The sequence below is a fragment of the Mesorhizobium sp. P3_A8 genome, assembly GCF_056402995.1.
Window position 1 is genome coordinate 53,166 of sequence record NZ_JBFUGI010000019.1, and the last position, 42,309, is coordinate 95,474.

Sequence of the window (42,309 nt, forward strand, 5' to 3'; positions counted from 1 at the left end):
AAGCTTTTCTCCGGAAAGACAACGCAGGCGGCCTGGCGCTCGAAGCCAAGCTGGTATGCCGTCTCGACCGAGGATCGCACCATCAACCCGGATCTCGAACGCTTCATGGCCAAACGCATGAACGCCAAGACCATCGAGGTGAAGGCAAGCCATTTGTCGCTGATCTCTCACCCGCGTGAGATCACCCAGCTCATCACGCAAGCCGCAGGGCAGCTCAGCTAGAGCAATTCCAGCAACAATGTGAAACGGCTTTCCCGGGAAAAGCGCGCGACTTCAAGGTCAACATCAATCAATCGCGCCGCCTTTTCGTGGCGAGCATGCAGCGCCAAAGCGGATTGCGCTTGCGTCATGGCAACGTCGACTGGCCTGCGAGTGCGGGCCAGCCAGTCGCGGCGCGCGTTGCACGGGCTTGCCATCAAATGGGGTCGAAATGCTTCCTTCGTTCGCCCTATAGTGTGCGGACTGGCACAAAAGGAAATTGAGGATGATGAGCCGCGAGGAGTTGACCTGTAGGCTCTCTATTCTGCTATAGCGTATAGCGCGAGCAATGCTGCGGCAAAGGTGAGATGTATGGGTGTCAACAGCCCCAAGATAAGCGGCTTCGTCATAACCTACAACAGTGGAGAAATTCTCAAGACTTGCTTGCGTTCCTTGCGATTTGTCGATGAGCTCATTGTCGTCGACAAATCATCCACCGACGGCACCGCTGCTGTTGCGGCTGGCTTTGCCGACAAAGTCATCTCCGTGCCGTGGTCGCCATTGCCCACCGAGACGCGGTTCGTCGCCTACGACGCCTGTTCGCACGACTTCATACTCTATCTGGATCATGACGAATGCCTCAGCGTCGAAGCCATTCGCTGGATAAGGGAAAATGCCGGCTCCCACCCGGCTGGCGTGTTTCGTTTCCCCAAGCGCGAATACATTATGGGACGCCACGACGATGATGCCTATTACTGGCCGTCCTACAATGTGCGCGCTTTTCGCCGTGGCGCGGCGGAATTCGTTTCGAAGCTGCATGAAGAGGTCGGACGAATAACGGGCGAGGTCTACGACGTCCCGCATGATGGAGGCGTGTGCATCCACAATTTGTCGCATCGGGATGCGCATCAATGGATTGAAAAAACCAATCGTTATACGAGCGAGCGAGACAGGGTCTCGTTCTTCGATGCCAGCACCCCCCTCGAGACTTTCGGGCAAAAGCGCATAGCGTACTGGCTGGCTCAGTCCAGGTCGCGATCGGACTACGTTGTCGCTACCGCGCTGCTGCGGGCGGTCTACGATATAGTGGACCGGGTAAAACTGTGGGAAGCACAGGATGGCCTTGATGGCGACGCGGCATTCGCCGCCGTCTGCTCGGAATTGGAGGCAACCTACGATATTGCCGAACGGGCGAAGCTCTGGGAGACCCCCGGTGGGCCTGAGGAAGAGGCAATATTCGCCGCCGTCCGCAAGGAGATGGACGCATTTCATAACCCGTTGAGGTCCGACCGCCGTCCAACATCGGCGCAAGCCGCCGGACCGAAGGTTCGACCGAAGTCGCCATCCCGTCTCAAAAAGACCTTGCAAAAGATCCGCTCGCGCTTGACGGGAAGAAGGCGTTGACGCCGGAAACCGGCGCGCCTGGATCCGCCATGCACTTGCAGCCGCTTCGTGTTTTGACCCTGATGGCGCGTCACGGAACCGAGAAGTATCCGACCGCATGGCAGGACTTGCGCGCTATGTTCGCCGAGCAGATGTCGGACGTTGCGCATCGCATGCTCGTGATCGACAATGCGCTGCCGGTCGGTCACGGCTCCGATCTCGACTGCGGGGTCGAACTGATCGGCGCGTCGAACGACGATTGGGAGTTCTCCGCGTGGGACCGCGGTATCCATCATACCGGCGCCAAACTTCATCACTATGATCTGGTTCACTTGGCCACTTCGGCTTTCGCGGCATCCGCATCTGATCATCTCAAATTGATGGATGGCGGCTTGTTGCGGTCGTTCCTTGCCTTGCAAGGGGCGCTGGGCCGCATCGATTTTCACGGCGAGGCCATCTCGATTTTCGGAATCCCTTCGCAAGCCTGGCTCCGCAGTTCGTTCATCCTGATGCACCCGCGGCAACTCAGCAGCCTGGGATCTTTGGTAAGCGTCGGCAGGAACGCGCCGATTTTCAGCGGCAACCCCCGGCAGCCCTTCCGTGATGACGCTCCGATCTCGCAAGGATATCAGCGGTTTTTGCTGCGTTGGCTCACCGGCGACAGAGCCGGCAAAGGGCCAGTCTGGCATTCAAGGTTCGATCTTACGCCTGAAACGCTGCCGTTTTTCGAAAGCAAGGCCAGGGCTATTCTCAATGAGCAGATGCTCACCAACAGGTTGCTGGCCAGTGGATGCGCGCCTGTCGACGTGACATGGCTGGCACAGAAGGCTGGGGAGGCGAGCCCCCAATCCGAGAATGACATTCCGGACTGGCGCGTGCAGGTCGGCTCCCGAGCGCAAGCCAAACGCACTTTGATCCAAAAGCTCCGCCGCCGGTTGTCCAAACTTATGTCGTGGCAATGATGCCTGCCATCTCTGGTTGCCCCCGCAGGCATGGCCAGCCCAACCGCTTGCACCTGTGGCCACCTTCCGCTATAGAGCCGCCACCCGCGTAGACACCCTTGGAGGCAACGCGGCGGAAGGCCGCCTCACCCGGCGGCTTTCGACGTTTACGGTCCAGGCGCACTGCCCACCGCGAACGCTCCAGAACAAACCGAAAGGAAATGCCATGAGCCACGACACTTACGAGCTCAAGGCCGAAGCACGCGAACAGGTCGGTAAGGGGTCCGCCCGTGCAGTTCGCCGCAACGGTAAAGTGCCTGCAGTAATCTATGGTGACAAGCAGCCTCCCCTGGCTATCGCGCTCACCTACAAGGACATCTACTACAAGATCCATGGCGGCGGGTTTCTGACCACGATCGCCACGATCGATGTCGACGGCAAGAAGATCCAGGTCCTGCCGAAGGACTTCCAGCTCGACCCGGTCAAGGATTTCCCTGTCCATGTCGACTTCCTGCGCATCGGCAAGGACACCGAAGTCAACGTCGACGTGCCTGTCCACTTCATCAATGAGGACAAGTCGCCCGGCATCAAGCGCGGCGGCGTGCTCAACATCGTGCGTCACGAAGTCGAGTTCCACTGCCCGGCCAATGCGATCCCGGAATTCATCACCGTCGATCTCACCGGCACCAACATCGGCGACTCGATCCATATCTCGGCGGTCAAGCTGCCGGCCGGCGTCAAGCCGGTCATCTCCGATCGCGACTTCACCATCGCGACCATTGCCGGCTCGTCGGCGATGAAGCCGGAGACGGAAGAGACGGCTGAAGCGGCTGCACCTGAAGCGGCTCCTGCCGCCGAAGAGAAGTAACTCTTTCTCGCCCGGAGCAGACGATGCTTGTCTTTGCAGGCCTCGGCAATCCGGGCGCGAAATACGCTGGCAACCGGCACAATGTCGGTTTCATGGCGGCGGACGCTATCGCCCGCCGCCACTCCTTTTCGCCCTGGTCGAAGAAATTCCAGGGCCTGATTTCAGAAGGCACGCTCGGCGGCGAAAAGATCATCCTGATCAAGCCGCAGACCTTCATGAACCTGTCCGGCCAGTCGGTCGGCGAAGCGCTGCGCTTCTACAAGCTCGAGCTTTCCGCGCTCACAGTCTTCTATGACGAGATCGACCTCGCCGAAGGCAAGCTGCGCATCAAGACCGGCGGCGGCGCCGGCGGCCATAACGGCATCCGCTCGATCGACGGCCATGTCGGCAATGCCTATCGCCGCGTGCGCATCGGCGTCGGCCATCCCGGCGTCAAGGAAATGGTCCAGCATCATGTGCTCGGCGATTTCGACAAGATCGACCGCGAATGGCTCGATCCCTTGCTCGACGCGATCGCCGACAACGCCGCCATGATCGTCAAGGGCGACGAATCCGGCTTCATGAACAAGGCAGCCCTTGCCGTTCAGGGCAAGGCGGCGCCCGAGCCGGAAAAGCCGGCACAAAATCAGGTTCCAAAACAGCAGAGCCACATCCGCCAGGCACGCCCGCAGCAGGCGCCACCCAAGCTGCCGGAATCCCGGCCGATGGCCGCCATGCTGAAGAAACTGTTCGGCAACAAGGACTGAGCGCGCACGCATCCGGCCTTACAGGGCTTGACGTTGATCACCCCTATCGCCCATAGCCCTCATCAAATTCGCTTTTCCCGATAGGACTGGACACAATGGGTTTCAAATGCGGCATCGTTGGCTTGCCCAACGTCGGCAAGTCGACGCTCTTCAACGCGTTGACCAGGACGGCGGCGGCGCAGGCCGCCAATTATCCGTTCTGCACCATCGAACCGAACACCGGCGAGGTGGCGGTTCCCGATCCGCGCCTGCAGAAGATCGCTGCGATCGCCAAGTCGAAGGAGATCATCCCGACCCGCATCTCCTTTGTCGACATTGCCGGCCTGGTGCGCGGCGCCTCGAAGGGCGAAGGGCTGGGCAACCAGTTTCTCGCCAACATCCGCGAGGTCGACGCCATCGTGCATGTGCTGCGCTGCTTCGAGGATGACGACATCACCCATGTCGAGGGCCGCATCGACCCCGTCGCCGACGCCGAGACGGTCGAGACAGAGCTGATGCTCGCCGACCTCGACAGCCTGGAGCGCCGCATCGTCCAGATCCGCAAACGCGCCTCGACCAAGGACAAGGAAGCCACCACCGTCCTGCCGATGATGGAGGCCGCGCTCGAATTGCTGCAGGCCGGCAAGCCGACCCGCATCCTGCTCAAGGGCATATCGGCCGAAGATTTGCGCATCCTGCAGGGGCTGAACCTGTTGACCTCGCACCCGGTGCTCTATGTCTGCAACGTCGCCGAGGCCGATGCCGCCACCGGCAACGAGCACACCAGTGCCGTGGAAAAGATGGCCACAGCGCAGGGCGCCGGCACCGTGGTGATCTCGGCCGCGATCGAGGCCGAAGTCGCCCAGCTCAGCGATGAGGAAGAAATGGAATTCCTGTCCTCGCTCGGGCTCGATGAGCCTGGCCTGAACAAGGTCATTCGCGCCGGCTACGATCTGTTGCACCTGATCACCTATTTCACCGCCGGGCCGAAGGAAACGCGCGCCTGGACCATCCACAAGGGCGACAAGGCCCCGCAGGCGGCTGGCGTCATCCACACGGATTTCGAGCGCGGCTTCATCCGCGCCCAGACCATCGCCTATATCGACTACATCACGCTGGGCGGCGAAGTGGCCGCCAAGGAAGCCGGCAAGGCGCGCGACGAAGGCAAGGAATATGTCGTCCAGGACGGCGACGTGCTGCTGTTCAAGTTCAATACTTGATTTAGGCGCAACTTCGCAAAGCCGACCTGGGGATCATCCTAACCGTTGGGTCACTTCCGCATCAGCTTTGGGGACGGCTCGTTCAGCCACTGCTTGCCGTCTTTTTCGCTTGCCCACGGATTGCCAAAAATCTTGGCTGACAGTGGTTCCTCGCCAGCATCGAGCCGCACCTTCACAACCCGCCGTTCGCGCCGATGCTCGGTTTGCTTGAACGCCTTGTCGCTGTCAGCCGTGGTCATACCGACGACAGGTGTATTTCTGCGGGATCGGCTCATAACGGTATGGCTTATCACAAACGGACTCGATCAACCAAACACGCTTCAACTCCCCACGGTCGTCGAGGCCGTGGGGGTCATTACAAGGATGGTAAGCGGCGCATTGGCCGGGAAACGATCTATCAGATGATGGAACTTGGGGCGGACCAAGTCAGATTGCGAGGATTGGTTGCTCACGAATGCAAATATATCGAATAGCAGCGTCATGAAATAGGACTGTCGCATAGTCTGCATGCGCGGTATATATCATTGAATTTCGATCACTCGTCTTCAATGAGAGACCTATGCCAAACATATTTATCAGCCACAGAGTCAAAGACAAATCAGAGATAAGAATATTTGTTGAGGCGCTTGCCCTAACGTCGTGGCCAATCTGGATAGATGCTCCTGAGACTTTTGACGACAGGATAGGGGCATACCATAACATAACTGGAATTCCTGTCGGTGATGAGTGGAACCCGGCAATTGAACAAGCCCTTGAGAATGCGGCCGTTGTGTTCGTGTTCTGGACAAAGAACTCGGTTACCTATTACAACGACATTTTGCGGTCTAGCAAGGAACTACAGGATAGATCAGTTTTCTTCCAGGAAGTGCGTAGATCGTCACGTGGAAACAAACTTATCCATTTTAGACTTAATGTTAATGAGGTTCCTGCTGAATTTTCTGAGGTTCAACATTTGGTTCTGGATAAATTAGCAACTTCAATCGATCCATATACAGTAAATTACTCACTTAGAAACAGACTTGGGAAATCAAAATACTTCAGGAAGCTTTTTGCTAGATATTCCGATCAAAAAATAGAGCAGCTATACTGGACAAATAACAGCGTCGACTTACCAAAATGGCGCACTGCTTCTTCCAAGAAATTGCAGGAAGAATGCTCGGTGGAACCACTAGCGTCCGTTTCCTACCCTAGCATATCAGGAGTTGAATACGCCATTGCGTGTTTCCCTTCCGCCGATAGATCGCCCGGTTTCACGCACGATAGGATCTCGCCTGACTCATTTGACTTCGTACCTAGGCCAGTCTTCCCGACACCCGAGGAATTCGCCGAAAACATGATATCCCCAAGTTTTTTGGATTTTAAGTATGATATCGACCAGTTAAATTATCTGGAGTGCCTCATCTATGGAAGGAAGATACGCTATCCGAATGCTCCTGGTTACGCCTTGAAATCACTATCTCTCGACAAGAATTCTGCAGTTTTTTCTTATGAGGCGAAGGTGTGCCACTATATGGAGAATTCTATTACAAGCCATTTTCGCGAATACCTCTTTCTGCTAGACTATCAGAATGGACTCGATCAGGCATCGGTACGCGGAGAAACAAATATCGATCGATTGAATAATGGCGACTGGCAACATTTGAACGTGACCCCCGATTCCGATGGTGGATATAAACTGTCATTCAAGAGCGGAAGCGAATTCTGCTCTCTCATCAGCATTCAAGGTTTCTGCGTCTCTCGTTATGACGACAATTGGGTCGTTGGCTATGGCCAAAGGGGCAATCAGGTGGCGATATCGCCGGGAGCATTGCAGTTCCTGCCGTCAGGTGGGTTTGAGACAGCAGGCTTGCAAGACGCCTCTCGGAATAACAATACTCAAACCAAAACATACCTCGAAAATAACTTTAATATGCTGGACGCATTGATACGAGAGTTCTGCGAGGAATTGTTTGGCGATGAAGACATGCGAAGGGCGGATACTGAGACGGTACGTGAACTACCCGGATATAAGGCTATATTCCCGCTAATAGAAAGTGGCGCGATTGAAATCCGTTTCCTTGGCGTGGTCGTGGACTTTATACGCTTACGCCCCGAGTTTTCATTCGCTATTGTATGCAACGATGATATTTCTAAGGTTATCTATAGAAATCTAAAGGGATCTACCTGCTTCTTCTTCAAGAGAAATGAGATGGAAAGCAAAACTATCGGGCGCTTGAAGTTATGCGATCTCGCAGCCCAACTTGGCAATAGAGATGATATTTGGCATGACACTTCTGCTGGCATGGCAAAACTGTTTGCAGATTGGGTAAATGGTGACGAGGAAGCGAAAGAGAAATTTTCTGTGGGGGAAATTTCACTTAATTAAAATCGTTACACCACCCATCTTAGGAATTCTGTAGTAAGAGGTATGACGTGAAGTGCCGAAAAAAACGCCAATTTGAATATCGATGCGTGTTACGTTGAGGAGAAGAAGGAAGTGGCTGCAGATATTTCGGAAATGGAACTTCACGATGTACTGAAGCACCTTCCCCATCGTCCATTCTCCACATTGCAGTTTATTCAGGTAGTGCGTCGCCGACATCTGTCGACATGGAGCAAGATTGAGGCCGAATATGGCGCGCGCGGCATCGGGGCCAAGACGCATTTCAGTGCGTATTCTCGAATAGCTCATACCTTGGCGAGATTTGCTCGGGCGAACATTCTAGAGAAATTAGATTATCAACCTGCACCGAGAGGTTGGGGTAGCCCGGTCATTCGATACTGGACCGATGAACTTGGATCGACAGGCCAGCTTTTTCCCGATGAAGTTGGAGATGAAGAGGGGTTCTGGGAGGGCACACGTACGAAGGTTTTCGTAAATGCGTATGAGCGAAATCCGGAGGCAAGAGCGAAATGCTTGAGGTTGTTCGGACTGGCTTGCATGGCTTGTGGAGAGGATTTTTTAAAAAAATACGGCATCCATGGCCGGGGATTCATCCACGTTCACCATCTTACCCCCCTGAAGAAGATCGGCCGGGCTTATCAGGTAAATCCGGCTAAGGATTTGAGGCCGGTATGCGCCAATTGTCATGCCATGATCCACCGCCGAGAACCTATGCTTACAATCGAACAGCTAAGGGAATTGATTCAAACCGCGGCAGAAACTTGAGAGATCGAAATGGCAGTATTTCGAACTTTTTTTGATGGATGCTGATTCCCCGGGGCCGGTCATCGGCGGCGTCTTCGGCGTTCTCTGCGTCGTCATCGCCATGAACGGTTTTCGCGTCGTGCGCCGCACGCCGCTGACCGAGCGGAACATGCTGGTGATCGGCTTGCCGATCCTGATGGCGCTGTTTGCCACGTTGGCGCCGCCGGACTTCGTCAAGACGCTGCCGGATATCGCGCAGTACATCCTGGGCTCATCCATCGCCTTCGGCGCCGTCTGGGCCATCGTGCTGCACCAGATCCTGCCGAACGCCCGGTAGGCGCGCCACGGACATGAGCCGACCACCAGATATCAGGCCCAAAGTTTCGCCTATAAAGCTGATAATATTTGATTGTGACGGCGTCCTTGTAAACAGCGAGGAGATATATCAGGCAACCGAGCTTGAATATCTGGCGGCGGCGGGCATCACGTTCGAACCGAGCGCCTATACACAAGCCTTCATGGGATTATCTCCCGCTATGTGGCAGGCGAAGCTCGAAGCAATCGGCCAAGAGCGAGCCAAGCCGCTCTCTCCGCGCTTTTTTGAACAGCTTGCCGGCTACACCAACGAACGCTTGCGGACGGATCTGGCGGCCTTACCCGATGCATGGAATGTGATTAGCCGGCTCCCGACATCGAGATGTGTCGCGTCAAGCACGCCGCTCGCCCGATTGCGTTGGAAACTCGAACACACAGGCCTTGTCGACCTTTTCGATCCTCATATTTTTTTATCGGACATGGTCGTCAACGGAAAGCCGGAACCAGACCTGTTCTTGCACGCGGCGGGTACGATGGGTGTTCATCCAGAGGAGTGCATCGTGGTCGAGGACAGCGTGAACGGCGTCCTGGCGGGCAAGGCAGCGGGCATGCGCGTGATCGGATTTACCGCTGGCAATCATTGTAACGGCACTCATGGCGACGCTCTTTTGCGACATGGCGCGGATGCCCTCGTCAGCGCATACGAGGATTTGGAGGTCACTCTCGCCAGTCTCTAGATTCGATCCGTTGACGCGGCTTTCGAGCCCAGGGCGTTGCTCCCCGCCCGCTGCCGGGGCTTGTCTTGATTTTGTCATGCCACAGGTCTAAGCGGCAGGCACACGCTCGGCGCACGCGACGAAGCGCTGCGCAATCCAACACCAGCGTCAATCTGAGCAAACCTTATCTGGCAGGGGAGATCTGGCGATGATCAAGGCATTTGTCGTGGACAATGATCGCCTGCGCGTCGTCGACGATCTGCTGGCGGATGGCGACAGGGTCGTCTGGGCCGACCTGATCAGTCCGACCAAGGAGGAAGAAGCAACCATCGAAAGCTGGCTCGGCGTCGCCATCCCGACCCGCGAGGAGATGGAAGAGATCGAGATTTCGAGCCGTCTCTACATCGAGGATGGCGCCTATTTCATGACCGCCACTTTGCCGGCGCAGACCGAGGTCGATGATCCCCTGATGTCGCCGGTCACCTTCGCGCTTGCCGGCAAAAGACTGATCACCATTCGCTATCATGAACCCAAGGCGTTCAAGACCTTCCCGCTGCGTGCCGAGAAGGTGGCGACCGGCTGCACCAGCGGCGACACCATCCTGATCGGCCTGCTTGAAGCGATCGTCGACCGTCTCGCCGACATCCTCGAGCGTGCCGGCCGCGACATCGAGGCGATTTCACGCGACATTTTCGAGGCACGCTCGACCAAGGTATCGAAGCGCAACCGCGACTTCCAGGAGCTGCTCAAAGCCATCGGCCGCAAGGAGGACATCACCTCGTCCGTCCGCGACAGCCTGATTTCGCTGCAGCGCCTGGCCGGCTTCCTCGCCCATGTCGCCACCCAGACCAAGATGAGCAAAGATGTCCGCGCCCGCATCAAGACCTTGTCGCGCGACGTGCTGTCGCTCGCCGACCACGCCACCTTCCTGTCGCAGAAGATCTCCTTCCTGCTCGACGCCACGCTCGGCATGATCTCGATCGAGCAGAACGCCATCATCAAGATCTTCTCGGTCGCCGCCGTCATCTTCCTGCCGCCAACCCTGGTCGCCTCGATCTACGGCATGAATTTCGACATCATTCCCGAGCTGAAATGGCAGCTCGGCTATCCCTTCGCCATTGGCCTGATGATCCTGTCGGCGATTCTGCCCTTCTGGTATTTCCGCCGCCGCGGCTGGCTCTGATCGCTGCCGCTGGTGCCGGTTGCCTCAGGCTGGCTCACCAGAAAGGACTTGACCAAATCGCGCGCGGCCTGCATCCGGGTTCGCCGATCCACGTGGATCGCGCGTTCTGCAGGGATGCCAGACCATGAGCGCAAAAACATGGGCCTATGAGGATTTCGTCGAGGGCGGCTCGTTCGACCTTGGTACGAAGCAGGTGAGTGCCGCCGAAATCATCGCGTTCGCCAGCGAATTCGACGCCCAGCCGATGCATCTCGACGAGGAGGCCGGCAAGGCCAGCATCCTGGGCGGTCTCTCGGCTTCGGGCTGGCACACCTGCGCCATGTTCATGCGCATGCTGTGCGATGCCTTCCTGCTGGACTCCACCTGCCAGGGCGCGCCCGGCGTCGATCAGGTCAAGTGGAAGAAACCGGTTCTGGCCGGCGATACGCTCAGAGGCAATCTGGTTGTGCTGGCCAAGCGCCTGTCGCGCTCGAAGCCGCAACTCGGCTTCGTCACCATGCGCAGCGAGCTGGTCAACCAGCGTGGCGAAAGCGTCTTCGAGCTTGAGAATTCCGTCATGTTCCTGACGCGTGATGCCGCGGGGAATGCCGCATGACCCTGGATGAATTCTTCCGCATCGGCACCACGGTGACGCTCGGCTCGCACAGATTCGAGCCCGAGGCGATCAAGGCGTTCGCCCGCAAATACGACCCGCAGATCTTCCATATCGACGAGGAGGCCGCCAGGAAGAGCGTGCTCGGCGGGCTTTGCGCCTCCGGCTGGCACACCGCGGCCACCTGGATGAAACTCAACCTCGAAGCCCGCATGGATGCAGAGGGGGCCAACTGGAACGGCCCTGGCCCGATGCCAGAATTTGGCCCCTCGCCCGGGTTCAAGAACCTCAAATGGCTGAAGCCCGTCCATGCCGGTGAAACCGTCACCTTCACGCGCACGGCGGTTTCCCACCGCCCGATCTCATCGCGCCCCGGCTGGCGGCTGCTGGCGCTTCGCTGCGAGGCCTCTGATTCAACGGGCGACAAGGTGCTTGAGTTTGAAAGCGCCGTGCTGGTGAAGGTGGAGTAGCAGCGCCTCTTCCTTCTCCCCTTGTGGAGAAGGTGACCTCGCGAAGCGAGGTCGGATGAGGGGTGCTCCAGCTTGGCGTCGACGGCACTCCGTCACCCACCCCTCAACCGTCTCGGCGCTGCGCGCCGATCCACCTTCTCCCACAAGGGGAGAAGGAAAAAACTGCTCAATGCCCTTCAAACCCAATCAGCGTCCTGACCGGCACACCCAGCGCCTCGAGCTTGGCGCGCCCACCGAGATCCGGCAGATCAATGACGAAACAGGCCGCCAGAATATCGGCACCGATCTGGCGCAGCAGCTTCACCGCCGCTTCCGCCGTGCCGCCGGTGGCGATCAGATCGTCGACCAGGATCACCTTCTCGCCAGGGGCCACGCCGTCCTTGTGCATCTCCATCTCGTCCAGCCCGTACTCCAGGCTGTAGGCGACGCGCACCGTCTCATAGGGCAGCTTGCCCTTCTTGCGGATCGGCACGAAACCAGCCGAAAGCTGGTGGGCGACGGCGCCGCCGAGGATGAAGCCGCGTGCCTCGATGCCGGCGATCTTGTCGATCTTCTGCCCGGCATAGGGATGCACCAGCTCGTCGATGGCGCGGCGGAAGGCGCGCGCATTGCCGAGCAGCGTGGTGATGTCGCGAAACAGGATGCCGGGCTTGGGATAGTCCGGAATGGTGCGGATCGCGGCCAGCAGCGTGTCTTCGAGCGAAGGTTTCATTGAGGCGGCTCCGGGTGATCCAGCTGGCAAATGCAAACGGCGCAGGGACCAAACCCGACGCGACCGACAACGGCTAGCGCGATGTGACGCCCGAGACAAGCGCATCCGGCAAGGGATTGGCCTCGTTCGCTGGGTCCCATGCCTGCGCGGCGATCTTCCACTGCCCTTCACTCTTCACCAGCAACGGCATTTCCATGGGCCAGCTGGTCTCGGCACTGTTCTCGATCATCTCCGACACTTTTCCGATCGAATTGCAGCCCATAACTTCATAACCCGTCGATCTCGATCCGCATCTCTTTGAGCGCCGCGCTATGCCAAAGGACTTATTGCCGAACTCTCGCATAGAGGTAAAAAGGGGCGCCTGAAGCGCCCCTTCCGGTCGAACCATGGTCGCTACATGACCCATCTTCTGCGAAAAATACTGACCGTCATCATGGCAACCGCGCTCCTGAGCTGGGTGCCGGCTGTCGTCTCCGCTGCCGAGCTGGCCAGTTGGACGGTGGTGCTACGCCCGACAGATTTCGTAGTCGGCGACGCGCTTGGACAATTGCATACGCGCCGACAATGGATCACTGGATTCGACGAACGGACCGGCGCGTTCGAGATCGCTCTGCGCAGGAAGGCAGTCGCGATTTCGGCGCCGCGCTGTCGGATGGACTATCTGATTTTGACGATCCCGGTTTATTACCCTGAAAATCCGAAGCAGGCATCCGTCCGCGAGCGTCGCGAAGTCTATGATGCTCTCGTCGCACTGCAGGCGAAGGGCAAAGGCAGCGCAACTGTTGCCGTTGAAGCGCCCGAGCCTCTCTCTCGCAAGGGAAAACGAGGTATCGAGCTTGTTGCCTGCAACCTGTACTTCGCCTTTCCGATATCGGTGCAAGTGTCGACGCAATAAGCTGTTGCCGGCTTCAGTCCCTTGGGTCCTGACGTCCCTGCTGGCGCGCAGAGAAGCACCCAAGCGCGTCGCGTGAATCCGCTTCGACGCGACGCGCTCTAGGACTTACATGCCGAGATCGGAACGAAGCTCGGCCCTGGCCACTTCATATTCGGCCTTGAAGTCGTCCCGGTTGAGCAGGATCGCGGCAATGACGCTGCCGGAAATCTTGCCCATCTCGACGTCGGACGCATAGTGGATACCGTCAACCTCACGGTTGTGGGCATATTCGGCCGCGCGCGCCATGATCTCGGCGCGCTTCTCCGGCACCATGTCGGCCAGGATAATGCCCATCATGGTGCCAACGGTGGCATGGCCGGACGGCCAGGAACCGGAGCTCGACAGCTTGACCGCCGGCTTGACGAGATCGCTGAGCTGGTGCGGACGCGGACGCTTCCAGACATCCTTGGCCGGATCGACGACAGCACCTTCGGTCTCGACGCGATCGAAAAAGGCGCTGAACTTCGGCAGCTTCTCCTTGTTGAAATTCGGGCCCATGACATTGGCGAAGCGCCAGACATTCTCCTCGGAATCGGCAACGGCGCTGGCCACCATCTCGGGCGTGCGCGTCACTTGCAGCGCCAGCACCTCGCCGAGCTCGGCCTTGGTCTGCGCCGAATCGTTTGCCGGCGGCGGCGGCAGGATCATCGTCAGATCCACGTCCTTGTTGGTGACGAAGGGCTTGGCGTCCTCGGCCTGGGCGGCGGAGCCGATGACCAGCAGCAGCAGACCAGCCGCCAGCGATGCATATTTCTTCATAGGAGCGATCCTTTGGTAGGAATGACGCAGGATCGCTATGGGCGATGACGGCCATGTGACATCACCGCCCCTTGGTATCAAAAAGGGCGCCTCTCGGCGCCCTTGCATGATCGTATTGGCTTCAGAACGGCTTGAGGCCTCTAGAGATTCAGGTCAGGCCGAGTCGAAAACGATGGTTTCCGAGAACCGGAGCGGAGCGTACTTAAAGTACGTGAGCACCGGAAGCGCAGGAAACCATTGTTTGCAGACCGGCCTCACCAGAATATCGGCAGGCCTTAGTGCGCCACGCCTTCCCACACCTTCCGCTTGACGAGGTAGACCAGCGCACCGAACACCAGCAGGAAAAACAGCACGTTGATGCCGGTATGCTTGCGGGCTTCCATGTGCGGCTCGGCCGCCCACATCAGGAAGGCGGATATGTCGCGGGAATACTGGTCGACCGTCTGTGGTGCGCCGTCATCATAGGTCACCTGGCCGTCGGAGAGCGGCTTGGGCATTTTTAACGACACGCCAGACATGAAGTATGGGTTGTAGTGCGTGCCCTCGGGGATGACCATTCCGGCCGGCGGCGTCTGGTCGTAGCCGGTCAGCAGCGAATGGATGTAGTCGGGGCCGCCAGCGTCATATTGGGTGAAGATGTCGAAGACGAACTGCGGAAAGCCGCGCTCGACGCCGCGCGCCTTGGCCAGCAGCGACATGTCGGGCGGAGCGGCGCCGCCATTGGCGGCCGCGGCCGCTTCCGTGTTCGGGAATGGTGCCGGGAAATAGTCCGACGGCTTGCCGGGACGATCGAACATGTCGCCGGCATCGTTGGGGCCGTCATGGATCGTGTAGGTCGCCGCCAGCGACTTGATCTGGGCATCCGAATAGCCGAGGCCCGTTGGGCCCTCGAGTGTCCGGAACGCCACCAGGTTCATCGAATGGCAGGCCGAGCAGACTTCCTTGTAGACCTTCAGGCCGCGCTGCAGCTGGCCCTTGTCATAGGTCCCGATCGGACCTGTGAAGCTCCAGCTCATTTCCTTCGGCTCATTGATCGGGAAATGCGTCGGCGCTGCCGCATTGTGCGCCTCTTCGGCGGCGAAGGCCGCAGTGCCGGCGGCCACAAGGCCGATCAGCGCCAGCGAGGTGAGAATCTTTTTCATGCCAAATCCCCTTAGATTCTCTACCGCTCAGCCCTTGGTCTCTGGCGCGGCTGTGGCGCCCGCCGGATGCCCGCTGCCACCCTTGTTCTTTTCAAGCACCGCCTCGGTGATCGAGTTCGGCAGCCTGCGCGGCGTCTCGATCAGGCCAAGCACCGGCAGCGCGATCAGGAAGAAGGCGAAGTAGAACAGCGTCGCCGCTTGAGCGTACCCGACGTAGTTGCCCACCAACTCACCGGTCAGGAGGGTCAACAGACCGCCGCCTTCCGCCGGCTGCGAGCCAAGCCAGCCAAGCAGGATGGCGTCGGCCACGAACAGCCAGAAGAACAGCTTGTACCAGGGCCGGTATACCGCCGAGCGCACCTTGGAGGTGTCGAGCCACGGCACCAGGAACAGCATGACGATGGCGCCGAACATGCACAGCACGCCGCCGAGCTTGGAGTTGATCGGCCCGATGTTGAAGGTGATGGCGCGCAGGATCGCGTAGAACGGCAGGAAGTACCATTCCGGCACGATATGGGCCGGCGTCTTCAGCGGATTGGCGACGATGTAATTGTCGGGATGGCCGAGATAGTTCGGCAGGAAGAAGATGAAGTAGGCGAAGATGAACAGGAACACGATCATGCCGAACGCGTCCTTGATGGTCGCGTAAGGGGTGAAGGCTACCGTGTCGGTCTTCGACTTGATCTCGATGCCGGTCGGGTTGCTCTGGCCCGTCACGTGCAGCGCCCAGACGTGCAGCACGACGACGCCGGCAATCATGAACGGCAGCAGATAGTGCAGCGAAAAGAAGCGGTTCAGCGTCGGGTCGTCGACGGCGAAGCCGCCGAGCAGCAACTGCTGGATCCACTCGCCGACCAGCGGAATGGCGCTGAAGAAGCCGGTGATGACGGTGGCGCCCCAGAAGCTCATCTGTCCCCATGGCAGCACATAGCCCATGAAGCCGGTCGCCATCATCAGGAGGTAGATGATGCAGCCGAGGATCCAGAGCAGCTCGCGTGGCGCCTTGTAGGAGCCGTAATAGAGACCACGGAAGATGTGCATATAGACGGCGATGAAGAAGAACGAAGCGCCGTTGGCATGCATGTAGCGCAGCAGCCAGCCGGAATTCACGTCGCGCATGATCTTTTCGACGGAGCCGAAGGCGAGATTGGTGTCGGCCGTGTAGTGCATGGCCAGCACGATGCCGGTCAGGATCTGCGCCACCAGCATGATCGACAGGATGCCGCCGAAGGTCCACATGTAGTTGAGGTTGCGCGGCACCGGATAGGCGACGAAGCTGTCATAGACCAGTCGCGGCAGCGGCATGCGGGCGTCGAACCAGCGTTCGATACCGGTTTTGGGCGTGTAGGTCGAGTGTCCCTCGCTCATCGAAATATCCCCCTGCCTCAACCGATAAGGATCTTGGTATCGGAAATGAACTTGAATACCGGCACAGCCATGTTCTCAGGCGCCGGGCCTTTGCGGATGCGGCCGGCGGTGTCGTATTGCGAACCATGGCACGGGCAGAACCAGCCACCGAACTCGCCTTCCTGGCCGAGCGGAATACAGCCCAGATGCGTGCAGACCTGAACCATCACCATCCAGGCTTCCTTGCCGGGCGTGGTACGGTTGGCGTCGGTCGCCGGTGCATCGGACGGCAGATTGGCGTTGCGGGCAATCGGATCCTTGAGATCGGCGAGGTTGACGGCCTCGCCGTCCTTCATTTCCTGTTCGGTACGGTTGCGCACCACAACCGGCTTGCCGCGCCACTTGACGATCAGAGACATGCCAGGCGTCAGCGAGGCGACATCGACTTCGACCGAGGCGAGCGCCAGCGTCGAGGCATCGGGGCGCATCTGGTCGATGAACGGCCATGCGAAGGCACCGGCGCCGACCACGGCGGCCATGCCGGTGGCGACGTAGAGAAAGTCTCGACGGTTGGGATCCTGGATGTCGGTTGCGCTCACGGGTGCCTGATCCTTTCGCCTCTTCCGCGCCGGTGGCTGAGCCTTGTTCCCCGCTCAATTACGCCAACCCGACAGCGCATGGCGAACAGGCTAGCGAATTCCTCCGGCATTTGGACTTCGGTTTATGCGTGAAGCCCGTTTTTGTCCAGACGGGTCAAGGCACAAGGGCAGATTGTCGCGGGGACAAAATCCCCTATTGCCCGGCGGGACGGCGAATGGCCGCAAAAGGCGGCTAAACAACCGGGAAATATCAGCAAAATCCGAGGTTCCGATTGCCTCGACACAGGGCGCCGGTGTGATCTATCCTCCCAAGCATGGCACACGTCATAGACCGTGAGGAATGGGCAGTTCGCTCCGACCACTGGAAGGGCGAGTTGCAATGCGGTGGCTACGGCTCCAACTCCTGCCTGATCTTCAACTATCTGCCTGATGTCGGCGGTGGCCCGCGACTGCACGCCCACCCCTATGCAGAGATCTTCATCATCCGCCAGGGCACCGGCCTGTTCACCGTCGGCGACCAGGAAATCGAGGCTTCCGCCGGCCAGATCGTTATCGTGCCGCCCCACACACCGCACAAATTCACCAATCTCGGTCCGGGGCCGCTGGAAACGACCGACATTCACGAGAACGGCAAGTTCATCACCGAATGGCTGGAGTAGGCCATGGTCCCGAACCGTAGGCCCTCTATTTGGCGCCAAGCCTGACCAGCACCGCCCTCGGGATATCGTATTCGCGGATAACGCCATCGTGCTTTCGCAAGCCACACAGCTCGCGCTGGATGAAATAGCCTTGCACCGCCTCGGCGGCGTCCTTGAGCAGACGGGGTCGCAACTGCTCATCGCCATTGTCACGCAACCTGGCCAACGTTTCCTCGACCCGCTGTCCGGCCCGGCCGAGTGCCGCCGCCTTCTCGGCCAGGATCTCATGGCCAAGCGCATCGAAGGCGGCTTCAGCGGCCGAAGAGCCGGCAAGATGAGATGGCGGACGCAAGGACATTTCAATTCCCCTTCCCGAACACCATGCGGTGGGTGACGAATTCTTCGCCTGCCACGAGTTGAAAGCCAAGCCTTTCATAGAAGCCGAAGGCTTCCGGCGGCGCGCGGGTGTTCAACACGGTGAAATACAGGCGAGCCCTATCGATGACTGTCTCGACCAGCATGCGGCCAAGGCCGGCGCGGCGGTGAGGCGCGCCGACGAGCAGGTGGCGCACCCGGCCCTGGCTCCTGCCCTCGACATAGGGATCGATGTTCAGCCCGCACACGCCCGCAAGTTCGGCGCCATGCCATGCCCCGAACAAGGCCTCGCCCCGTTTCAGGAACTTGTTGCGGCCGCTTGCCCAGCCATCCCCCAGGCGCACCAGCATCCAGTAGCCTTCCAGTCGGCTTTCTTCCTTCAGCGTGTCGAAGGCCGGCATGGTTGGCCGCAGACGCTTGAGCACATAGCCAGTCTCCGCCGATCCACCCATGCGCCTACTCCGCCGGCCGCGTCTCTTCGAGCACGCTTTCCTCGTGATAGAGGAAGCCGCCGGACTGCCGCTTCCACAGCCGCGCATAAAGCCCGTCGAGGGCCACCAGTTCGTCATGCGTGCCTTGCTCGACGATGCGGCCGCCGTCCAGCACGATAAGACGATCGAGGGCGGCGATCGTCGACAGCCGGTGAGCGATGGCGATGACCGTCTTGTTCTCCATCAGCCTGGTGAGATTCTCCTGGATCGCCGCCTCGATGTCGGAATCGAGCGCCGAGGTCGCTTCGTCGAGGATCAGGATCGGCGCATCCTTGAGGAAGACACGCGCGATCGCCACGCGCTGACGCTGGCCGCCCGAAAGTTTCACGCCGCGCTCGCCGACAAAGGCCTCGTAGCCGGCGCGATCCCGGTTGTCGCGCAGGCCCAGGATGAACTCGTGCGCCTCGGCCTTCCTCGCCGCGGCGATCACCTCGGCGTCGGTTGCGTCGGGCATGCCGAGCTTGATGTTGTCGCGTAGCGAACGGTGGAACAGGGCGGTGTCCTGGCTGACGACGCCGATATTGCCGCGCAGCGAATTCTGCGTGACATCGGCGACGTCCTGTCCGTCGATCAGGATCTTGCCGCTCTCAAGATCGTAAAGCCGCAGGATCAGATTGGCGAGCGTCGTCTTGCCAGCACCCGATGGCCCGACCAGCCCGACTTTTTCGCCTGGCTTGACGACAAGGTCGATGCCGTTCAGCACGCCGAAGCCCTTGCCGTAGTGGAACTCGACATTTTTCACGTCGATGCGTCCACCGGTCACGACGAGTTCCCTGGCATCGGGCGCATCGACAAGGCCAAGCGGCTGCGAGATCAGCGCCTTGGAGTTCTCCAGCACACCGAGGTTCCGAAGAATGCCGTTGAGCTGCATCATCAGCCGGCCAAGCAGCATGTTGAGCCGCAGTACCAGCGACAGCGTGAAGGCGACGGCGCCGACGGTGATCGAGCCCTCGACCCAGAGATAGACGGCAAAGCAGCCGATCGCCGTGATCATGATGCCCGACAGCGTCGTCAGCGCCATGCGCACGCCGGTGAGCCGGCGGGTGAAGGGGCGCAGCGCGTCGAGATAGATGTCGAAGCCGTTCCTGATGTAGCGGTCGTCGCCGTCGGCCGAGAACAGTTTCAGCGTCTGCACATTGGAATAGGAATCGACGATGCGGCCATTGATCATCGAGCCTGCTTCGGCCGTGGCCTCGGCATTCTTGCGGATATCAGGCAGATAGAGTCTTGCCAGCAAGCCGAAGGCCACGATCCAGACCACCACCAGCGCCGCTAGCCGCAGATCCAGTCCGGCGACCAGCGCCAGCGTCGTCACCGTATAGACGAGCATGAACCAGACGACCTCGATGAAGCTTTCCATCAAATCGCCGGTGGCCTGCCCCGCCTGCCAGACTTTTGTCGCGATGCGGCCGGCGAAATCATTCTGGAAGAAGGCGTAGGACTGGCGCGACACGTGCCGGTGCGCCTGCCAGCGCACCAGATTGTAGAAGCCGGGCGTGATCGTCTGCTCGTCGACCAGCGCCGACAGGCCGACGACGATGGTACGGATGACCAGCACGACCGCGATCATGAAGACAAGCTCCGGGCCGGCGGCGGTCCACAGCGCATGCCAGCTGCGCTGGCCGGGAAGCTGGTCGAGGATGTCGACCAGCCGCCCGACGAAATAGAACAGGCCGGCCTCGACCAGCGGCGCGATGCCGCCGATGACCAGCATGGCGAAGAAGGCGAACTTCGCCTGGCCGACATAGTGCCAGATGAAGCCGCCGACGCTCGACGGTGGCCGAAGATTCGCCGGCTCCCTGAACGGATAGACCCAGTTCTCGAACCAGCGATAGATGGCTGTCATCATGCGGCGGCCATCATTCTGCGGCTTGCCCCTTTGCGATCACGTCGTTGGCGACGTCGGCCGGGATGTCCTCGAGCAGGAAGCCGCCCGACTGGCGCTGCCAGAGCTGCGCGTAGAGCCCGCCCTTGGCGACCAGGTCCTCGTGCGAACCTTCCTCGATGACCCGCCCCTGGTCCATCACCACAAGCCTGTCCATCGCCGCGATGGTCGACAGCCGGTGGGCGATGGCGATGACGGTCTTGCCCTGCATGAGCTTGTAGAGGTTCTCCTGAATGGCCGCTTCCGTCTCGGAATCCAGCGCCGACGTCGCCTCGTCAAGGATAAGTATCGGCGCATCCTTCAACATAACGCGAGCAATGGCGATGCGTTGCCGCTGGCCGCCGGACAATTTGACGCCGCGGTCACCGACATAGGCATCGAAACCCTTGCGGCCCTTGTGGTCGGAAAGCCCGCCGACGAAGTCCAGCGCCTCGGCCCGCCGTGCTGCCTCGACAAGCATCTCTTCGGTCGCATCGGGGCGGCCATAAAGGATGTTCTCGCGCACCGAGCGATGCAGCAGCGAGGTGTCCTGCGTGACCATGCCGATCTGGGCGCGCAGCGAATCCTGCTTCACACCGGCGATCTCCTGGCCGTCGATGAGGATCCGGCCGCTTTCCAGATCGTAGAAGCGCAGCAGCAAATTGACCAGCGTCGACTTGCCGGCTCCCGAGCGGCCGACAATGCCGACCTTCTCGCCCGGCTTCACCGCCAGCGACAGGTTTTCGATGACGCCCTTCTGCTTGCCGTAGTGGAAGCGGATGTCCTCAAAGCGGATCCCACCCCTGGCAACGCTGATCTCCTTCGCATCCGGCCTGTCCTCGACCAGGCGCGGCAGCGAAATTGAGGCAATGCCGTCCTGCACCGTGCCGATATTCTCGAACAGGCCCGACATTTCCCACATGATCCATTGCGACATGCCCCACATTCTGAGCACCAGGCTGATGACCACGGCGACGGCGCCAATCGTCACCACTTGGCCGAGCCACAGCCACAGCGACAGCGCAGTCACCGAGAACAGCAGCAGCGCATTGAGGATGTAAAGCAGGCCGTAGAGCACCGTCACCAGCCGCATCGAACGATAGACCGTGTCAAGGAAGCCTGCCATCCCCTCCTTGGCGAAAGTGGCTTCGCGGCGCGCATGGCTGAACAGCTTGACTGTCTGGATGTTGGAGTAGCTGTCGACGACGCGGCCGGTCATGATCGAGCGCGCATTGGCCTGCTCCTCGCCGACCTTGCCGAGCCGGGGAATGAAGTAACGCAACAGCGCGATATAGCCGACCAGCCAGACCACGAGTGGTGCCGCCAGCCGCAAGTCGGCCGAGCCGACGATGAAAAGCATGCCGAGGAAGTAGACAATGACGTAGTTGAGAACCTCGATCAGCTTGATGACGCAGTCGCGCACGGCGAGCGCTGTCTGCATAAGCTTGGTGGCGATGCGGCCGGCGAACTCGTCCTGATAGAAGGCCATCGACTGCTTCAAAAGATAGCGATGCACCTGCCAGCGGATGCGCATGGGATAATTGCCCATCAGCGTCTGCTGGTTGAGCAGCGAATGCAGCCATACTGTGCTCGGCATCGCGAACAGCACGATGAAGGCCATGCCGGCGAGCTTCCAGCTCTCGGTCTGAAGGAAGGTCTCGCGGTTCTGCGCCGACAGCCAGTCGACGATGCGGCCCATGAAGCCGAACATCCACACTTCGGCAATGGCGATCGACGTCATTAGGACCGCGTCCGGAATGATGTAGGGCAAAGCGCCGCGCGTGTAGTGCAGGCAGAAGGCGACCAGCGTCTTGGGCGGCTCGACCGGCTCCTCTGCCGGGAACGGATCGAGCCTTCTTTCAAACCAGTTAAACAACAACATGGGTCATGCCTGTAAATCTGTTTTCCGCTTACGCGGCGCGTGAACGTACGAAGTCCCCGGACTGTGTAGCGCCGAGGGCTGGCGGTCCGGACTCATCCGGACCGTCAGCCCTGCTTCGCGCTATATAGGGGTTCTCGGGCTTTTCGCCGACAGGCTCGTTTGCCGATCCTGACGGTGCGGTGTCGACAAGCCGGATTTTCGCACCCGGCCGGATCAGCCGGATGATCCGGCGCACCAGCGAAGGCCGGCTGGGATCGGGAACCGCGTGCGAAAAATCGACATCCGGCAGCATGCCGCGATGCGGGCGTCGGCGGACTTCGGCATGGACCGCCGACGAATAGGTGTCGCCGATCAGCAGCGCCCAGGTCGGCAGCCGGTGGATATGCAGGCTCCTCGAGCCAGGTATTCTGTAGGGATCGAACATCGGTCCGTCCTCCGCATGAAAATAGAGATGAAAAGGCGAAGCAACATCGTCCGCCGGCATTCGGCCGGAGGCACGGATTGCGTCTGTCCGCAACCGACGCTCGGCATCGGTCCGGACATGTTCAGTTCGGGCGTTCAGCCCTTTTGACTTTTTGAAAAACATCGCAGGATTCCTTCGACAGCCGAAAAATCGTTTCGGCGGGAATCGGTGCGCTCAAGTCTTAGAGAACTAGGAGAATTGTCGTACCGAAACCGCCGGCAGGCAGGTGAGCCCACGAGAGGGGCGCTGGATGTGCATGGTCATCATGAGTTTCCCCTCCATCGGTTCGGGTTGACAATGCTGGCCGTATACCCGACTTCGAAAAAAATGGCCACCCGCAGGTCCCGCAATTTCCAAAACCACGACCCCGCTGTTGCCGATCTGCCACTTATTAGAAGGACGCGGAAATGAACTGTCGTCTCCGCATCGCGCTCTACCAGCCGGACATCGCCGGCAATACCGGGACAATCCTGCGCTTCGCCGCTTGCCTCGGCCTTGGCGTCGATATCATCGAACCGGCCGGCTTTCCGCTCTCCGACAAAGCGCTCAAGCGCGCCGGCATGGACTACCTCGAAATGGCTGCCCTGACCCGGCACATTGACTGGAACGCCTTCGAGGACTGGCGCAAGAAAGACGGGCGCCGGCTGGTGCTTCTGTCGACCAAGGCGACGACCCCCTACACCAACTTCAGCTTCGCGGACGGCGACATCCTGCTGTTCGGCCGCGAATCCGCAGGCGTGCCGGATGCGGTCCATCAGGCGGCGAATGCGCGGCTGACCATCCCGATGCAGGGCAGCGCGCGCAGCATCAATGTCGCGCTCTCCGTCGCCATGGTGGCGGGCGAAGCTGTCCGGCAACTCGGATAGCGGTTCGCCGGCAACTCCGTTTTCCGTCATTCTCACCCAGGCGCACATCGCCCTCTCCTGTCATTTGCCCAATCAACGTTTCTTCGCTACAAGCTCAACTTAACTTGAGGTCAAGCGGAAAATGGGAAATGGCTCCAGTAACGGAATTGACGGTCGGCCAGGTGGCTGTGCGCAGCGGCGTCGCGGTGTCGGCGCTGCATTTCTATGAGGCGCGCGGGCTGATCCGCAGCCACCGCACGTCGGGCAACCAGCGCCGCTATGGCCGCGACGTGCTGCGGCGGGTGGCAATCATCAAGGTCGCTCAGGAGGTCGGCATCTCGCTGGCCGAGATCGGCGACGCACTTGAATCACTGCCCGAGGGCCGCACGCCGACGCGCGACGACTGGAACCTTTTGTCGACCGCCTGGCGCGACGGGCTCGACCACAAGATCGCCCAGTTGAAGAAACTGCGCGACGGGCTGACCGACTGCATCGGCTGTGGCTGCATGTCGATCGACAAATGCCCGCTCAGGAACAAGGGCGACCGGCTGGCCAGGGAAGGCACCGGCGCGAGAAGGCTGGTGGCACGCTGAGCCTTCCCCGGAGAGCCAGGATAAATTCAGGAGGCGAAGCTGCGAACCAGCGCGACCAGGGCCGCCTGATTGTGGACCTCGGTCTTTTCGAACGCGCTTTTGAGGTTGTGGCGCACCGTCCCGGGCCTGATCGTCAAATGGACGGCTATGGCATTGACGCTCATGCCACCCGCCAGCAGGCAGACGATCTCGCATTCGCGCCGCGTCAGGCCGAATGTTTCGATCAAGGCGACCTGATCGAATTGCAGGGACGCGTCCGGTTCCTTGATGAAGATGACGACGCGTGGCGCCCGCAATCCCGGTTCCGCGATGCCGAGCCGCCATGCCGGCATGATATCGAGCAGCAGCGGCAAGCGATGGTCACGGCGCGGCAGATGCAGCCTTTGTCCGCAATCCGCCGGGGAGACCGCCGCCAGGGCGACAGCCCTGCGCAATTGCTCGGTGAGCGCCGGCGTCACAGCCTGCAACTGGCCCGCGACCTGCACGAGCCCGTCGCCTTGGCGGAGAATTCCCGTAGCGCGCGCGTTGACGATCAACGAACGGCCCGTCGCGTCAAGCACGATCGCCGCCTCGCCCAATCGTTCGATAATTGTTGTCAGTCCCACTGCCTGTTCGTTGCTGATCCGCAGCCTTTGATGCAGCAGTTGGGCGCGTATCAAGTGTGGGAAAAGTTGCCCCAAAGCCTGGCTTTCCCCTTGCACGAACCCGCCCTTCTGCCGGGAGCGGCAGACCCACATGCTGAGTGGCAAGCGCGAATCGTCGTGCGATATGCCAGCTGCGTAGAACGTGCCCAGCGGCCGCACGATTTCATTGTAGTAGCCGCTTCGCTCAAAATCGGTGTCCGTGTGAACTTCGCTGCTGCTAACGACCGCGCCCCCCGGTGGCAAACTGGCAAGATGTGAGTTCAGCAACGGCGCCAGCAGTCTGGAGGCTTGCGGCGACAGGAAACGCTGAACGTCGGCATCACCCATACCGGTCCGCGCGATGAACGGCGTCGCGGACGTTGGCTGGTTGTTCATGGCCAGATAGGCATGATCGGCACGAAGCAAACCGGTTATGCCCGCCAGGGCGGTTGCCCACATGCCCGGCTCGAGAGTCGCCTGGTAGAACATGTCGATGAGGGCAAGGGCTTCAGCGTCCAAATCGTGCCCCTGCTGGCCACATTCCGAGAACCTGACCCCGCGCAAATAGCACGGATACAACCGTGGCGCTTGCACAACACCGTGACCAGCGGTTGCAAGACATTGCCCATATGGGCAATGCGGCCACGCCAGATTTCGCGGATCAATGTGCAAGGGTGCCGGCTCTCCCAGGTCCGGCGGATTGCAGCGGGGTGGTTCGTGAAGAAGATATCGGTGCCGGTTCATGCACAGGCGCATGAATCCTTGTTTGACCGCGGTGCCATATCGGGTGGCGGGCTACGAAGCCTTGCTTTGGCCGCCGGCGTGGTTGCGGCGGTGTCGTTCGCCACTGGGATCGCATCAGCCGGCGACTATGCGGCAGGCGGCGGCACCATAACCAATGGCGGCAATGCGACCGCGCTTGGCGATGGCGCCAACGCGACCGGCGCGCAGGCAGTCGCGGTAGGCGCCGCCAGCACCGCCACCGGTGCCTCCGCGACCGCAACGGGAACCTCCAGTCAAGCCAATGGCGCGGCGGCGACAGCCGTAGGCGATGGCGCCAACGCAACTGGCTCGGAGGCAATCGCGGCAGGCTTCGACAGCCACGCCATCGGCGCCTCCGCGAGCGCCGTGGGAGCCTCCAGTCAAGCCAATGGCACAGACGCAACAGCCGTAGGAGATGCTAGCGGCGCGACCGGTCTGGAGGCCACGGCGGTCGGCGTAAACAGCAGCGCGGCCGGCGACGGCGCCACGGCGATCGGCGCGATCAGCAGCGCAAACGGCACTTTCGCAACAGCGATAGGCGTCCTCAGCAATGCAACCGGCACCAACGCCACAGCGACGGGCCAGGGCAGCATCGCGAATGGCGACAATGCCACCGCGACGGGGCAGTACAGCGCAGCGAATGGCGCGGCTGCGAGTGCCTTTGGCCAGGGAAGCAACGCAACCGGCGACGACGCGACCGCAACGGGCGCCCACAGCGTCGCGAACGGCACCGCCGCGACAGCGACCGGGGAGGACAGCAACGCGATCGGTACTCAGGCGACCGCGATGGGAGTCTACAGCACGGCCAATGGCACCGATGCCACTGCGCTGGGCTCCGGCAGTGCCGCAACCGGCGTTGAAGCGACCGCGACGGGAACCGGCAGCACTGCCAATGGAAACAATGCCACCACGACGGGCGCTTTCGCCAATGCAACGGGTGCCGCAGCGACCGCGACCGGCGACAGCAGCACGGCCAATGGCGCGTCGGCGACCGCGACAGGGCAGGCCAGCAACGCAACCGGCGACGACGCGACTGCAACCGGCGCCCACAGTGTCGCGAACGGCGCCGCCGCGACCGCGACAGGGCAGGCCAGCAACGCAACCGGCGACGACGCGACCGCAACCGGCGCCCACAGCGTCGCGAACGGCACCGCCGCGACAGCGACCGGGGAGGCCAGCAACGCGATCGGTACTCAGGCGACCGCGATGGGAGTCGACAGCACGGCCAATGGCACCGATGCCACCGCGCTGGGCTCCGGCAGTACCGCAACCGGCGTTGAAGCGACCGCGACGGGAACCGGCAGCACCGCCAATGGAGACAATGCCACCACGACGGGCGCTTTCGCCAATGCTACGGGTGCCGCAGCGACCGCGACCGGCGACAGCAGCACGGCCGATGGCGCGTCGGCGACCGCAACCGGCCAGGCCAGCAACGCAAGCGGCGACGCCGCAACTGCAACGGGCGCCCACAGCGTCGCGAACGGCGCCGCCGCGACCGCGACGGGCGAGAAGGCCACTGCGAGCGGCGACTTCGCGAGCGCGATGGGTGCTGGCAGCACCGCGACCGGTAATGCGGCCACGGCGGTAGGCGAACTCAGTGTGGCGAATGGCACCACCGCGAGCGCCTTCGGCCAAAACAGCCATGCCGATGGTGACAACACCACGGCCATCGGCCAAGGCAGCCAGGCCGCCGCGGACGGTGCCACCGCACTTGGCACCGGCGCTAGCGCGGCCTATGCCAACTCGACCGCCATCGGCGTCGGCGCGACGACCACGGCCGCTAACCAGATGTCGTTGGGCACGGCCTCGAACACCTACCGGATGTCCGGCATCGGCTCGGCGGCGAGCCTCGCCGCGCAATCCGGGCCGGCCACCTTCGTCACCACCGATTCAGCGGGAAATCTCGCCACCACGGCTTTCGGTCCGCAGGACATCTCCGCGCTCGAGTCCAGCGTCGGCAATTTGCAGACGCAGATGAAACAGGCCTTCGAAGGCACCGCGGTCGCCATTGCCATGGGCGCCAGCGCCCTGCCCTCGGACAAGCGATTCGCGATTTCCACCAATTGGGGCAATTTCCGCGGCCAGAACGCCATCGGCGTCGCCGCGCAGATGCGCCTCACCGACTATGCCGTGGTGAATTTCGGTCTCGGCGGCGGATTTCAGCAAGGCGGCATCGGCACCCGCGCGGGCGTAACATTCGCGTGGTGAGCGCCAGACCTTTCACGCTGCGGCTGGCGACACTGGCGTTGGTGCTTGTCGTCGGCTGTAGCGGCGGGCGCGCCGAGACGCAGCCGCCAAAGCCGGCGCAGATCGACCGCAACGGCGTGCTGATCCTGATCCGGTCGGCGCTGCTCGCCCTCGACCAGGCCAACAAGACCGGCAACTACACGGTTCTGCGCGACCTCGGCGCCCCCGGCTTCCAGGTCAATACGGCGGCGCGGCTGGGCGATATCTTCGCCAAGCAACGCAGCGAAAACCTCGATTTGTCGGGGGTCGCTGCGATCGACCCGCAGCTCTCCGTGCTACCGCAGATCGAGGCCGACGGCCTGATGCGCATGGCGGGCTTCTTTCCCTCCATCCCCGCACCGGTCAATTTCGAGCTCGCCTTTGCGTCGGTGAACGGCCAATGGCGGCTCTTCGGCATCTCCGTTTCGATCGGGCAGGTTGCGGCCGCCCCGCAGCCCGCTGGCCCGCAGGTCGCCGAGGCCAGGAAAACAGCGCGGGTGACGAAACGACGACAACCTCCCCCGGTCGCGCCCAAGCAGCCGTGACGGTACAAGCGCGGGGGAAGCGGGAAACAGCTCCGACCGAAGAAAGGGCCTGACCTATCCTAGTCCGCCGCCGGCAACCGCCTGATCGTGAACTCGATCAAATCCCCCGGCCGTTCGAACCAGCTTTCGATCTCGGTCCAATAGGCCTGCTTGGGAAAGCGCTCGAACCATTCCTTGGCTTTGAGGCGGGCATCGGAGCGCGGCAGGACGAAGGTCTCGCGCAGGAAACCGTCGCGCGGCATGCGCGCGCTTTCGGCACGGCTTTGGTCGAGCCTTTTCTTCAGGCCATCCAGCGGCGGTCTTGCCGGCGTGCGCACGAAACAACTCCTTGCACCGCAGCGCATGACCCCGAAACCGGATTTCGGAAAGGATCATGCGCAAAACCAAAGTGACTTGACCCTGTCTCTTAAGAGATTAGGGATCGCGCCCGGAAAAGACGAGTCTTTTGTCGACTCACCGCCCCGCAACCGGAGACGGCGCTTTGGAACGACCTGAAATACAAGCTGGCCTGCCCGCCGACATCGAAGAGAAGAAGATGAAGGCGCGCCTGTGGTTCGAAGCCTTGCGCGAACGCATCTGCGGCGCCTTCGAACAGATCGAGCAGGATCTTGGCGGTCCGTTGGCCTCCTGGTCGCCGGGCCATTTCGAAAAGACGCCCTGGGAGCGTGACCAGGGCAAGGGCGGTGGCGGCACCATGGCGATGATGCATGGCCGTGTCTTCGAGAAGGTCGGCGTCCACACCTCGACCGTCTATGGCGAGTTCTCGCCCGAATTCAGGAAGCAGATGCCCGGCGCCGAGGAAGACCCGCGCTTCTGGGCCTCAGGCATTTCGCTGATCGCGCACCCCTGGAACCCCAACGTTCCGGCCGTGCACATGAACACGCGCATGGTCGTCACTTCAAGGCAATGGTTCGGCGGTGGCGCCGATCTGACGCCGGTGCTCGACCGCCGCCGCACCCGGGATGATCCGGATACCGTCGCTTTCCATCGCGCCATGCAGTTCGCTTGCGAGAAGAATGCTGATGTCGCCGACTACCCGAAATTCAAGGCCTGGTGCGACGAGTACTTCTTCTTAGCCCACCGCAACGAGCCGCGTGGCACCGGCGGCATCTTCTTCGACTGGCTGCATTCGGGCGACGACAAAGGCGGCTGGAACGCCGACTTCAACTTCGTCCAGGATGTCGGACGCTCCTTCCTCGTCGTCTACGGCCATCTCGTGCGCGCCAACTTCAACGAGAACTGGACCGACGGCGACCGCGACGAACAGCTCATCCGCCGTGGCCGTTACGTCGAATTCAACCTGCTTCATGACCGCGGCACCATTTTCGGCCTGAAGACCGGCGGCAATGTCGCCGCGATCCTCTCCAGCCTGCCGCCTGAGGTGCGCTGGCCGTAACATCAGCCAGAGCAGTTCCGTCCGGAATTGCGTCAGATCAAGGAGACAGAGCCGGCGGTGCACGATGCTTTGATGCAACCACACCGCTCCTCCCGTGTTATAGTCTTCGCCCCGCTCACATCAGGGAATTCAACCTGGAATGCACCGTGAGCCAAAAAAAGGTGGCGGAGCCTCGACCGGCTCCCCGGAGGAAAAGGAGACATCTCATGAAGGAATTTCACTGCGGGTCGCTAGTGCCCGGCTGTGAGTGGCACACCCGTGCCGATGAAGAAGCCGAAGTGATGCGCCGTGCCGTCGAGCATATGCGCGAGACACATGGCGAGACTGTTATCCGCGAGACGATGATCGAGGCGATCCGCTCGCGCATCGAGAAGGTCCGCGACGCGGCCTAGGTTTCGCTCGGATCAGCATGTCAAGAACATTGGGCCATAATGCCGGCGATTGGCGTTCGACGCCGTCGCCGGCGACCTTGTGCAAACATCGCCCAAGAGTAGCTCCCGGGCATCGGGAGACTGCGCATAGAGGCGAAAATGTCGATCGCGGCGCATGAATTCGCTTCGATGCGGGCGCCCCAGACCCTGCGCGCTCAAAGTTACATTTGCCTCAGCTAAATAAACCCAGCGGTAACCGGGCCGTGCGACTGTCTGTCTGGATAATCCGGTTACAGCGGGCTGAAGCCCGGCGCCACCAGGCACTGATCCGGAACGGTGGGGCGAGGTGTTTCGCGCATGCGCGAAAAGTCCGGCAATCGAGTGGGTTTCCGCACGGCGGCGCTCCTGGTGTGGGGGCTGGTTGGGACGTACCCGGCTTTTGCGCAAGAAATGACGACATCGTTGGTCGACATCCACCAGGGTTCGCTGCTCAGTGACCGCGCGAGAAGCCTGGGCAATGGCGGTTACGAACTGCAGAACGGAACCTTTGTCTCGTTCAACCAGTGGTACCGCGCAAGCTGGGTCGACATGCATGTGGACCTGCTGACACAGATCACCGAGGATACCGGCATCCTTTGGGGTTTCGGGACCGGAGAAGAGGGCGAGAAGTATCGGATCGAGCCCAGCCTCAAGCTTGGGTTCCTCACCCAGATACATCCGAACCCGAACAGCACTCTGTCCCTGTCGCTCACCACGACCATCGGCGGCAAGCTCAGCGAAAAGTCCTGCGAAGCCGACTATGGCGATCTGGGCAGCTACAGCGTCAATTGCCGGCTCGCGGCCAGCGAGATGGCGCCTGAGGAAACCTTGAAATATCTGGTTAATGCTAAACCGGAAAGCCAGCATCTCTGGCTGAACTACCGTGTTACTTTCTGATCGCCGCGAGGCTGCGAATGCGGAATTCATCTCGCTCCGAAAGCGATCGTTCATCCTGGTTCTTGTCTGACTGGAGTAGGAACATGTCGGGTACTTGCATGAAGTTCGGCCTCGCTGCCGCCCTTGTCATCCTTTCGGCGCCATTCGCGTTGGCGCAGGACGCCCTTGACGTCGATGAAATGGCCGCGCTTTGCCACGGTGGCGGGTCCATATGCGTGAGCGCGACGATCCCGGCCGCGCCGGCGACGCAGGCGGCACAGGGTTGGATGAGCCCCGACGTCGGCGCCGCTTGGGCTGCGGGATACAAGGGCAAGGGCGTCACGATAACGATCGTCGACGATTTCTCCAGCACATCGCGCTTCTCCGGCAATTTCGGTGTCGGGACACAAACCCAGCGCCACGGTGAATGGACGCGCGAAGAAGCCGGCATGATCGCGCCCTTGGCGACCATCAGGTCGAAAGATTTCACCACGAGTTCGTCAGTCGCGCTGGCGCCGGGTTTGAACGTGCTCAATCTGAGCTATGGCATGTACGCAAAGGCGGGCTATAGCCCGAACCAGATCGGATGGGCTCCTGAGGAAGCCTCCATCATCTCATACGCCACCAAAGGAACAGCCGTTGTCTCGAAGGCAGCGGGTAACGACTCGGTTGCCGTGGGCGGCGTCACGAGCGGCCAGCAGGACTATCTCGACCTTGCTCTGGTCGGCAAAGCCTCGGCGATCTTCGTCGGCGCACTGTCCACCAACGGCACGACCTCCAACAAGGCCCAGCTTGCCTGGTATTCCAACTACGCCGGCTCCAACACGGCTGTGCAGAGCCATTTCCTCGTCGTGGGTGTCACCGGCGACAAGACCGGCCTTTACGGCACGTCCTTCGCCGCGCCGATCATTTCCGGCTACGCGGCGATCGTTGGCAGCAAGTTCACCAAGGCAACGCCGACCCAGATCACCAACCAGTTGCTCAACACGGCCCGTACCGACACGCTGGCCAACTATAGCGCCGCCGTCTATGGCAAGGGCGAGGCAAGCCTTTCGCGCGCCCTGGCTCCCCTGGCCATCAAGTAGGGGAGCGACGCTGGTATTTGATTAGGTTTCAAGTGCCTTTGCGGCGCGTTCGAGCAGCGCGCCGCGATCCGGTGCAAATCCGGCTTCGATCCATTCCGCCTCGAGGTTCTTGAGGATTTCGCCCAGTTTCGGCCCCGGCGTTGCGCCGAGCGCCGCCAGATCGGCGCCTTTCAGCGGAAACACCGGTTTTTCCCATTTGAGCGCAAAGGCAAGCAGGCGCGAAAAGCCGCCCGCTTCGAGCAGCGCGTCATTGTCCTCGACCGCGCGCACCCGCGCCGCGGCAAGCGACAGCCGCAGGCGATCGACAAACCCTTGCCGGTCGCCACGATAGAGCCTTTTCGCCAGTTCGCCCTCGGTCGTTTTCGACTCGACGGCAGTTGTGAGTGCCCAGTGGCGCAAACGGTCTGATTCCGCGGTCGAAAACCTCAGCCGCTCGGCGAGCGTCTTCATGCGCGCGGCATCGGGCGGCACGATCGCTTCGAGCCGCAGCATCGGATCCGCCACCCAGCCCAAATCCTTCTCGGCCTTGGTCAGCCCATGGATGGCGTCGATGCCCCATTTCTCGCTTTCCGGCAGCGCGGTGGTCAAAACGCTGGCCTGCCGCATCCACAGCAGCGCCCGCGACGGATCGGGCGCCGACAAAAGCTTCTTCAGTTCGGACCAGATACGCTCCGCCGAAAGTTGTCCGAGCCCCTCCTTCAGCCGGGCGCAGGCCTTCAGCCCCTCGGCGTCCGGCCGGCCTTCGCCATACCAGGCGAAGAAGCGGAAGAAGCGCAGGATGCGCAGATAATCCTCGCGGATGCGCGCTTCCGCATCCCCGATGAAGCGCAGCCGGCGCGCCTCGATGTCGGCGATGCCGCCGACCAGGTCGACGACAGTGCCGTCGGCCTCGGCGTAGAGCGCATTGATGGTGAAGTCGCGCCGCTCGGCATCCAGCTTCCAGTCGCGGCCGAACGACACCTTGGCGCGGCGGCCGTCGGTCTCGACATCGGCGCGCAAGGTGGTGATTTCATAGGGTTTTCCGCCGGCAACCACCGTGATCGTGCCGTGCTCTATGCCGGTCGGCACCGCCTTGAAGCCCTTCGCTTCGGCGCGGCGGATGGTCTCCTCAGGCAAACAGGTGGTGGCGATATCGATATCGGCAACCGGCTGGCCCATCAGCGTGTTGCGCACGGCGCCGCCGGCGACACGCGCCTCCTCACCGCCTTCAGCTAGGGCGGCAAGCAGGCGCTGCAAATGCTTGTCGGCGAGCCAGTCGGCCCTGCCCGCGATCGAAACACTCACGCATAGAGCCTTTCATAGAGCGTGCGGATGATGCCGGCGGTGACGCCCCAGATACGCCGGTCGCCATAGGGCATGTCGTAGAAGAACCATTCGAGATCGTTCCACATGCGGCTGTCGCGCTTGTGGTTCACCGGGTCCATCAGGAAGTGCAGCGGCACTTCGAAGGCGGCATCGACCTCCTCGGCGTTCAAGCTCAGCTGGAAGCCGGGCCGCACGATGCCCAGCACCGGCGCGATGCGGTAGCCACTGCCGGCGACGTAGTCGGGCATGCGGCCGATGATCTCGATACGGTCCTGGTCAAGGCCGATCTCCTCGAAGGTCTCGCGCAATGCTGCGGCTTCCGGACTGGCGTCGGTGGCGTCGATGGTGCCGCCGGGAAAGGCCACCTGCCCCGAATGGCTGCGCAGCTTTTCGGCCCGTTTGGTCAGCAAAACCGTCGCCTCGCCGTCATGATCGACCACCGGGATCAGCACCGCGGCATTGCGCAGCGCCTTGCCCTGGTTGAGCCGCGGATGACCCGGATTGAAGCGATGGTCGCCATAGTCGTCGCCGGCATGCGCCTGCGGCTGCGCGGCAAAGCGCGCACGAAAATCCGCCGATGAAAACGGCGACAGTGATACCTGGTCCATCATGCGCTGAGCCGTTTCAACTGGTCCGCCGGCATGATCGGAAACACCGCGCCTTTCGAGCGCACGGCAAACATCGTCTTGCCGCCGATTTCGATCTCCTCGCCATGCCCGACCAGTTCATACATGACAGGCCGCCCGACCAGCGCCTCCAGCCGGCCGCGCACCAGCACATAGGGCTTCAACCCGCCGGTCTCGTTCTCATCGACGAAGCGCAGCGGCCGCTCCGGCCCGGCTTCGACCACGTCGCCGACATTGGTGCGGAAGGTGATGATCTGTTCATCGCCACTGCCCGAAACATCCATTTCGACGGCGATGAAAGGCGCGTCGGCGACGCGGATGCCGACCTTTTCCACAGGCGTCACCAGATAGGTCCTGCCGTCCGCATCCTTGCGCAGCACGGAGGAGAAAAGCTGTACCAGCGGCATGCGGCCGATCGGCGTGCCCAGGTAGAACCAGGTGCCGTCGGCCTTGATCTCCATGTCGAGATCGCCGCAAAAGTCGGGATTCCAGCGCTCGACGGGCGCCGCGCCCTTGCCGGCACGCGCCGCGCGCGCGATCAACGCCTCCAGGCCGCGCGCCTCGGTGGCGCTCGTAAGGCTTTGTTCGCGATGTTCGTCGTGTTCCGCCATCGTCACGAAATAGTCACTGTTGTTCCGCTTGTCAGCCTAAGTCTGTGATTTAAGTTCGACCATAGGCGCTACGCGAGGCCGAATCGCGGCAACCTATGATATGATGCGGGCCGGTATTTCCAACCAAAGGGATCGATGCGGCATGAGCGTGATGGTCAAGGAAAGCCCGATCAGCGAGAAGGACATGGTCGCCGAGGCCGAGAAGGCGCTGGCCGACATTTCCAGGATCCGCGACGGGGTCGGCCGGGTGATCTTCGGTCAGGAGAACGTCGTCGAGCGCACGCTGGTGGCAGTGCTGGCCGGTGGCCATGCGCTGCTGGTCGGCGTTCCCGGCCTCGCCAAGACCAAGCTGGTCGAAACGCTGGGCGTCGTGCTCGGCCTCGATTCGCGCCGCATCCAGTTCACGCCCGACCTGATGCCGTCCGACATCCTCGGCTCCGAGGTGATGGAGCAGGACGAAACCGGCAAGCGCTCCTTCCGCTTCATCTCCGGGCCCATCTTCGCCCAGCTTTTGATGGCCGACGAGATCAACCGTGCCTCGCCGCGCACCCAGTCGGCGCTGCTGCAGGCCATGCAGGAATACCATGTCACCATTGCCGGCGCCCGCTATGACCTGCCGGCGCCCTTCCATGTGCTGGCGACACAAAATCCGCTGGAGCAGGAAGGCACCTATCCGCTGCCCGAAGCCCAGCTCGACCGCTTCCTGATGCAGGTCGATATCCTCTATCCCGAGATCGAGGCCGAGCGCCGCATCCTGCTGGAGACCACCGGCATCGAGGACGCCAAGGCGCAGAACGTGCTGCAGCCGGCACGGCTGAAGGAAATCCAGACGCTGATCCGCCGCATGCCGGTGCCTGAAAGCGTGGTCGAGGCGATCCTGACCCTGGTGCGCTCGGCGCGCCCGGGGCAAGGCAATGCCGAGACCGACAAGCATGTCGCCTGGGGTCCCGGCCCGCGCGCCAGCCAGGCGCTGATGCTGTGCACGCGCGCTCGCGCGCTCTACGATGGACGGCTGGCGCCATCGGTCGACGATGTGCGGGCGCTGGCCGAGCCGGTGCTGCAGCACCGCATGGCGCTGACATTCGCCGCCCGCGCCGAAGGCACCAGCGTACGCGATGTGGTGGCGAAGCTCGTGAAAGGAATTTGATGGCGCGCATCGGCGAGGTCCAGGCTCCGGCAGCGACGCGCGACGCGCTCGCCCGTGGCCGGTTGCGGGCTTCGCTTGTGCCCGACCTGCTGGTCGAGGCCCGACGCATCGTCAACACCGTGATCGCCGGCTGGCATGGCCGCCGCAAGCGCGGCATCGGCGAGAATTTCTGGCAGTTCCGGCCCTATGTCGAAGGCGATTCCTCGCGCATCGACTGGCGCCGCTCGGCCCGTGACGACCACACCTATGTGCGCGACCGCGAATGGGAAGCCGCCCATACGGTCTGGCTGTGGGCCGACCCCTCGCCGTCCATGCTCTATAAATCGACCGGCGCCAGCGTTTCCAAGCAATCGCGCGCGCTGGTGCTGGCGCTGGCCATGGCCGAATTGCTGTCGCGCAGCGGCGAGCGCATCGCCTGGCCTGGCCTCACCGACCCCTTCACCGCCCGCAACGGCGCCGAGCGTATCGCAGCCCAACTGATGCATGCCGGCGACTTGCCGGCCAAGCCTGACCTCACAGACATCAGGCGCTTCTGCGACATCGTCATCGCCAGCGATTTCCTCGATCCCGTCGAGGAGACGATGGAATGGCTCGACGTGCTCGCCCGCCATGGCGTGCGCGCGCATCTGATCGAGGTTGCCGACCCGGCCGAGGAAACCTTCCCCTATGCCGGCCGCACCGAATTCACCGATCCCGAGACCGGCGACAAGCTGACCGCCGGCCGCGCCGAAATGCTCGGCGACGAATACCGCCTGCTCTACACCGCCCGCCGGCAGGAGCTGGCCGCCTGGTGCAAGCGCCTCGGCTGGAGCTTTACCGTCAACCACACCGACCGGCTGGCGTCCGACGCGCTGGTGCGCCTGCACATGGCAATGACCGCCGATGGCGGCTATGCCGGTAGCGGCCGTACCGGTCAGCCCGGGCCGACCGCCAGTGGTGGTCGTGCCGGCATGATCGCCAGCGGCGATCAGCCAGGAAAGGCGGTCGCATGAGCTGGCTGCCGCTCTCCTTTGGCGCCCCCATGGTGCTGTGGGGCCTGCTGGCGTTGCCGGTAATCTGGTGGCTGCTCAGGCTGACGCCGCCCAAGCCGCAGGCCGAGATCTTCCCACCGCTGAAGATCCTGGCGCGCGTGCTGAAGCGCGAAGAGACGCCGCATCAAAGCCCCTGGTGGCTGACGCTGCTCAGGCTGCTGATGGCGGGGCTCATCGTCGCGGCCCTTGCCGAACCGGTGTTCAACCCGCGCGAAAAACTGCCGGCCGAGGGTGCGGCCCTTGCGCTGGTCATCGACAATGACTGGGCCAGCGCCGCCGACTGGAACAAGCGCGTCGCCACCGCCGAGCGGCTGATCAAGGACGCCGGCTCGAACGGCGTGCCGGTCATCATCGCCTTCACCGCCGAAAAGGCCAATGCGGAGATCGGTCCCTTCGATGCCGCCGCCGCACTCGACCGGCTGCGCGCCGCCAAACCGCGGCCGATCCCGACCGACCGGCCCGCCGTATATGCCCGCGTCGCCGGCGTGCTGGAGAGCTTGCCCGGCGCCAGCGTCGCAGTGCTGGCCGATGGCCTCGCGGCCAAGGGCGACGAGGCAGCCTTCAACACGCTGTTGTCGAAAAATGCCGCCCGTGTCGTCTGGGCCGTTGCCGACCGGCTTTCGCTGACCGGCCTGACCAGCGCCGACAACCAGGTCGACGGCTTTGCGCTCACCGCCATCCGCGCGCCCGGCGACCCGGCGCCCGAACAGGTCACCGCCGGCGCCTTCGACGACAAGGGCCGCCGCATCGCCGATGCAACGCTGACCTTCGCGCCGGGCGAAGCCACCGCCACCGGCACGATGGCAGTGCCGTTCGAACTGCGCAACGACTTCGCCTCGATCGCGCTCGACGGTGAGCGCCAGGCGGGTGCGGTGCGCGTGCTCGACGAAAGCTCCAAGCGCCGCCGCGTTGGGCTGCTGTCGCAGGCCGAGGCCGACCAGGCGCAGCCGCTTCTGTCGCCGCTCTACTACATCAGGCGGGCGCTGCAGCCTTTCGCCGATCTGGTCGAGCCCTCCAGCGCCGACCTCGCCGACGCCATCCCGCAGATCCTCGACCAGAAGCCGGCGATGATCATCATGGCCGACGTCGGCACCATTCCCGCACAAGTCCGGCAAAGGCTGGTCGACTGGGTCGACAATGGCGGCACGCTGGTGCGTTTCGCCGGCTCGCGGCTCGCGGCCGCCGGCAATGATGACGATCTGCTGCCGGTCCGCCTGCGCACCGGCGAGCGTTCGCTGGGCGGCGCATTGTCATGGACCTCGCCGCAGCCGGTCACCGAATTTCCCAAGGCAGGCCCCTTCGCCGATCTGGCGCCGCCGACCGAGGTGACCGTGAGCAGGCAGGTGCTGGCCGAGCCGACACCCGATATCGTCGAGCGCACCTGGGCGGCTCTTGCCGACGGCACGCCGCTGGTCACCGGACTGAAGAAAGGCAAGGGCACGCTGGTGCTGTTCCACGTCACGCCCGAGGCGACATGGTCGAACCTGCCGATCTCCGGCAGCTTCGTCGAGATGCTGCGCCGCATCGTCCAGCTGTCGCGCAACCAGGGCGCGGCGATCGCCAATGCCGAAGCTGCCGCCACGTCGCTGGCGCCCTACCGCATGGTCGCGGCCGACGGCTCGCTGGTGCCGCCGACGCCGGATGCGCGGCCGCTGGTGCCCGGCGCCGGCGCGCTGCCGGTGACCTTCGAGAACCCGCCCGGCCTCTACGGCTCCGAGACCGGCGTCTTCGCCCATAATTTGCTCGACGCTGCCAGCACGTTTGCGCCGCTGGCGCGCCCGCAAATCGCTGTTCCGGTCACCACGATCCAGTATGCCTTCGACGAATCGCGCAATTTGAAGGGTTCGCTGGTCGCAGCCGCCCTGGTGCTGATGCTGCTCGACACGCTGGCGGTGTTCTGGATGGGCGGCCTGTTCTCGCGCCGGCCGCGCCGCGCCGGTGCCGTGGCAACCACCGCAGCGATCCTGATTGCGCTTGGCGCACTGTTCGGCCATGCCGATTTCGCCCGCGCCGACGATGCCAAGCCGGGCGACGATGCGGCCGTCGAGGCGATTTCGAAGACCCGCATCGCCTATGTGCTGACCGGCGTGCCGGGCGACGATTCGATCAGCCGCGCCGGGCTCGAAGGCCTGACCCGCTTCCTGATCGAGAAAACCGCGCTCGAACCCGGCGCACCGGCCGGCGTCGATATTTCAAAGGACGAACTGTCCTTCTATCCGCTGATCTACTGGCCGATCGATCCGGCCGCACCGATGCCCAGCCAGGCGGCTATCGCCCGCATCGACGCCTATATGCAGCAGGGCGGCACGGTGCTGTTCGACACCCGCGACCAGTTCGCCAACGGCATCGGCGCCGATTCCACCAGCCCGGCGACCGAGCGGCTGCGCGACATCCTGGGTAACCTCAACGTGCCGCCGCTGGAGCCGGTGCCGTCGGACCATGTACTGACCAAATCCTTCTTCATCCTGCCGGAATTTCCCGGCCGCTTCGCCGGCAGCCCGCTTTGGGTCGAGGCATCGCTCGACGCCAGCAATGCCGACAACCGTCCGGTGCGCACCGGCGACGGTGTTTCGCCGATCATGATCACCGCCAATGATTTCGCCGGCGCCTGGGCGGTCGACGAGAATGGCGACCCGCTGCTGCCGACCGTGCCGAACGACCCGATGCAGCGCATCTATGCGCTGCGCGCCGGCGTCAACATCATGATGTACATGCTGACCGGCAACTACAAATCCGACCAGGTGCATGTGCCGATACTGCTCGAACGGCTGGGGCAGTAAGATATGAATTGGTCGATCTCCTTCGAACCGCTGATCTCCTGGCCGCTGCTCGCTTTGGTGCTGGTGCCGCTGGCGCTGCTTGCCCTTATAGGCCTGTGGTTTCGCCAGCGCGGCGGTGTCCTGCGCTTCGTCGCCCTGCTGGCGCTCGCCGCCGCTTTGTTCAACCCGGTGTTCCTCAATGAGGAGCGCGAGCCACTGAAGAGCGTCGTCGCGCTGATCGTCGACCGCAGCCAGAGCCAGGACATTGGCGATCGCACCAGGCAGACCGATGAGGCGGTGGCCGGGCTGCAGCAGCGTCTTGGCCGCTTCAAGCAGTTCGACGTCCGCGTCGTCGAGGCCGGCAAGCCCGACGCCGCCGAGGAGCGCACCGAAACGCGGCTGTTCGGCGCGCTGGAAGGCGCCTTCCGCGACGTGCCGCCATCGCGCATCGGCGGCGCCATCATGATCACCGACGGCGAGGTGCATGACGCGCCCCCGGCCGCGCCCGATTTCAACGCCCCGCTGCATGCTTTGATCACCGGCAACGACCACGAAAAAGACCGCCGCATCCGCTTCGAGAACGCGCCGCGTTTCGGCATCGTCGGCAAGCCGCTCGACATGACCTACCGCGTCATCTCGACGGAAAACGAGACCGGCCCGGTCGATGTGCGCGTCTCGGTCAATGGCGAGCAGGTCTCGGTCGAGCATGCAACCGTCGGCCAGCCCATGCCGCTGCAGGTGACCATCCCCGGTGCCGGCCGCAACATCATCGAACTCGCCATCGACCGCGAACCGGGCGAACTGACCGACACCAACAACCGCGCCATCGCGCTGGTCGACGGCATCCGCGAGAATCTGCGTGTGCTGCTCGTATCGGGCGAACCGCATGCGGGCGAGCGCACCTGGCGCAATCTCTTGAAATCCGACGCCTCGGTCGATCTCGTCCATTTCACCATCCTGCGGCCGCCGGAGAAGCAGGACGGCACGCCGATCAACGAATTGTCGCTGATCGCCTTCCCGACCCGCGAGCTGTTCGTCGAGAAGATCAAGGATTTCGACCTCATCATCTTCGACCGCTACCAGCACCGCGACGTGCTGCCGATCCTCTATTACGACTACATCTCCGAATATGTCGAAAAGGGCGGCGCGCTGCTGATCGCCGCCGGCCCCGAATATGCCGGCGAGGCTTCGATCGCGCGCACCCCGCTGATGTCGGCCCTGCCGGCAATGCCGACCGGCGAAGTGGTTGAAAAGGCTTTCTACCCGCGTCTCACCGACCTCGGCCAGCGTCATCCGGTGACCCGCGGCCTCGACGGTTCGGCCACCGAGCCGCCGCACTGGAGCCGCTGGTTCCGCACCATCGGCGTGCAGAATCCGCAAGGCGAAGTGGTGATGAAGGGCGCCGACAACCGGCCGCTGCTGCTGCTCGACCGCAAGGGCGAAGGCCGCGTCGGCATGCTTCTGTCCGACCAGGGCTGGCTGTGGGCGCGCGGCTTCGAGGGCGGCGGTCCGCATGTCCAGCTTTATCGCCGCATCGCCCATTGGCTGATGAAGGAACCCGAGCTCGAGGAAGAGCGGCTGACCGCCGAGGGACGCGGAATGGTGCTGGAGATCCGTCGCCAGACCATGGCTGACGATCCCGGCCCGGCGCAGATCATCACCCCCTCCGGCAAGACCGTGACCGTCAAGCTCGACAAATCCGAACCAGGTGTCTTCCTCGGCAGCGTCCAGACCAGCGAGATCGGCCTGTTCCAGGTCGCCAATGGCGATCTCACCGCGCTCGCCCATGTCGGGCCTGTCAACGCGCCGGAATTCGCCGACGTCGTCTCCACCGAAAACCGGCTGAGGGCACCGGCTGAGGCCACCGGCGGCAGCGTGCGCCGGCTGGCCTCGTCCACGGCCCTCGGCAGCGACGTGACCTTGCCTTCCATCGTGCCGGTGCGCTCGGCCGGCGAAGCCTCGGGCAGCGACTGGATCGGCCTGCGCACCACCGACGACAGCGTGCTGAAGGCCGTCTCGCGCGTGCCGCTGTTCGGCGGCTTCCTCGGCCTCGGCCTGCTGCTGCTGGCGATGGGTTCGATGTGGTACCGCGAGGGACGGTGAGAGCCTCTTCCTTCTCCCCTTGTGGGAGAAGGTGGCCTCGCGAAGCGAGGTCGGATGAGCAACTGTGTTTTCAGGCTTTGTCTGGACACCAGGGTTGGTTGTGTCGAAGCATGGCGCTGAGGATGGTCATAATCTTTCGGGCCACGGCGACGATGGCGACCTTTGGTTGCTTRCCGTTGGCAATGAGACGCTGGTGGAAGGCTCTGAGTACGGGATTTGAGCGGCTGGCGGTGAGCGCTGCCATGTAGACCACCCTGCGCAGAGCATGCCGGCCGCCCCAGATGACGCGGCGACCTTTGAAGGTGCCGGTATCGAAGTCGTAGGGCGCCAGACCGGTAAGCGCTGCAATCTCGCGTCGCGAGGCCTGCCCGATCTCCGGCGCCAGCGCCAGTATAGTATGGCTGAGGACTGGACCGGCACCG

Annotated in this window: 46 protein-coding genes (1 of these 46 cut by a window edge); 27 read left to right on the top strand and 19 right to left on the bottom strand. The window is 62.2% G+C overall.

What is annotated here, in order from left to right; all coding sequences use genetic code 11:
* On the top strand, positions 1-222 hold the 3' portion of the coding sequence (locus tag AC1DX4_RS31875) for an alpha/beta fold hydrolase (RefSeq protein WP_477224137.1). It extends 582 nt beyond the left edge of the window; 222 of the gene's 804 nt are visible here — the last part of the coding sequence; its start codon lies beyond the left edge, outside the window; it ends in the stop codon at positions 220-222.
* On the opposite strand, the gene AC1DX4_RS31880 is transcribed toward AC1DX4_RS31875, so the two are convergent.
* Positions 219-350 carry a hypothetical protein gene (locus AC1DX4_RS31880; RefSeq protein ID WP_477224094.1) on the bottom strand — a complete coding sequence of 44 codons (132 nt, stop codon included), beginning with the start codon at positions 348-350 and terminating at the stop codon, positions 219-221. The two genes, AC1DX4_RS31875 and AC1DX4_RS31880, sit on opposite strands and share 4 nt — an antisense overlap.
* 220 nt (positions 351-570) lie before the next feature.
* Between AC1DX4_RS31880 and AC1DX4_RS31885 the strand changes: the two genes are divergently transcribed.
* From AC1DX4_RS31885 to ychF, 5 genes are all read left to right on the top strand, one after another.
* A complete protein-coding gene (locus tag AC1DX4_RS31885; protein WP_477224095.1) occupies positions 571-1,602 on the top strand; it encodes a glycosyltransferase in 1,032 nt (343 codons plus the stop codon).
* Entirely contained in the window at positions 1,599-2,543 is a 945-nt protein-coding gene (locus AC1DX4_RS31890) for a hypothetical protein (protein ID WP_477224096.1), read from the top strand. The genes AC1DX4_RS31885 and AC1DX4_RS31890 overlap by 4 nt, the downstream gene beginning before the upstream one ends.
* Before the next feature lie 205 nt (positions 2,544-2,748).
* On the top strand, positions 2,749-3,390 hold the full coding sequence (locus AC1DX4_RS31895; RefSeq protein ID WP_477224097.1) for a 50S ribosomal protein L25/general stress protein Ctc: 642 nt from the start codon (positions 2,749-2,751) through the stop codon (positions 3,388-3,390).
* A 23-nt stretch (positions 3,391-3,413) separates the two neighbouring features.
* Positions 3,414-4,136 carry an aminoacyl-tRNA hydrolase gene (gene pth, locus AC1DX4_RS31900; RefSeq protein WP_477224098.1) on the top strand — a complete coding sequence of 241 codons (723 nt, stop codon included), beginning with the start codon at positions 3,414-3,416 and terminating at the stop codon, positions 4,134-4,136.
* 95 nt (positions 4,137-4,231) lie between these two features.
* A complete protein-coding gene (ychF, locus tag AC1DX4_RS31905; protein ID WP_477224099.1) occupies positions 4,232-5,335 on the top strand; it encodes a redox-regulated ATPase YchF in 1,104 nt (367 codons plus the stop codon).
* Between the two features lie 50 nt (positions 5,336-5,385).
* Here the strand turns inward: ychF and AC1DX4_RS31910 are convergent, their stop codons facing one another.
* Positions 5,386-5,574 carry a hypothetical protein gene (locus tag AC1DX4_RS31910; RefSeq protein ID WP_477224100.1) on the bottom strand — a complete coding sequence of 63 codons (189 nt, stop codon included), beginning with the start codon at positions 5,572-5,574 and terminating at the stop codon, positions 5,386-5,388.
* 320 nt (positions 5,575-5,894) lie between these two features.
* Here AC1DX4_RS31910 and AC1DX4_RS31915 point away from each other — a divergent pair, with 320 nt between their 5' ends.
* The 7 genes from AC1DX4_RS31915 to AC1DX4_RS31945 all read left to right on the top strand — a co-directional run bounded on the left by AC1DX4_RS31915 (position 5,895) and on the right by AC1DX4_RS31945 (position 11,738).
* Entirely contained in the window at positions 5,895-7,700 is a 1,806-nt protein-coding gene (locus AC1DX4_RS31915) for a toll/interleukin-1 receptor domain-containing protein (RefSeq protein ID WP_477224101.1), read from the top strand.
* A gap of 111 nt (positions 7,701-7,811) precedes the next feature.
* Positions 7,812-8,483 (top strand): HNH endonuclease, encoded by a 672-nt coding sequence (locus AC1DX4_RS31920; RefSeq protein WP_477224102.1) that lies wholly within the window; start codon positions 7,812-7,814, stop codon positions 8,481-8,483.
* A 34-nt stretch (positions 8,484-8,517) separates the two neighbouring features.
* On the top strand, positions 8,518-8,799 hold the full coding sequence (locus AC1DX4_RS31925; protein ID WP_477224103.1) for a hypothetical protein: 282 nt from the start codon (positions 8,518-8,520) through the stop codon (positions 8,797-8,799).
* A 13-nt stretch (positions 8,800-8,812) separates the two neighbouring features.
* Complete coding sequence (locus AC1DX4_RS31930) at positions 8,813-9,514, top strand: HAD family hydrolase (RefSeq protein WP_477224104.1); 702 nt, start codon at positions 8,813-8,815, stop codon at positions 9,512-9,514.
* A 187-nt stretch (positions 9,515-9,701) separates the two neighbouring features.
* Positions 9,702-10,676, top strand: a complete 975-nt coding sequence (gene corA / locus AC1DX4_RS31935) for a magnesium/cobalt transporter CorA (RefSeq protein WP_477224105.1) — start codon at positions 9,702-9,704, stop codon at positions 10,674-10,676.
* Positions 10,677-10,800: 124 nt separating this feature from the next.
* Positions 10,801-11,271: a MaoC family dehydratase gene (locus AC1DX4_RS31940; protein WP_477224106.1), complete on the top strand. Its 471-nt coding sequence runs from the start codon at positions 10,801-10,803 to the stop codon at positions 11,269-11,271.
* Positions 11,268-11,738, top strand: coding sequence for a MaoC family dehydratase (locus tag AC1DX4_RS31945; RefSeq protein WP_477224107.1), 471 nt, complete (start codon positions 11,268-11,270; stop codon positions 11,736-11,738). Before AC1DX4_RS31940 ends, AC1DX4_RS31945 begins: the two co-directional genes overlap by 4 nt.
* 166 nt (positions 11,739-11,904) lie before the next feature.
* On the opposite strand, the gene AC1DX4_RS31950 is transcribed toward AC1DX4_RS31945, so the two are convergent.
* Positions 11,905-12,450 (bottom strand): adenine phosphoribosyltransferase, encoded by a 546-nt coding sequence (locus tag AC1DX4_RS31950; RefSeq protein WP_477224108.1) that lies wholly within the window; start codon positions 12,448-12,450, stop codon positions 11,905-11,907.
* 73 nt (positions 12,451-12,523) lie between these two features.
* Complete coding sequence (locus AC1DX4_RS31955; protein ID WP_477224109.1) at positions 12,524-12,679, bottom strand: hypothetical protein; 156 nt, start codon at positions 12,677-12,679, stop codon at positions 12,524-12,526.
* A gap of 168 nt (positions 12,680-12,847) precedes the next feature.
* Here AC1DX4_RS31955 and AC1DX4_RS31960 point away from each other — a divergent pair, with 168 nt between their 5' ends.
* Positions 12,848-13,345, top strand: coding sequence for a hypothetical protein (locus AC1DX4_RS31960; RefSeq protein WP_477224110.1), 498 nt, complete (start codon positions 12,848-12,850; stop codon positions 13,343-13,345).
* Positions 13,346-13,450: 105 nt separating this feature from the next.
* Here the strand turns inward: AC1DX4_RS31960 and AC1DX4_RS31965 are convergent, their stop codons facing one another.
* The 4 genes from AC1DX4_RS31965 to petA form a co-directional block, all read right to left on the bottom strand.
* Positions 13,451-14,143, bottom strand: a complete 693-nt coding sequence (locus AC1DX4_RS31965) for an acid phosphatase (protein ID WP_477224111.1) — start codon at positions 14,141-14,143, stop codon at positions 13,451-13,453.
* A gap of 275 nt (positions 14,144-14,418) precedes the next feature.
* Positions 14,419-15,285 carry a cytochrome c1 gene (locus AC1DX4_RS31970; protein WP_477224112.1) on the bottom strand — a complete coding sequence of 289 codons (867 nt, stop codon included), beginning with the start codon at positions 15,283-15,285 and terminating at the stop codon, positions 14,419-14,421.
* Positions 15,286-15,312: 27 nt separating this feature from the next.
* The gene (locus AC1DX4_RS31975; protein WP_477224113.1) at positions 15,313-16,653 is read right to left on the bottom strand and encodes a cytochrome b; all 1,341 of its coding nucleotides are present in this window, start codon (positions 16,651-16,653) and stop codon (positions 15,313-15,315) included.
* Between the two features lie 17 nt (positions 16,654-16,670).
* Positions 16,671-17,231, bottom strand: coding sequence for a ubiquinol-cytochrome c reductase iron-sulfur subunit (gene petA / locus AC1DX4_RS31980; RefSeq protein ID WP_477224114.1), 561 nt, complete (start codon positions 17,229-17,231; stop codon positions 16,671-16,673).
* Positions 17,232-17,545: 314 nt separating this feature from the next.
* Between petA and AC1DX4_RS31985 the strand changes: the two genes are divergently transcribed.
* Positions 17,546-17,890 carry a cupin domain-containing protein gene (locus tag AC1DX4_RS31985; protein ID WP_477224115.1) on the top strand — a complete coding sequence of 115 codons (345 nt, stop codon included), beginning with the start codon at positions 17,546-17,548 and terminating at the stop codon, positions 17,888-17,890.
* A gap of 25 nt (positions 17,891-17,915) precedes the next feature.
* On the opposite strand, the gene AC1DX4_RS31990 is transcribed toward AC1DX4_RS31985, so the two are convergent.
* Genes AC1DX4_RS31990 through AC1DX4_RS32010 form a run of 5 tightly spaced genes read right to left on the bottom strand, consistent with a single transcriptional unit; the run spans position 17,916 to position 22,905 of the window.
* Positions 17,916-18,227 (bottom strand): DUF6665 family protein, encoded by a 312-nt coding sequence (locus AC1DX4_RS31990; protein WP_477224116.1) that lies wholly within the window; start codon positions 18,225-18,227, stop codon positions 17,916-17,918.
* 1 nt (position 18,228) lies between these two features.
* Positions 18,229-18,696: a GNAT family N-acetyltransferase gene (locus tag AC1DX4_RS31995; protein ID WP_477224117.1), complete on the bottom strand. Its 468-nt coding sequence runs from the start codon at positions 18,694-18,696 to the stop codon at positions 18,229-18,231.
* A gap of 4 nt (positions 18,697-18,700) precedes the next feature.
* Positions 18,701-20,584 (bottom strand): ABC transporter ATP-binding protein, encoded by a 1,884-nt coding sequence (locus tag AC1DX4_RS32000; RefSeq protein ID WP_477224118.1) that lies wholly within the window; start codon positions 20,582-20,584, stop codon positions 18,701-18,703.
* Positions 20,585-20,594: 10 nt separating this feature from the next.
* Positions 20,595-22,481 carry an ABC transporter ATP-binding protein gene (locus tag AC1DX4_RS32005; protein ID WP_477224119.1) on the bottom strand — a complete coding sequence of 629 codons (1,887 nt, stop codon included), beginning with the start codon at positions 22,479-22,481 and terminating at the stop codon, positions 20,595-20,597.
* A gap of 28 nt (positions 22,482-22,509) precedes the next feature.
* On the bottom strand, positions 22,510-22,905 hold the full coding sequence (locus AC1DX4_RS32010) for a hypothetical protein (RefSeq protein WP_477224120.1): 396 nt from the start codon (positions 22,903-22,905) through the stop codon (positions 22,510-22,512).
* Positions 22,906-23,351: 446 nt separating this feature from the next.
* Between AC1DX4_RS32010 and AC1DX4_RS32015 the strand changes: the two genes are divergently transcribed.
* Positions 23,352-23,810, top strand: a complete 459-nt coding sequence (locus AC1DX4_RS32015) for a tRNA (cytidine(34)-2'-O)-methyltransferase (protein WP_477224121.1) — start codon at positions 23,352-23,354, stop codon at positions 23,808-23,810.
* A gap of 128 nt (positions 23,811-23,938) precedes the next feature.
* Entirely contained in the window at positions 23,939-24,382 is a 444-nt protein-coding gene (gene soxR / locus AC1DX4_RS32020; RefSeq protein WP_477224122.1) for a redox-sensitive transcriptional activator SoxR, read from the top strand.
* 26 nt (positions 24,383-24,408) lie between these two features.
* Here soxR and AC1DX4_RS32025 read toward each other — a convergent pair whose 3' ends face one another.
* Positions 24,409-25,524 (bottom strand): helix-turn-helix transcriptional regulator, encoded by a 1,116-nt coding sequence (locus AC1DX4_RS32025; protein WP_477224123.1) that lies wholly within the window; start codon positions 25,522-25,524, stop codon positions 24,409-24,411.
* Positions 25,525-25,722: 198 nt separating this feature from the next.
* On the opposite strand from AC1DX4_RS32025, the gene AC1DX4_RS32030 reads away from it, so the two are divergent.
* Together AC1DX4_RS32030 and AC1DX4_RS32035 are read left to right on the top strand one after the other, a co-directional pair.
* A complete protein-coding gene (locus AC1DX4_RS32030) occupies positions 25,723-27,975 on the top strand; it encodes a YadA family autotransporter adhesin (protein WP_477224124.1) in 2,253 nt (750 codons plus the stop codon).
* A 32-nt stretch (positions 27,976-28,007) separates the two neighbouring features.
* Positions 28,008-28,538: a hypothetical protein gene (locus AC1DX4_RS32035; protein WP_477224138.1), complete on the top strand. Its 531-nt coding sequence runs from the start codon at positions 28,008-28,010 to the stop codon at positions 28,536-28,538.
* A gap of 59 nt (positions 28,539-28,597) precedes the next feature.
* Here the strand turns inward: AC1DX4_RS32035 and AC1DX4_RS32040 are convergent, their stop codons facing one another.
* On the bottom strand, positions 28,598-28,855 hold the full coding sequence (locus AC1DX4_RS32040) for a hypothetical protein (RefSeq protein ID WP_477224125.1): 258 nt from the start codon (positions 28,853-28,855) through the stop codon (positions 28,598-28,600).
* A gap of 164 nt (positions 28,856-29,019) precedes the next feature.
* On the opposite strand from AC1DX4_RS32040, the gene hemF reads away from it, so the two are divergent.
* The 4 genes from hemF (at position 29,020) to AC1DX4_RS32060 (ending at position 32,305) form a co-directional block, all read left to right on the top strand.
* On the top strand, positions 29,020-29,934 hold the full coding sequence (gene hemF / locus AC1DX4_RS32045; protein WP_477224126.1) for an oxygen-dependent coproporphyrinogen oxidase: 915 nt from the start codon (positions 29,020-29,022) through the stop codon (positions 29,932-29,934).
* Positions 29,935-30,140: 206 nt separating this feature from the next.
* Positions 30,141-30,326, top strand: a complete 186-nt coding sequence (locus tag AC1DX4_RS32050) for a DUF1059 domain-containing protein (protein WP_027030667.1) — start codon at positions 30,141-30,143, stop codon at positions 30,324-30,326.
* Between the two features lie 336 nt (positions 30,327-30,662).
* Positions 30,663-31,241 (top strand): hypothetical protein, encoded by a 579-nt coding sequence (locus AC1DX4_RS32055; protein ID WP_477224127.1) that lies wholly within the window; start codon positions 30,663-30,665, stop codon positions 31,239-31,241.
* An 83-nt stretch (positions 31,242-31,324) separates the two neighbouring features.
* Positions 31,325-32,305: a S8 family serine peptidase gene (locus tag AC1DX4_RS32060; protein WP_477224128.1), complete on the top strand. Its 981-nt coding sequence runs from the start codon at positions 31,325-31,327 to the stop codon at positions 32,303-32,305.
* A gap of 21 nt (positions 32,306-32,326) precedes the next feature.
* On the opposite strand, the gene AC1DX4_RS32065 is transcribed toward AC1DX4_RS32060, so the two are convergent.
* The 3 genes from AC1DX4_RS32065 to AC1DX4_RS32075 are packed head-to-tail and all read right to left on the bottom strand — an operon-like array spanning position 32,327 to position 34,847.
* Positions 32,327-33,589, bottom strand: a complete 1,263-nt coding sequence (locus AC1DX4_RS32065; RefSeq protein WP_477224129.1) for a CCA tRNA nucleotidyltransferase — start codon at positions 33,587-33,589, stop codon at positions 32,327-32,329.
* Positions 33,586-34,218, bottom strand: coding sequence for a CoA pyrophosphatase (locus AC1DX4_RS32070; RefSeq protein WP_477224139.1), 633 nt, complete (start codon positions 34,216-34,218; stop codon positions 33,586-33,588). The genes AC1DX4_RS32065 and AC1DX4_RS32070 overlap by 4 nt, the downstream gene beginning before the upstream one ends.
* Positions 34,218-34,847 carry a DUF1285 domain-containing protein gene (locus AC1DX4_RS32075; RefSeq protein WP_477224140.1) on the bottom strand — a complete coding sequence of 210 codons (630 nt, stop codon included), beginning with the start codon at positions 34,845-34,847 and terminating at the stop codon, positions 34,218-34,220. Before AC1DX4_RS32075 ends, AC1DX4_RS32070 begins: the two co-directional genes overlap by 1 nt.
* Positions 34,848-34,989: 142 nt before the next feature.
* Between AC1DX4_RS32075 and AC1DX4_RS32080 the strand changes: the two genes are divergently transcribed.
* The 4 genes from AC1DX4_RS32080 to AC1DX4_RS32095 are packed head-to-tail and all read left to right on the top strand — an operon-like array spanning position 34,990 to position 41,887.
* Positions 34,990-35,994 (top strand): AAA family ATPase, encoded by a 1,005-nt coding sequence (locus tag AC1DX4_RS32080; RefSeq protein ID WP_477224130.1) that lies wholly within the window; start codon positions 34,990-34,992, stop codon positions 35,992-35,994.
* The gene (locus AC1DX4_RS32085) at positions 35,994-36,986 is read left to right on the top strand and encodes a DUF58 domain-containing protein (RefSeq protein ID WP_477224131.1); all 993 of its coding nucleotides are present in this window, start codon (positions 35,994-35,996) and stop codon (positions 36,984-36,986) included. Before AC1DX4_RS32080 ends, AC1DX4_RS32085 begins: the two co-directional genes overlap by 1 nt.
* Positions 36,983-39,805 carry a DUF4159 domain-containing protein gene (locus tag AC1DX4_RS32090; RefSeq protein WP_477224132.1) on the top strand — a complete coding sequence of 941 codons (2,823 nt, stop codon included), beginning with the start codon at positions 36,983-36,985 and terminating at the stop codon, positions 39,803-39,805. The genes AC1DX4_RS32085 and AC1DX4_RS32090 overlap by 4 nt, the downstream gene beginning before the upstream one ends.
* 3 nt (positions 39,806-39,808) lie before the next feature.
* The gene (locus tag AC1DX4_RS32095; protein ID WP_477224133.1) at positions 39,809-41,887 is read left to right on the top strand and encodes a hypothetical protein; all 2,079 of its coding nucleotides are present in this window, start codon (positions 39,809-39,811) and stop codon (positions 41,885-41,887) included.
* Positions 41,888-41,957: 70 nt separating this feature from the next.
* Here the strand turns inward: AC1DX4_RS32095 and AC1DX4_RS32100 are convergent.
* Positions 41,958-42,309, bottom strand: a 352-nt coding sequence (locus tag AC1DX4_RS32100) for a transposase (RefSeq protein WP_477224134.1), incomplete at its 5' end; no start/stop codon positions are given.

Coding starts and splice junctions, on each gene's coding strand:
- AC1DX4_RS31960 (WP_477224110.1), top strand. CDS start 12,848: ATGACCCATCTTCTGCGAAAAATACTGACCGTCATCATGGCAACCGCG.
- AC1DX4_RS31970 (WP_477224112.1), bottom strand. CDS start 15,285: ATGAAAAAGATTCTCACCTCGCTGGCGCTGATCGGCCTTGTGGCCGCC.
- AC1DX4_RS32075 (WP_477224140.1), bottom strand. CDS start 34,847: ATGGCGGAACACGACGAACATCGCGAACAAAGCCTTACGAGCGCCACC.
- ychF (WP_477224099.1), top strand. CDS start 4,232: ATGGGTTTCAAATGCGGCATCGTTGGCTTGCCCAACGTCGGCAAGTCG.
- AC1DX4_RS31965 (WP_477224111.1), bottom strand. CDS start 14,143: ATGAAGAAATATGCATCGCTGGCGGCTGGTCTGCTGCTGCTGGTCATC.
- soxR (WP_477224122.1), top strand. CDS start 23,939: ATGGCTCCAGTAACGGAATTGACGGTCGGCCAGGTGGCTGTGCGCAGC.
- AC1DX4_RS32060 (WP_477224128.1), top strand. CDS start 31,325: ATGTCGGGTACTTGCATGAAGTTCGGCCTCGCTGCCGCCCTTGTCATC.
- AC1DX4_RS31955 (WP_477224109.1), bottom strand. CDS start 12,679: ATGATCGAGAACAGTGCCGAGACCAGCTGGCCCATGGAAATGCCGTTG.
- AC1DX4_RS32010 (WP_477224120.1), bottom strand. CDS start 22,905: ATGTTCGATCCCTACAGAATACCTGGCTCGAGGAGCCTGCATATCCAC.
- AC1DX4_RS32080 (WP_477224130.1), top strand. CDS start 34,990: ATGAGCGTGATGGTCAAGGAAAGCCCGATCAGCGAGAAGGACATGGTC.
- AC1DX4_RS31985 (WP_477224115.1), top strand. CDS start 17,546: ATGGCACACGTCATAGACCGTGAGGAATGGGCAGTTCGCTCCGACCAC.
- AC1DX4_RS31910 (WP_477224100.1), bottom strand. CDS start 5,574: ATGACCACGGCTGACAGCGACAAGGCGTTCAAGCAAACCGAGCATCGG.
- AC1DX4_RS32070 (WP_477224139.1), bottom strand. CDS start 34,218: ATGGACCAGGTATCACTGTCGCCGTTTTCATCGGCGGATTTTCGTGCG.
- AC1DX4_RS32000 (WP_477224118.1), bottom strand. CDS start 20,584: ATGATGACAGCCATCTATCGCTGGTTCGAGAACTGGGTCTATCCGTTC.
- AC1DX4_RS31995 (WP_477224117.1), bottom strand. CDS start 18,696: ATGGGTGGATCGGCGGAGACTGGCTATGTGCTCAAGCGTCTGCGGCCA.
- AC1DX4_RS31975 (WP_477224113.1), bottom strand. CDS start 16,653: ATGAGCGAGGGACACTCGACCTACACGCCCAAAACCGGTATCGAACGC.
- AC1DX4_RS32085 (WP_477224131.1), top strand. CDS start 35,994: ATGGCGCGCATCGGCGAGGTCCAGGCTCCGGCAGCGACGCGCGACGCG.
- corA (WP_477224105.1), top strand. CDS start 9,702: ATGATCAAGGCATTTGTCGTGGACAATGATCGCCTGCGCGTCGTCGAC.
- AC1DX4_RS31880 (WP_477224094.1), bottom strand. CDS start 350: ATGACGCAAGCGCAATCCGCTTTGGCGCTGCATGCTCGCCACGAAAAG.
- AC1DX4_RS31990 (WP_477224116.1), bottom strand. CDS start 18,227: ATGTCCTTGCGTCCGCCATCTCATCTTGCCGGCTCTTCGGCCGCTGAA.
- AC1DX4_RS31930 (WP_477224104.1), top strand. CDS start 8,813: ATGAGCCGACCACCAGATATCAGGCCCAAAGTTTCGCCTATAAAGCTG.
- AC1DX4_RS32090 (WP_477224132.1), top strand. CDS start 36,983: ATGAGCTGGCTGCCGCTCTCCTTTGGCGCCCCCATGGTGCTGTGGGGC.
- AC1DX4_RS32055 (WP_477224127.1), top strand. CDS start 30,663: ATGCGCGAAAAGTCCGGCAATCGAGTGGGTTTCCGCACGGCGGCGCTC.
- AC1DX4_RS32015 (WP_477224121.1), top strand. CDS start 23,352: ATGAACTGTCGTCTCCGCATCGCGCTCTACCAGCCGGACATCGCCGGC.
- AC1DX4_RS31915 (WP_477224101.1), top strand. CDS start 5,895: ATGCCAAACATATTTATCAGCCACAGAGTCAAAGACAAATCAGAGATA.
- AC1DX4_RS32005 (WP_477224119.1), bottom strand. CDS start 22,481: ATGTTGTTGTTTAACTGGTTTGAAAGAAGGCTCGATCCGTTCCCGGCA.
- AC1DX4_RS32050 (WP_027030667.1), top strand. CDS start 30,141: ATGAAGGAATTTCACTGCGGGTCGCTAGTGCCCGGCTGTGAGTGGCAC.
- AC1DX4_RS31885 (WP_477224095.1), top strand. CDS start 571: ATGGGTGTCAACAGCCCCAAGATAAGCGGCTTCGTCATAACCTACAAC.
- AC1DX4_RS31925 (WP_477224103.1), top strand. CDS start 8,518: ATGGATGCTGATTCCCCGGGGCCGGTCATCGGCGGCGTCTTCGGCGTT.
- AC1DX4_RS31940 (WP_477224106.1), top strand. CDS start 10,801: ATGAGCGCAAAAACATGGGCCTATGAGGATTTCGTCGAGGGCGGCTCG.
- AC1DX4_RS31945 (WP_477224107.1), top strand. CDS start 11,268: ATGACCCTGGATGAATTCTTCCGCATCGGCACCACGGTGACGCTCGGC.
- AC1DX4_RS31895 (WP_477224097.1), top strand. CDS start 2,749: ATGAGCCACGACACTTACGAGCTCAAGGCCGAAGCACGCGAACAGGTC.
- pth (WP_477224098.1), top strand. CDS start 3,414: ATGCTTGTCTTTGCAGGCCTCGGCAATCCGGGCGCGAAATACGCTGGC.
- AC1DX4_RS31950 (WP_477224108.1), bottom strand. CDS start 12,450: ATGAAACCTTCGCTCGAAGACACGCTGCTGGCCGCGATCCGCACCATT.
- AC1DX4_RS32095 (WP_477224133.1), top strand. CDS start 39,809: ATGAATTGGTCGATCTCCTTCGAACCGCTGATCTCCTGGCCGCTGCTC.